Source organism: Tengunoibacter tsumagoiensis (genome assembly GCF_003967535.1).
GTDB lineage: Bacteria > Chloroflexota > Ktedonobacteria > Ktedonobacterales > Ktedonobacteraceae > Tengunoibacter > Tengunoibacter tsumagoiensis.
In genome coordinates this window covers 2,693,770-2,751,440 of record NZ_BIFR01000001.1, presented here as the reverse complement: position 1 = coordinate 2,751,440, position 57,671 = coordinate 2,693,770, and the positions used below count along the sequence as shown (strand labels likewise).

44 protein-coding genes, 2 tRNA genes and 1 CRISPR repeat array (1 of these 47 running past the window's edge) are annotated in these 57,671 nt (G+C 51.0%); of the genes, 23 read left to right on the top strand and 23 right to left on the bottom strand.

All coding sequences use genetic code 11. From position 1 onward, the window contains the following. Window positions 1-543, top strand: the 3' portion of a protein-coding gene (locus EL628_RS10790; RefSeq protein ID WP_126579955.1) for a PspA/IM30 family protein. Its footprint begins 216 nt before the window's first position; 543 of the gene's 759 nt are visible here — the last part of the coding sequence; its start codon lies beyond the left edge, outside the window; its stop codon occupies window positions 541-543. Window positions 544-547: 4 nt separating this feature from the next. On the opposite strand, the gene EL628_RS10785 is transcribed toward EL628_RS10790, so the two are convergent. Further along, window positions 548-901 carry a hypothetical protein gene (locus EL628_RS10785; RefSeq protein ID WP_126579954.1) on the bottom strand — a complete coding sequence of 118 codons (354 nt, stop codon included), beginning with the start codon at window positions 899-901 and terminating at the stop codon, window positions 548-550. A 171-nt stretch (window positions 902-1,072) separates the two neighbouring features. On the opposite strand from EL628_RS10785, the gene EL628_RS10780 reads away from it, so the two are divergent. The 3 genes from EL628_RS10780 (at window position 1,073) to EL628_RS10770 (ending at window position 2,517) form a co-directional block, all read left to right on the top strand. Next, on the top strand, window positions 1,073-1,429 hold the full coding sequence (locus EL628_RS10780) for an ArsR/SmtB family transcription factor (RefSeq protein ID WP_218028898.1): 357 nt from the start codon (window positions 1,073-1,075) through the stop codon (window positions 1,427-1,429). After that, complete coding sequence (locus EL628_RS10775) at window positions 1,426-1,917, top strand: SRPBCC family protein (RefSeq protein WP_126579953.1); 492 nt, start codon at window positions 1,426-1,428, stop codon at window positions 1,915-1,917. The genes EL628_RS10780 and EL628_RS10775 overlap by 4 nt, the downstream gene beginning before the upstream one ends. 144 nt (window positions 1,918-2,061) lie before the next feature. Next, complete coding sequence (locus tag EL628_RS10770) at window positions 2,062-2,517, top strand: hypothetical protein (RefSeq protein WP_126579952.1); 456 nt, start codon at window positions 2,062-2,064, stop codon at window positions 2,515-2,517. A 105-nt stretch (window positions 2,518-2,622) separates the two neighbouring features. Here EL628_RS10770 and EL628_RS10765 read toward each other — a convergent pair whose 3' ends face one another. The 3 genes from EL628_RS10765 to EL628_RS10755 all read right to left on the bottom strand — a co-directional run bounded on the left by EL628_RS10765 (window position 2,623) and on the right by EL628_RS10755 (window position 8,603). Next, window positions 2,623-4,770: a molybdopterin-containing oxidoreductase family protein gene (locus tag EL628_RS10765; RefSeq protein ID WP_126579951.1), complete on the bottom strand. Its 2,148-nt coding sequence runs from the start codon at window positions 4,768-4,770 to the stop codon at window positions 2,623-2,625. A 127-nt stretch (window positions 4,771-4,897) separates the two neighbouring features. Next, a complete protein-coding gene (locus tag EL628_RS10760; RefSeq protein ID WP_126579950.1) occupies window positions 4,898-7,936 on the bottom strand; it encodes an exonuclease domain-containing protein in 3,039 nt (1,012 codons plus the stop codon). Between the two features lie 55 nt (window positions 7,937-7,991). Beyond that, complete coding sequence (locus tag EL628_RS10755) at window positions 7,992-8,603, bottom strand: XTP/dITP diphosphatase (protein ID WP_126579949.1); 612 nt, start codon at window positions 8,601-8,603, stop codon at window positions 7,992-7,994. A 340-nt stretch (window positions 8,604-8,943) separates the two neighbouring features. On the opposite strand from EL628_RS10755, the gene EL628_RS10750 reads away from it, so the two are divergent. After that, window positions 8,944-9,015: transfer RNA gene (locus EL628_RS10750), tRNA-Thr, on the top strand. A gap of 123 nt (window positions 9,016-9,138) precedes the next feature. Here EL628_RS10750 and EL628_RS10745 read toward each other — a convergent pair. Next, a complete protein-coding gene (locus EL628_RS10745; protein ID WP_126579948.1) occupies window positions 9,139-9,591 on the bottom strand; it encodes a hypothetical protein in 453 nt (150 codons plus the stop codon). A 222-nt stretch (window positions 9,592-9,813) separates the two neighbouring features. On the opposite strand from EL628_RS10745, the gene EL628_RS10740 reads away from it, so the two are divergent. Next, window positions 9,814-10,401 (top strand): dihydrofolate reductase family protein, encoded by a 588-nt coding sequence (locus EL628_RS10740; RefSeq protein ID WP_126579947.1) that lies wholly within the window; start codon window positions 9,814-9,816, stop codon window positions 10,399-10,401. A gap of 48 nt (window positions 10,402-10,449) precedes the next feature. On the opposite strand, the gene EL628_RS10735 is transcribed toward EL628_RS10740, so the two are convergent. Both EL628_RS10735 and ilvD read right to left on the bottom strand, forming a co-directional pair. Then, complete coding sequence (locus tag EL628_RS10735) at window positions 10,450-11,253, bottom strand: SDR family oxidoreductase (protein WP_126579946.1); 804 nt, start codon at window positions 11,251-11,253, stop codon at window positions 10,450-10,452. 86 nt (window positions 11,254-11,339) lie between these two features. Beyond that, a complete protein-coding gene (ilvD, locus tag EL628_RS10730) occupies window positions 11,340-13,076 on the bottom strand; it encodes a dihydroxy-acid dehydratase (RefSeq protein WP_126579945.1) in 1,737 nt (578 codons plus the stop codon). Window positions 13,077-13,576: 500 nt separating this feature from the next. Here ilvD and fxsT point away from each other — a divergent pair, with 500 nt between their 5' ends. The 3 genes from fxsT to EL628_RS10715 all read left to right on the top strand — a co-directional run bounded on the left by fxsT (window position 13,577) and on the right by EL628_RS10715 (window position 18,825). Beyond that, complete coding sequence (gene fxsT / locus EL628_RS10725) at window positions 13,577-16,123, top strand: FxSxx-COOH system tetratricopeptide repeat protein (RefSeq protein ID WP_126579944.1); 2,547 nt, start codon at window positions 13,577-13,579, stop codon at window positions 16,121-16,123. A gap of 67 nt (window positions 16,124-16,190) precedes the next feature. Then, window positions 16,191-17,645: a hypothetical protein gene (locus EL628_RS10720; RefSeq protein WP_126579943.1), complete on the top strand. Its 1,455-nt coding sequence runs from the start codon at window positions 16,191-16,193 to the stop codon at window positions 17,643-17,645. A 202-nt stretch (window positions 17,646-17,847) separates the two neighbouring features. Next, entirely contained in the window at window positions 17,848-18,825 is a 978-nt protein-coding gene (locus tag EL628_RS10715) for a phosphotransferase enzyme family protein (RefSeq protein WP_161975407.1), read from the top strand. On the opposite strand, the gene EL628_RS10710 is transcribed toward EL628_RS10715, so the two are convergent. From EL628_RS10710 to extP, 9 genes are all read right to left on the bottom strand, one after another. Further along, on the bottom strand, window positions 18,816-19,367 hold the full coding sequence (locus EL628_RS10710) for a DnaJ family domain-containing protein (protein WP_161975406.1): 552 nt from the start codon (window positions 19,365-19,367) through the stop codon (window positions 18,816-18,818). The genes EL628_RS10715 and EL628_RS10710 overlap by 10 nt on opposite strands. 96 nt (window positions 19,368-19,463) lie before the next feature. Continuing rightward, window positions 19,464-20,651: a nickel pincer cofactor biosynthesis protein LarC2 gene (gene larC2 / locus EL628_RS10705; protein WP_126579940.1), complete on the bottom strand. Its 1,188-nt coding sequence runs from the start codon at window positions 20,649-20,651 to the stop codon at window positions 19,464-19,466. A gap of 182 nt (window positions 20,652-20,833) precedes the next feature. Beyond that, window positions 20,834-22,300 (bottom strand): glycogen synthase, encoded by a 1,467-nt coding sequence (locus EL628_RS10700; protein ID WP_126579939.1) that lies wholly within the window; start codon window positions 22,298-22,300, stop codon window positions 20,834-20,836. A 136-nt stretch (window positions 22,301-22,436) separates the two neighbouring features. Beyond that, window positions 22,437-24,539, bottom strand: coding sequence for a glycoside hydrolase family 52 protein (locus EL628_RS10695; protein ID WP_126579938.1), 2,103 nt, complete (start codon window positions 24,537-24,539; stop codon window positions 22,437-22,439). Window positions 24,540-24,730: 191 nt separating this feature from the next. Then, window positions 24,731-26,188 carry a hypothetical protein gene (locus tag EL628_RS10690; RefSeq protein WP_126579937.1) on the bottom strand — a complete coding sequence of 486 codons (1,458 nt, stop codon included), beginning with the start codon at window positions 26,186-26,188 and terminating at the stop codon, window positions 24,731-24,733. 91 nt (window positions 26,189-26,279) lie between these two features. Beyond that, on the bottom strand, window positions 26,280-27,290 hold the full coding sequence (locus EL628_RS10685) for a cupredoxin domain-containing protein (protein ID WP_126579936.1): 1,011 nt from the start codon (window positions 27,288-27,290) through the stop codon (window positions 26,280-26,282). 193 nt (window positions 27,291-27,483) lie between these two features. Beyond that, window positions 27,484-28,170, bottom strand: a complete 687-nt coding sequence (locus EL628_RS10680) for a QcrA and Rieske domain-containing protein (protein ID WP_126579935.1) — start codon at window positions 28,168-28,170, stop codon at window positions 27,484-27,486. Window positions 28,171-28,190: 20 nt separating this feature from the next. Next, window positions 28,191-28,733, bottom strand: a complete 543-nt coding sequence (locus EL628_RS10675; protein ID WP_126579934.1) for a cytochrome b family protein — start codon at window positions 28,731-28,733, stop codon at window positions 28,191-28,193. A gap of 38 nt (window positions 28,734-28,771) precedes the next feature. Further along, complete coding sequence (extP, locus tag EL628_RS10670; protein ID WP_126579933.1) at window positions 28,772-29,572, bottom strand: selenite/tellurite reduction operon b-type cytochrome ExtP; 801 nt, start codon at window positions 29,570-29,572, stop codon at window positions 28,772-28,774. 441 nt (window positions 29,573-30,013) lie between these two features. Here extP and EL628_RS10665 point away from each other — a divergent pair, with 441 nt between their 5' ends. Then, the gene (locus EL628_RS10665) at window positions 30,014-31,117 is read left to right on the top strand and encodes a HAMP domain-containing sensor histidine kinase (RefSeq protein WP_126579932.1); all 1,104 of its coding nucleotides are present in this window, start codon (window positions 30,014-30,016) and stop codon (window positions 31,115-31,117) included. Between the two features lie 47 nt (window positions 31,118-31,164). After that, window positions 31,165-31,815, top strand: a complete 651-nt coding sequence (locus EL628_RS10660; protein ID WP_126579931.1) for a response regulator — start codon at window positions 31,165-31,167, stop codon at window positions 31,813-31,815. A gap of 33 nt (window positions 31,816-31,848) precedes the next feature. On the opposite strand, the gene EL628_RS10655 is transcribed toward EL628_RS10660, so the two are convergent. The 4 genes from EL628_RS10655 to EL628_RS10640 form a co-directional block, all read right to left on the bottom strand. Next, window positions 31,849-32,247, bottom strand: a complete 399-nt coding sequence (locus EL628_RS10655; protein ID WP_126579930.1) for a hypothetical protein — start codon at window positions 32,245-32,247, stop codon at window positions 31,849-31,851. A 189-nt stretch (window positions 32,248-32,436) separates the two neighbouring features. After that, on the bottom strand, window positions 32,437-33,954 hold the full coding sequence (locus tag EL628_RS10650) for a zinc ribbon domain-containing protein (protein ID WP_126579929.1): 1,518 nt from the start codon (window positions 33,952-33,954) through the stop codon (window positions 32,437-32,439). Between the two features lie 337 nt (window positions 33,955-34,291). Continuing rightward, window positions 34,292-35,527 carry an NAD(P)/FAD-dependent oxidoreductase gene (locus EL628_RS10645; RefSeq protein ID WP_126579928.1) on the bottom strand — a complete coding sequence of 412 codons (1,236 nt, stop codon included), beginning with the start codon at window positions 35,525-35,527 and terminating at the stop codon, window positions 34,292-34,294. A 172-nt stretch (window positions 35,528-35,699) separates the two neighbouring features. Next, entirely contained in the window at window positions 35,700-37,031 is a 1,332-nt protein-coding gene (locus EL628_RS10640) for an Nramp family divalent metal transporter (protein WP_126579927.1), read from the bottom strand. A gap of 420 nt (window positions 37,032-37,451) precedes the next feature. Here EL628_RS10640 and EL628_RS10635 point away from each other — a divergent pair, with 420 nt between their 5' ends. Further along, the gene (locus tag EL628_RS10635) at window positions 37,452-37,892 is read left to right on the top strand and encodes a hypothetical protein (protein WP_126579926.1); all 441 of its coding nucleotides are present in this window, start codon (window positions 37,452-37,454) and stop codon (window positions 37,890-37,892) included. 114 nt (window positions 37,893-38,006) lie between these two features. On the opposite strand, the gene xylB is transcribed toward EL628_RS10635, so the two are convergent. Together xylB and EL628_RS10625 are read right to left on the bottom strand one after the other, a co-directional pair. Then, window positions 38,007-39,551 carry a xylulokinase gene (xylB, locus tag EL628_RS10630; RefSeq protein ID WP_126579925.1) on the bottom strand — a complete coding sequence of 515 codons (1,545 nt, stop codon included), beginning with the start codon at window positions 39,549-39,551 and terminating at the stop codon, window positions 38,007-38,009. Between the two features lie 139 nt (window positions 39,552-39,690). Next, window positions 39,691-40,068 (bottom strand): hypothetical protein, encoded by a 378-nt coding sequence (locus EL628_RS10625; RefSeq protein ID WP_126579924.1) that lies wholly within the window; start codon window positions 40,066-40,068, stop codon window positions 39,691-39,693. A 256-nt stretch (window positions 40,069-40,324) separates the two neighbouring features. Between EL628_RS10625 and EL628_RS10620 the strand changes: the two genes are divergently transcribed. The 8 genes from EL628_RS10620 to EL628_RS29790 all read left to right on the top strand — a co-directional run bounded on the left by EL628_RS10620 (window position 40,325) and on the right by EL628_RS29790 (window position 50,907). After that, a complete protein-coding gene (locus tag EL628_RS10620) occupies window positions 40,325-41,650 on the top strand; it encodes an SWIM zinc finger family protein (protein ID WP_126579923.1) in 1,326 nt (441 codons plus the stop codon). Between the two features lie 67 nt (window positions 41,651-41,717). Then, window positions 41,718-43,253 carry a DUF5691 domain-containing protein gene (locus EL628_RS10615; RefSeq protein WP_126579922.1) on the top strand — a complete coding sequence of 512 codons (1,536 nt, stop codon included), beginning with the start codon at window positions 41,718-41,720 and terminating at the stop codon, window positions 43,251-43,253. A gap of 3 nt (window positions 43,254-43,256) precedes the next feature. Further along, window positions 43,257-44,375: an ATP-binding protein gene (locus EL628_RS10610; RefSeq protein ID WP_126579921.1), complete on the top strand. Its 1,119-nt coding sequence runs from the start codon at window positions 43,257-43,259 to the stop codon at window positions 44,373-44,375. Between the two features lie 2 nt (window positions 44,376-44,377). Beyond that, the gene (locus EL628_RS10605; RefSeq protein ID WP_126579920.1) at window positions 44,378-46,669 is read left to right on the top strand and encodes a DUF5682 family protein; all 2,292 of its coding nucleotides are present in this window, start codon (window positions 44,378-44,380) and stop codon (window positions 46,667-46,669) included. Window position 46,670: 1 nt separating this feature from the next. After that, on the top strand, window positions 46,671-47,843 hold the full coding sequence (locus EL628_RS10600; RefSeq protein ID WP_126579919.1) for a vWA domain-containing protein: 1,173 nt from the start codon (window positions 46,671-46,673) through the stop codon (window positions 47,841-47,843). A gap of 114 nt (window positions 47,844-47,957) precedes the next feature. Further along, window positions 47,958-48,608 carry an HAD family hydrolase gene (locus EL628_RS10595; protein ID WP_126579918.1) on the top strand — a complete coding sequence of 217 codons (651 nt, stop codon included), beginning with the start codon at window positions 47,958-47,960 and terminating at the stop codon, window positions 48,606-48,608. Window positions 48,609-49,195: 587 nt separating this feature from the next. Next, complete coding sequence (locus EL628_RS10590) at window positions 49,196-50,698, top strand: cytochrome P450 (protein WP_126579917.1); 1,503 nt, start codon at window positions 49,196-49,198, stop codon at window positions 50,696-50,698. Between the two features lie 110 nt (window positions 50,699-50,808). After that, a tRNA-Sec gene (locus tag EL628_RS29790) sits at window positions 50,809-50,907 on the top strand. A gap of 690 nt (window positions 50,908-51,597) precedes the next feature. Here EL628_RS29790 and EL628_RS10580 read toward each other — a convergent pair. After that, complete coding sequence (locus EL628_RS10580) at window positions 51,598-52,980, bottom strand: hypothetical protein (protein WP_126579915.1); 1,383 nt, start codon at window positions 52,978-52,980, stop codon at window positions 51,598-51,600. Window positions 52,981-53,522: 542 nt separating this feature from the next. On the opposite strand from EL628_RS10580, the gene EL628_RS10575 reads away from it, so the two are divergent. The 3 genes from EL628_RS10575 (at window position 53,523) to cas6 (ending at window position 57,431) form a co-directional block, all read left to right on the top strand. Further along, complete coding sequence (locus tag EL628_RS10575) at window positions 53,523-54,338, top strand: class I SAM-dependent methyltransferase (protein ID WP_126579914.1); 816 nt, start codon at window positions 53,523-53,525, stop codon at window positions 54,336-54,338. A 305-nt stretch (window positions 54,339-54,643) separates the two neighbouring features. After that, a CRISPR array of direct repeats spans window positions 54,644-55,566; the repeat unit is 37 nt; unit sequence ATTACAGTATCCTCTTTCGGATCGATTCCTCTGCAAC. A 345-nt stretch (window positions 55,567-55,911) separates the two neighbouring features. Then, complete coding sequence (locus tag EL628_RS10570; RefSeq protein WP_126579913.1) at window positions 55,912-56,268, top strand: hypothetical protein; 357 nt, start codon at window positions 55,912-55,914, stop codon at window positions 56,266-56,268. Between the two features lie 173 nt (window positions 56,269-56,441). Continuing rightward, complete coding sequence (gene cas6 / locus EL628_RS10565; RefSeq protein ID WP_161975404.1) at window positions 56,442-57,431, top strand: CRISPR system precrRNA processing endoribonuclease RAMP protein Cas6; 990 nt, start codon at window positions 56,442-56,444, stop codon at window positions 57,429-57,431. Window positions 57,432-57,671: the final 240 nt, after the last annotated feature.

Genomic DNA, 57,671 nt, shown 5'->3' with positions numbered 1-57,671 from the left:
GGTCAGGCTCGCCAGGCTCTACAGGCCAATCGAGAGGATCTGGCTCGTCTCGCACTCCAACGCAAAGAGACATTAGTCACCCAGCTTAACGGGTATGAACAGCAGATTGCACAGATCCAGGCCCAGGGAGAGAAGCTCATAACGATGGAGCGTACCGTCTCAGCGCGGATTGAGGCTTTCCGCACTCAGAAAGAGATGGTCAAAGCACAGTATAGCGCAGCTCAGGCTCAGGTAAAAATCAATGAGACAGTCACTGGCATTTCGCAAGAGATGACAGAGATGAATGCAGCTATGCAGCGAGCTCAAGATAAAGTACTCACCATGCAAGCTCGGGCTAACGCGATGGAAGCACTGATTGAGCAAGGCACGCTCGGTGAGCAGGGACTATTGGGAGGTGGAAGCGGCGATACACTTGACCGCGAGTTGCGGCAGATCAGCGCCCAACAGAATGTCGATACTCAACTTCAGGCGCTGAAACAACAGCTACAACTCGACGGTGCAAATGCACAACAAAGACAAATTGAAGGGCCAGCCACTGAATAGTCGGCTAGCCCTTCCCTTTTTTCTCTTTGTCCTTTTTATCTTTGTAATAAGACTTTGGTTTTGGACGACGATCTGTATCTACATAGGCCGCAGGTGCTGCGTCCTCACGTGCAGCAATCTCTACTTCATCGCGCTCGCTGATCAATTCTTGTAGATCGTTGTACACGTTGTAGTTGTCCACCGTCTCAGGCATACGCAGCATATGACGTAGAACTTGTACCTGATTGATGCTGGTCTTGTCATTTCTGGCAGGTTCAGCTCGTTTCAAAAGTTTCTCTACCAGGTCCATACTATCATCATGAGCTCCGATGCCCTCAAGACGCTCTCTCACCACCAATAATTGCTCATATAAGTTCATGCTTTCTAACTCCCCTCGTAAATAGCGGACCGGACCTTACAGTGCGCTATCAACTATGGTAACATAGAGCATAAAACCCGTCAAATACTGGCAACCAAAAACATGGACGTTCCAGTTCTGTCAGCATCCTCTTTATCAAGTATTGACTTAATTAAGAAATTGCTTTAAAATATGGGTATGGATATGTTTGTTGCTCTGGCCGATCCGACGCGAAGGGCCATTCTCGAACTCCTTGCGAGTAGTGGTGAGTTATCTGCTACTGCTATCTACGAGCATTTTCCTGTCAGCCCACAAGCGATCTCACAACATCTCAAAGTCTTGCGTGAGGCTCACTTAGTGGAGATGGAAAAACACGCTCAAAAGCATATGTACCGCCTCAATCCACAGACACTCTCTCAATTTGAAGCCTGGATTCAACAGACACGACAAAGATGGAGTGAGCGTTTTGAGGTGTTAGATGGAATACTCGAAACTGAAAAGAAGAAACAAGCGACTACGAGAAAAAAAGATGGAGAAGAACTTCTATGACAGCCAATGAAACGATCATTGTCGCTGAGCCGGGAAAACAAGAGATGCTCATCATACGCGAATTCGATGCGCCGCGCGAACTTGTGTTTCGAGCCTTCACCGACCCAAAGCTGTACGTCCAGTGGCTGGGACCACGGGGGGGCATCATGACGCTTGATATCTTTGAACCAAAGACCAATGGGAAGTGGAGGTATCTCCACACCGATCCAAATGGTACAGTGACTGCATTTCATGGAGTCTATCACGAAGTGCTCAGCCCTGAACTCGTCATTAACACCTTTGAGTTTGAAGGGCTACCAGAAAAAGGACATGTGTGTCTGGAAACGGTACGTTTTGAGGAATTGCCTGGAGAAAGAACCAGGCTCACCGCTCACTCCATTTTCCAGTCCGTCGCTGACCGAGATAGCATGCTGCAAAGTGGGATGGAAGAAGGAACCAGTGCTTCCTTTGAGCGTCTTGCAGAGCTTTTAAAAAAGATGGAGAGGTGACCGCAAGAAAGCACATCATGTCCTCAGCACAACAGGGGCTGAATCCACTCAGCTCTGCACAGCAAAGGAAGAGCAAGCACGGTCTTGCATACGAGAGAAAGGAAACACCTTATGGCAGGCAACACCCATGACGGGGAAAGAAGCATGACAGAGAAGATAAGCACAGGATCTCCCTCCCAGACAGTTTCACCTCGCTCTGATTTGAAACAGTTGGAGAAGTTAGTTGGGCCATGGGAACTCTCCGGTGACACTTCGGGGCGGATCATCTATGAGTGGCTAGAAGGGGGCTTTTTCCTTCTGCAACATGTGGATATGGAACATGCTGGTAATCGTATCAAGGGCCTGGAGGTCATTGGGCATCTGCGGCCCTTTGGGGAAGAGCCAGATTCAGATATCAAATCACGTTTTTATAGTTCGACCGGCGATACCCTCGACTATGTCTATGAACTGGTTCACAATACGCTCATCATCTGGGGTGGGGAAAAAGGTTCTCCTGCCTACTTCAAGGGAAGCTTCAGCGAAGATGGCAACTCCTGCACCGGTGCCTGGGTCTTTCCAGGCGGTGGGTATAGAACCACTATGACCAGAGTGGTCCCATAGGAGGATAAGTCGTCTCCCTCTGCTGCGAGAGAGACGACTTGCTTTAATGACTGACACCTGGACAGGAGAGGCTTGCCACCACCAGTTTTCAGCTAAAAGATGGTGCTATTCGCCGCCTTTTTGATCCTGCTCAGTCTCCGCTTCTACCTTGACCAGATTCGTATAGAACGTACTCCCACCATTAAAATCTGCCAATCGATCCGAGGTGGTCCAGTTGATGTTACGCTGGTCGGGACTAAACTTTGGCCACCAGACGGTCGCGGTTGAAAGCACCCCCGGTCGCACATCTTCTGTCACGTCGGCAATCAGACGACACCAGCCGCGTTCATTACTTACGCGCACCAGTTGACCGCTGCGAATACCACGCAGCTGAGCATCATGTGGATTAATACTTAACGTTGGTGTCCCCTCTTTGGTCTTCAATGTCGGCTGATTCCCAAAGGTCGAGCTGATAAAGTGGTGCGCAGCTGCGCAGATCAATGGCATGGGCTCATCGCTCGCCTGTAGCTCAGATGCAGGCTTGTAAGGCGTATATTCAACCTCTGCAACCCAGCCGGGGACGGGATCATACCCTTTAGCGAGCGCCTGCTCTGAGTAGAACTCAACCTTCCCCGAAGGAGTCCGAAACTTTCCGTCGGCAAATGGAACCTGCTCCTCAACAGGAATGGCAAAAGGAATTGAGCCTTCTTGTTGTAGACGTTCTAATGTCATGCCCTGCAAGGTTGTTTGAGTCCTGGCTGACGCTGTGAGCACTTCGTTTATCACAGTATCGGCATCCGCTCGCAGCCATTCCTCTTGAAAGCCCAGCCCAGCCGCGAGAGCCCTCATGACATCCCAATTACTGCGAGACTCTCCCTGTGGCTCAATCGCAGGCATATTATATTGCAAGGAAAGATGTCCATACGGCTTATGCAGATCAACATGTTCAAGCTGGCTGGTCGCGGGGAGAATCAGATCGGCATAACGAGCCGTGTCCGTCTCAAATAGATCGTGAACAACCGTAAAGAGATCTTCGCGCAACAGGCCCTCAACCACCTTGCCAGCATTAGGAGCCGATGCTACCGGGTTCGCATTATACACATACAGCGAATAGATTGGAGGATCGGCCTCACCCGTTAAGAGCGATCCTAGACGGTTCATATTCAGACTACGGGTTGGCGTCGGACAGGCTGGATCAGTCCCATGGTTGACAGAAGCACTATCCCATTTCAACCAATCGCTGGTACTATACATCAGCCCTCCTCCAGGCTGACCATACTGTCCCACAACAGCGGGCAAACAGGCCAGTGTGCGCACAGTCTGTCCCCCATTCGTGTGGCGATTGATTCCATCCGTGACGCGAAGCAGTGCCGGAGCCGTCGTAGCATACTCACGCGCAAGCGCACTAATCGTTTCGCTGGCCAGACCTGTGATCTGAGCCGCTCGTTCAGGTGGATACTGCATAATGCGCTCTAACAGATGCTCCCAGCCAACAGTATGTTCAGCCAGCCACTCAGGCTGATGCAGGCCTTCGGTGACAATCACATACATCATCGCCAGAGCTAACGCGGCATCGGTTCCAGGAAAGGGTTGAATATGCTGATTCGCCGAACGAGCAGTCAACGTACGGACCGGATCGATGACAATCACACGCGCGCCATTCTTCTGCGCCTGCCGCAAGAAAGGCATTAAATGGGGCGAAGTGCTGGCCGGGTTACTTCCCCAGATTAAGATGAGCTTACTTTTTAGCACCATATCAGGTGCGGGCGCCAGTCTGCCTCCAATAGTGAGCAGAACTGCATCTTCAGCAGCATGGCCGCAGATCGCTCGCTCAAGCTGGCTAGCCCCTAAGCGATTCCAGAAGCGCCCATCCGTAACGGCCCCCTGCACCAATCCTAACGTACCAGCATAGCTATAGGGCAGAATCGTCTCTGCTCCATAGGTCGCACTGATCTTCTGCCAGCGCTCAACAATCTCTGCAATTGCCTCCTCCCAGGAGACGCGCTCAAACTGGCCGCTTCCTTTAGCACCAACGCGGCGCAGCGGATAGAGCAGACGATTCGGGTCATACACCCGCTCGAGATAGCGATTGACTTTGGCGCAGAGCCAACCTCGCGTGACGGGATGATCTGCACGTCCACGCACGCTCACAGCCCGCCCCTGCTCATCGACATGCGTCTCTAACGCACAATTATCTGGGCAATCATGCGGGCAAGCTCCATAGACAACACGAAGCGATGAACGCCCTTTTACTGGTGAAATATCAAGAGCCATATACTACCTTCTCTTTATCATTTCCTGGCAGACGATTTCCATGCCAATAAACTATCTATCGATAAATACGATCTTATGATCGAGAGAATTCATTCATTTACAGAAAAAAGGAGACTGGCTATCTTCTCTAAAGGGTCTCATTCTGTCTGGTGAGCCAGTCCATACTCTGTTCAGCCATATGCGAGACCGGCCCTTGCTTCTGTGTCATCGTGGGCAGGCTCTGTAAAATAACCGAGCCATATTCTTTCGAGGTCAGGCGACGATCAAGGACGACCACAACATTCCGTTTTTGCTCGCCCCAGACCAGACGATTCAGGGTTCTCCTCATCCGTAGAGAGGCCATTGGGACAGTGAGATTGTGCAACTGATCCGAATATTGCTCGGCACGTGCTGCAACTGGCGGATCATTGAGAACGGGCATGGGCAAGCGCGCAACAACCAGGCAGGTAGGTGGACGCGTGACCTCATCAACGCCGTCCCAGAAGCTCCCGGTTCCTAACAGCACAACCTTCTCTTGTGATTGAAAAACCTGCCAGAGCTGGCGTGGGGACCCGTCAACCCCCTGTCCTAATACCAGAATACCTCGCGTCTCTAAAAGCGGTTTAATCGCTGAATAAGAGCTACGCAGGGCCGCATGCGAGGTAAACAGAGCAACCACCTGACCATCCAGTGATGTTGCCAGCTGGATGAGTGCTTCGTCCACATTGCGTTGATATTGGGGAGCGTTAGGCTCAGGAAGATCGTTAGGAAGGTATAACAGCGTCTGCTCTTGATGCTCTGTAACGATTGCCGCTGTAAGACTGCTATCTTGCTCAAGACCGAGGCGGCCACGCATAAAAGAGAAGGTATTATCGACAGAGAGCGCAGTGCCTGCAAAGATGGTGCTACACTGCTCTTTAAGGACAAACTCTTTTAAGACTGTTGAGATCTGAACGAGCTGCGAATACAGAACGGGAGTTACTTCCGGGGGTTGGGTCGGGGGAAGATTCTCTGCTGCATTGTTTCTCTGTGCTGGCGTCTGATGCTGAAGTGAGGCGGGCTGTGGAGGCATTCTTAACCAATAGACCCTCTCGTTCTCGTTGAGCGTAATCGCTTGCTGGAGCAGGTTCATCTGTTCCTCAAGCTGATGGGCAACAACGATCAGCTCAGAGGCAACCGAACTCTCTTCTCCTCCATCAAGCGGCTGGCGACGTTTGCGCTGTCCACTCAAAATAACTTTCTCTGCTTCATGAGCCAGATCGATCACTGTCTGGAGTCGCTGATTTGCCTGCTTCCATGCCTGCTCTGTCTCACCCCAGGCTGGCACCTGGCGCATCTGTCCGGTCAATCGTAAGGGCTGATCGGCTCGCTGTTCCTGTCCACGGCCACCTTTGCGGCCTTTATCACGTCCCCCACTTTGTTGTACATATTCCTCAACGAGCTGTGAAAAACTATGGAAGAGCCCTTCGCAGGCACTACGAGCCTGACGCAAAGCCTGAAACCAGTTGAGAAGGCGTGCATCTAATTCGCTCTTCGCGATGGTTGGCGCAGTGGAACACCCTCCCGGGCCATTCTCTCGTAAGGCAGGAGCGGCCAGGGCCAATAAACCTTGATAGCGGCCATTGGCCAGCTCGGTTCCCAGCGTATTCAGGATACGTAGCAGCTGCTGCTGATCAACCTCAGCGCTACTCCATCGTGCGTTATCCTCCTCAAGCAAGTCAGCATCGAGAAACAGTCTATGGGGGATATGCGCAAGCAACGAGGAAGGCTGTGAGAGGTCATCAAAGAGGGCTCCATGCGTCGTTATAACGATGCGAGCAGCATTCACCCGTTCTTCGGCAAGGCTGACAAAGCAGTATCCTTTCCGACGATAGGTGCACCGTTCATACATCGAACCAGCTCCTGTTGAAGGAAGGCGCTCTACGCCAGAGGAGACACGATCCCAGGCTGCCATCTCTTGTTGCAAGAGCGTTAATTCATTACGCTCACCATACAGCGTCTGCTGTGCCCATAAGCCCAGCTTTGCCAGGCCACGAGCCTGCTCTGCTGTCAGCTCGCCACTGGTGCGCCGTAGAGCAGCTCCAAACCAGCGATGCGTGCACAGATATCCACCCCTCTCGGCCAGATAGGCCACTGGTAGCTGGCTCTGTAATTGCTTTTGCAAACGTGGGAGAACTGTCTCCATCAATCGTCGAGCGCTCTGCTGATTGGCGCAGGCAATCACTAAACGCCGGGGCGATGGCTCAGTCTCGGGGGCTTCAAGAAGCCACTCTAAAGCTGGCATCAGCACTGGAGTATAATTCTGTCCTCCAACGGTGACCTCCAGGAGCAGGGATGTTTTCTGATCCAACGCTTTCCGCACTGCAGCACGAGCCGATTGGTAGCCAGTGAAGTGTGAGAGCTCCACCGGCTCATCTTCCGCTGAATGCTCCTGAGAAGAAAGGGTATGAACGGTAGGGGTAGTTAGCTCATTCGTTGAACGCTTTGCAACTGCAAAGGAGAGCACGCGAGGGTCCATGCCTAACTGGGCCGCAAAACGATCGCCCAGACTTCCACGTCCCAATCCTCCCCGCAGACCATCTCGATCCTGTCGTTCGCGCAGTTCCTGGCGAAAAAAGTGCAGCAACGGCCAGGTCCGTGGAGCATCTAAGTGCGCCAGATCGTTGAGCATCGCCAGATCAACGGACTCGATCCGTTCGTACAGAACCTGAAACACCTCCATTGCCAGGACAGTATCGACCATCGCACGATGCCGATCTTCCGGCACATGCACACCTAAAGAGGTGGCTACTTGTCCAAGATTATAGCTCGCAAGTGAGGGCAGCAGGACCGTTGCCAATTCAAACGTATCAATTAGAGGATTGCTACGGGCCAGACCACGACGCTGGAGAAAACCTACGTCAAAAGGAATACTATGCCCAACAATCGGATAATCGCCAATAAAATTTTGGAGTGAGCGAGATAAAGAGGAGAAAGTCGGAGCACCAACCAGATGTTCAGGTTTAATTCCAGTGAGCCGCTGAACACGATAGGGAATCGGACGACCAGGAGCCACAAACGACTCAAACGTATCTAAGACCTCAGTACCACGAAATTTGATTGCAGCAACTTCTAGAATAGCATCATCTGGATGTAACCCTGTCGTCTCTAGATCAAGGGCAACACGAATGGCTGATTTTTTCGCCATAAATTCTCTCTTCCTTATTCTCTCGCCTGGTTATCACTTCTCTCCCCCACAGAGTTTAGACCGAGGATGAAGGGAGAGGCCAATCTTGTAGCAGGATGCGTGCACTCTGGGCAGCCCGGCCTCGATGGCTAATCTGATTCTTCTGCTCTGGTGAAAGCTCAGCAGTCGTCTGTCCCAATTCAGGAACGAGAAAAATGGGATCATAGCCAAAACCATTCGTACCACGAGGAGCATCGGCGATCAACCCTTCAATCCTGCCATCAACACTCTGACAACGACCGTCTGGTTCAGCTATCGTAATCACACAGTGAAATCGAGCCGTCCTGTTCTCAACTGGGACACCACGGAGCCGCTCATAGATCACGCGAAAACGCTCGTCATAGGTGGCATCGGGACGCACAAAACGAGCCGAATACACCCCAGGCTCCCCACCCAGGGCATCTATCTCTAAACCAGAGTCATCAGCAAGAGCGAGCAGGCCTGAAGCCTGAGCATAAGCTTGCGCTTTCAGCTGTGAATTTTCTTGAAACGTACTCCCCGTCTCCTCGACATCAAGGTCTAGCTGGATTTCAGTGAGGGAAACTAATTGATAGGGAAGGTCAGCAAAGATAACACGAAACTCATCCAATTTATGGCGATTCGTCGTGGCAATCAGCAAGGTGCGCATACTAGACTCCAAACTAGGTGAACCGAAACATTGCCACTTATTTTATCATAAGAAAGTGAACCTTGTCGAGATTAGAAGCCATGCCTCCTGCATGCTTCTGCTGTATTTTAGTATGTTTCATGAATGGCTGAACCTCCTTTAAGAGGCTCTAGCAATGACAGAACCCTCTCAATGAGCAGAAAAGAGGGGCCATTGAGGCTCGCATGCTGTTCAAAGGTAGCAAAAATAGTGATTTTTTTCTTTGGCATCAGGAATGCTTGACAAAGGTCAGGGTTATACTTTATAATCCTCATTGTCGAAAGGGACATAAAAACAATACTATGATCCTTGTAAACAACAAGCCGGTGTAGCTCAGTGGTAGAGCAACGCTTTCGTAAAGCGTGGGTCGCGGGTTCGATTCCCATCACCGGCTCTCATTCAAAAGAGGTAAGAGCCTTAAGCCAGTCTAGAAGCGGCTTGAGGGCCTTCCTTCTTTTGCTATATCCTATAACCCTGATGCCCCCCTCCAAACCCAACGTGCCCATTGCTGGGAAGATCATTTTCCCAATAGTTTTTTCACATCAGAGAGGAAGCGATTGGTCTGTTCAAAGGTAATAATGGCTTCAGCCCCGACATAGATAGAGCTTATCTCTTCATCTGGTCTTTCCATATTGAGCATAAAACGTAAAGAAAATGCACCATCATCAGGTCCATTTCTATCTCCGGCAAGTGCCTGTACTTGAAATTGAAGATTCATTGGGACAAACACGATTGAATCACCAAACGACTCGTCCTGCATATTCATCATATGTTGTTCAAAGTAGGTCACAAGCCGTTGTAAGGTCTCACGAGAGAGGGTGACTGGCGAGGAAGTCAATGTAAGCATGTCCAGGCGCGGATTGCGAAAAAAAGTGATGGTCGTCTCGAATGCATCCGGACGCTGTTCAATTGGCTTCAGTTCAAATGAGATGCGGTAGCCTTCTGTAGCAAGAACAAGAGTCTGTATCATATTTATAAATGAGAGTAATATAGATGAAAATCAAAATCAACATGGACTGACACTCGGCTAAAAAGGATACATCAACAGGCGGGAGCTTGTTGATGTATCCTTCCTGGATGGCCATTTTCTTCAAGACACTGCCCCCTTCGTGAGAGTATACTCCTGTTGCTGACTCTTTATGAGAAGAGAAAGCGGCTACAAACAAGAGTTAAATAATAAAAGGAGCGTACTATGAGAAAAATCATTTTTCTGATCCATCTTTCGCTCAATGGCTTTACTTCTGGTCCCAACGACGAGCTGGGTTGGATTGCGTATGATCGTGAATTGGAGCAGGATGCCCATTCCTTGCATGAGTACACAGACGCCGTGATCTGGGGGCGCAGAACGTACGAAGGCATGGCCAGCTACTGGCTCTCGGTGCCGGGCAATCCCGAGAGCACTCCAGCCGAACTTGAACACGCGCGCTTTCTGGACGCAGCCACCAAGATTGTGGTCTCACGCACATTAGAGCGCGTTGCATGGCACGAGGCACAGAATACCGTGCTGATCAAAGATCATATCGCCGAAGAAATAAATGCTATCAAACAGCAGCCGGGCAAAGATATCTGGTTCCTCGGCAGTACCATGCTGGCGCGCACGTTTATGGAACTGGATCTCATTGACGAATATCGCATCAATATCAATCCAACGGTTCTTGGCGAGGGCAAAGCCCTCTTTGACGGCGTCACCCGTTCATTCCCGCTCAAACTGCTGGCCTCAAAGACCCTCCAAAGTGGAGTCGTGACCCTGCGCTACGAGCCAGATCGCTCGGCAAAGTAGCAGAAGGCAGACGATGCATCGACGAACGTCTTTGCCGTTCTTATCGGTTCAGACCGGCAACTTAAACGCGGTAAAGCCTCCGTCAATGACCAGGGCCGAACCAGTGGCGAATGCGGCTTCAGGCGAGACCAGATACAGGATAGCGGCGGCAACTTCCTCCGCTGTCCCCAGGCGTCCTACTGGCTGTCGCGCCACCATCTTGCGACGGGCATCCTCAGGGTCAGCGTAGCTCTGCACCATCTGTCCCACCCAGGGAGTATCTATCGTCCCCGGGCAGACACAGTTCACCCGGATATTATCCTTCACATGATCGGCAGCCATCGCCTTCGTCAAGGCCAGAACCGCTCCTTTCGAAGCTCCATAGGCTGCCCGGTCTACGACCGCCACGAGCGCAACAATGCTTGAGACATTGATTATCACACCTGCCCCCTGCTCGATCATCTGCGGAATGGCCGCACGGGAGCACTGAAAAATCCCTTTCACATTCACGGCGAAGATACGGTCCCAGTCTTCTTCGCTGGTAGTCAGGACGGTACCCGTCACCCCGATGCCAGCATTATTGACCAGAATATCTATCCTCCCAAAGGTTTGGATTGTAAAAGCAATCAGAGCTGAGGCATCAGTAGCGGCAGTCACGTTGGCGTGAAAGGCGGCGGCTCTCGCTCCTTCCAAAGGTTCTGTGCCCTGCTGTTCCTGCGTGTGAATGAGACTTACCGTTTCTTGCGCCGCTTGCAGGTTAGTGTCAGCAACCACTACGCTGGCACCTTCCCTGGCAAATGCCAGTGCCGTCGCCTGCCCGATTCCGCTGCCCGACCCGGTAATAACTGCCACCTGATTTTCTAACTTGCGCATTCCTCTGTCTTCCCCTTTCGATGAGGCTTCTTTTTATATGATTGAAGTTTTTCTGCTGCTCTCTGGCGCTACGGCTTGTCTCGGCCCTAGATCATAGACGCGCCCTCTGACGAACCGCGTGCGACCCGGGCATAGAGGGAGAGGATACCACTCGTGTGGCGTGGAGGCGGTGGCACCCAGCGCGCACGACGCTCAGACAGTACACCTTCCATCTGGTTCTCTGAGAGGCGCTGGCCCTGTACGCCAACAATGGCGACCCTGCGCTCAGGCACATCGATCTCAATCAGATCGTTCTCCTCAACCAGGGCGATAGGCCCACCATCGAGCGCCTCGGGCGTGACATGCCCAATGCATGGCCCCTTCATCGCTCCAGAGAAGCGCCCGTCGGTAACCAGAGCCGTAGAGGTGTTAAGCGCGGGATCCGCCGCGAGAATCGTTGATGCAAAATACATCTCGGGCATGCCGTTGGCTCGTGGCCCCTCATAACGGATGACTACGACGTCTCCGGACGTCACCTTACGCTCCCTCAGTGCATCCAGAGCCGCTTCTTCTGTATCGAAGACCCGCGCCGGTCCCACGTGGCGATGCATCTCTTTGGGGACCGAAAAGGCCTTGATCACCGCCCCTCCGGGAGCCAGATTGCCGCGCAACACTGCGACGCCGCCATCGGATCCAAAGGGGTCCGAGCGCGGACGCAGAATCTCGCGCCGCGTCACCTTAACATTATTGAGGTAACCGATCCGTTCGGCGAAGAATCGGCTATGCTCGATCTCTTCCAGATTCTCACCCAGGGTTTTGCCGGTAACAGTGAGGCAGTCCAGGTGGAGCAGGTCGCGCAGCTCAAGCATGATGGCGGGCACCCCTCCTGCATACCAGAAATACTCGACCGGGTAGCGGCCTGTCGTCTTAACATTCGCCAGTACGGGCACCTGCCGATGAATCCGGTCAAAGTCGTCAATCGTGATCTCAACCCCGGCCTCGCGCGCGATCAGCGGTAGGTGCAACAACATGTTGGTGGAGCCGCCAACAGCCGCGTGAATGACGATGGCATTTTCGAAGGCCTCGCGCGTCAGGATGTGCCGGGGAGTGATTTCCCGCTCGATCAGGGTGAGGATCTGCTTGCCTGCAGCGCGTGCGTAGCGCAGCAACTGCGACAGCGGTGCAGGGACAATGGCGGAGCCGGGCAGTGCCAGGCCGAGCGCCTCCGAGATCACCTGGCCGGTGCTGGCACTGCCCATGAACTGGCAGGCTCCACAGGTCGGACAGGCCATCTGCTCGGCCTGCTCGAAGTCCTCCCGGGGGAGCTCGCCCCGCTCAAGGGCCATCCCCATCGGCCACAGTCGGTCCGAGGTCACGGAGTCGGGCGCGTTGAGTTGCGTCCCTCCAGGTACATGAATGGCCGGGAGGTTACAGCGGGCGATAGCCAGCAGGTGCGCTGGCACTGATTTATCGTTGCCTGAGATCAGAACCATACCGTCATGAGGGTGACCAAGAGCGTGTATCTCGATCATGGCGGCCATGATATCGCGCGAGACGAGAGAGTAGCTCATCCCCTCATGCGCCTGAGCGACGCCGTCGCAGATGTCGCTGACGGTGAAGACGCCCGGTTTGCCTCCCGCCTCGAACACGCCGTTGCTCACCTCTTCGATCAGTGGCCGAAAGTGAAATGTACCCGGGTGTCCCATGCCATAGGCACTATCGACGAGCACCTGCGGCTTGGCAAGGTCTTCTTGCGTCCAGTTCATTCCCAGACGCAACGCATCGCCCTGATAATTGACCGCACGCAGTCGCTGGCTGCGCAGTTTTCGTGGATCTATCGGCACTCTCGCCCTCCTTTGCGATAGTGAGAATGCGGCAACAAAAGTTTGTTCCGTTTTTCCATCGCATGCCCTTTCATGGATAGTATATGGGTAGTATACCCGTATTTCTTCTGTCCATGAAAGTGGGGCAAACTCGCATGTCCAGGCGCGGATCGAGAAAAAAAGTGATGGTCGTCTCGAATACATCCGGACGCTGTTCAATTGGCTTCAGTTCAAATGAGATGCGGTAGCCTTCTGTAGCAAGAACAAGATTCTGTATCATATGCACTCCGTCTCTATTGTAATAGTTTCTTTTCTGAATGGCAGCTTTATGGCCATTGATCAATCTTTGGTGTTTTGCAGAAAGGCTAAATTTTGATAATTACTGTATATAGTGCGTTAATTTGGTCGCTTTAACACGTTTATAGAAAGAGGGCACCTTTGTATTCTTCAGATTCTTTTTGTTATCGCTCTCGCACATTGGGACTATTAGACATGCTATTGTGGAGGTCGAAGCATTGTTTATGCATATGCCTGGAGGTCAGATCAGTGTCTTCCTTTCCTATGCCCGCCAGGATACAAAGTGGGCAAGGAAACTGGATATGTATCTCAGCGTGATGAAGCGACAAGGGCTCATCTCAATCCACGATAAGGGGGAGATCGTTGCAGGAAAGAAACGCAATGAGACCATTGCTCACTATCTAGATCAGGCTTCCCTGATCCTGCTGCTAATCAGTCCTGACTTCCTTGCATCAGAAGATACATATACCTTTGAGATGCAGCGAGCCCTACAGCGGCATGAAGCCGGTGAAGCCAGAGTCATCCCTTTGATTGTTCGCCCTTCCGATTGGCAATCAACTCCCTTTGCCCATCTTTCCCCTTTGCCCACCAATGCCAGAGCTATCTCCATCTGGAGCAACCAGGACGAGGCATTTCTCAATGTAATGACAGGCCTTCGTCTGTCTATTGAAGACCTCTCAATGTTCTCTACAAAGACCTCCCAGGCACTTCGCACAGCTATCTGGAATGTTCCTTATCCCCGCAATCCTTTCTTTATTGGACGCGATGACATTCTTAAACAACTGCATACTCAATTACATAACGGTCAGCCTCTAGCACTGTCCCAATCCCCTCGTGCCATCAGCGGATTAGGTGGCATTGGTAAAACCCACATTGCTACTGAATATGCTTATCGCTATGCACAGGACTACGACGTAGTCCTGTGGGCACACGCTGAGAGCCTGGAGACACTTATCTCTTCTTTTCTCTCCATTGCCACTCTGCTTAAGCTACCCCAACGCGATAAGAAGGAGCAGGATTTTATTCTTTCTGATGTTAAAGTCTGGTTACAGACCCATCAGAAGTGGCTGCTCATTCTCGATAATGCAGATGAACCGGATCTCCTCTCTCCATTCCTACCTCCCTCTCCTGGAGGTCACATCTTACTGACAACCAGAGCCCCGGGGATGCAACGGCTTGCACTCACTGTAGAAGTGCACGCCTTTTCTGCTGAGCAGGGTGCCCTCTTTCTATTACAGCGTGCTGGTCTTCTGCTTCCAAAGGCGGCCCTTGATCAGGCTTTGGAGGAAGACCGCATCATGGCAATCCTGATCTCTCAAGAGCTTGGAGGGTTACCACTGGCCCTGGAACAGGCGGGAGCCTATATTATTGCAACTGGAATGAGTGTCCAGGAGTATCATGAGCTCTATCAAACCCATCGAAAATTTTTATTGGCCAGGCATGAACCTCTTGTCAATGATCATCCTGAAGCTGTAGCGACAACCTGGTCACTTTCATTCAAACGGATCCAACAGAAAAATCCAGCAGCAGCTGATCTCTTACGATTGTGTGCCTATCTTGCTCCTGATGCAATAGCCGAAGAGATTTTAACTGCAAATCCCTCTGTGCTTGGGCCAGTGCTTGCCTCTATAGGGACTGATGTCTTCCAACGCCACCAAGCAATAGAAGCATTACGCACCTATTCTCTGATCCAGCGCGATCCACGAGAGAAGATACTTTCGGTTCATCGGCTTGTACAGGCAGTTCTATGTGATGAGCAAGATGAAGCAGAACAAAAGTTATGGGCTGAGCGAGCCGTCCTGGCGATTAATGCCGCCTTTCCTTTCCCTGAACCGGCCACCTGGCCCCAATGTGGGCGGCTATTATTACAGGCTCTGGCAGCTGCACAGCTCATTCAACGATATCATCTCATACACTGGGAAGTAGGATGTTTACTCATAGTCTCAGCAGCTTATCTTCAAGATCTGGGTCGCTATAAAGATGCAGAGCCACTCTTCCTGCAGGCACTAAGCCTCTGGGAGCAGATTCTGGGGCCCGATCATCCGAATGTCGCTTCTCCACTGCATAATCTGGCGGACCTCTACAAAGATCAGGGCAAGTATGCCCAGGCAGAGCCTATCGCCCTCCGTGCGTTACGCATCAGGGAACAGCATCTAGGGACCGAACATTTAAATGTAGCCAATTTAGTCAATGGATTAGCAAACATATACGCTGGTCAGGGCAAGTATGTGCAAGCAGAACCGCTCTTTCTACGAGCGCTACGCATCTGGGAACAGAATTTTGGACCCGAGCATCCTCAGGTCGCCTCTGCCCTACATAACCTGGCAACTCTCTCTAAAGATCAGGGCAAGTATGTGCAAGCAGAGCCTCTCTTCCTGCAAGCGCTATACATCTGGGAACAGAATTTTGGACCCGAGCATCCTCAGGTCGCCTATTCTCTACATAATCTGGCAGATCTCTATGCGAAGCAAGGCAAGTATGAGCAAGCAGAGTCCCTCTTCCTGCAAGCTCTGAGCATCTGGGAACAGAGCCTGGGACTCGAACATCCAAGGCTTGTCTTTCCACTCAACGGATTGGCCAACCTCTACACTGAGCAGGGCAGGTATGAACAAGCAGAACGGCTCCTCCTGCGAGCATTACATATCTATGAACAGAGTCTGGGGAGGGAGCATTTGACTGTGGCTGCTACTCTTGAAAGATTGGCATTCATTTATACTAAGGCATGGTTCAAATGGAGTGAGAACCATGTGACACATGAGCGCGACGATTGACAAAAAGAATCCCTGAGAGATAAGGTGATTTTGACAAAAAAAACAACACCGTTCTCAGGGAGGAAACATGAATCATTGTAGCACGATTGAGCAGCGCGTTGATATCATTTCTCAGATGTTGGCCCAGCCACGTCATGGATTGGTGAGTCAGTTGAGCCGAACGTATCAGGTGTCCCGTCAGACCTTGTATCGGTGGGCGGCAAGCGGGCGCAAAGCGCTGCATGAAGCGATGGGTGCACCGCTGGTCCCACTGAAGCAAAAAACGTCGCTTGCCACACTGGTTCTGACCTTGTTGATCGAAAACCACGCCAGGTATCGAGGCATCCAATCGACGCTCAAACGGTTGCATGGCATACGCATCAGCATAGGAAGCATTTGCACGATCATCCAAGATGCGGGGCAACGTGCGCAAGCGTGGATGAACCGACAACGTGCACAAGCACCACGAACCTTGGCTCTCGATGAGCAATACAGTAGCCAGCGCGGCAAAGCCTATCTCAATGTCATTGATGTTCACAGCGGACAAGTGTGGGCGAGCATCCCTCCCGTGGCGGTCGATGGCGAAAGCTGGACGCTGGTGTTGTGGTCGTTGAGCGAACAAGGCATTGAGCCCGTTCACACCGTCAGCGACGGAGGCCGGGCCATTGCTGACGCATTGAGCCATCTGGAACTCGACCAGACCCATCAAAGAGATGTGTGGCATCTCTTTCACGTCGCGGCACAAGTTCAAGGGCGTCTTGAGCGAGCTGTGAAAGCCGAACAAGACCGCCTGCCAGCGCTGCAACGGCAAGCCGAACGCGTCGCGGCGGGAAAACACGTTCAAGGAAGACCATCGGGCAGAACGCTGCACCAACAGCACATCGTCCTGGCTCAAATGCAATCGGTTGCCGATGCGGTGCGCTATCTGTGTGAACAGTTGCATGCGTTGTTGGATGTGGTCGTGTTGCATGATGGGGCTATCATGAGCAGTTCGTTTCGAGAACAGGAACTGCAAACCATCGTTGCCCTGCTCGACGAGGTGGCGATGCTGGCGCAACCGGGCTTGCAGCAGCACCTTGCGATGCTGAGTAAGCAACTGCGTTTGGCCTTGCCTCATGCCTTGTTGTTTGCCCGACTGCTCGATGGCAGCCAGGAGCAGGCGCTTTCGCGGTTGGGCTCTCAAGCCGTCGCGTTGCTGGCATGGGCATGGCAGCGGCGAAGCGTGCTTGGCCCAAGCAGCCAGGATCTCTTGCGTGATCTTCCATCGCTGTGGCAAGCGCAAGCTTCCCTTCTCTTTACGGCTTGGGATCGAGCGGTTCGAGCCAGCAGTGCGGTTGAAAATTGGCACAGCATTGTGCGGCCTCATTTGGCCGTTCATCGCACGCTTTCTGCAGGAATGCTTGCACTGCTGGCTGTTTGGCAGAATCATCGGATTGCACCTCGTGGACTTCATGAGGGGCTCTCCCCTTTACAACGAACAGGATCGACCGAAGATCAGCCTGATTGGCTTGCCGCGTTGGGCTATCCTGTTCTTGTCGTTTGACTCTTGCCTCAACATCTTTCTCTCTTTCAAATTATGCTGATACCTTCTATTGGCATGCTCGCTTACAACATAAAAGATTGCCAGCTCTTTCATGACAATTGCCCTTCCTACCAGATATACTCTAAGCAGTAACGAGATTACAATCTTACTATAAAAAATACTTCTTATGCGATCCCTCACTGGAAAGGATAGCTTTATCATCATGTCTCCAGAAAAGCTCGCCCAATCAGCCTTTCTTGCTTATCCATTTATTGCACAGGAAATTGTTTTCCTTGGACATAATGAGAATATGACTTTTCGTATGTATGATCAACAGGCAAACTCTTATCTTCTACGCATCCATCTCCCTTTAACCGCTGGCTTTGCTGGCGATCGACTCCAGCCAGCGGGCATTCTCTCTGAACTGCTCTGGCTCGAAGCTCTGATCCGGGACACATCTCTCTCATTGCAACAGCCCATGTACACGACAAATGGGGCGCTGGTGGCTACGATCACAACACCGCAGGGCGAGGTGCCCTGCTCCCTTCTACGCTGGATTGAGGCTGATCCCTTCCCAAAACAGCCAACGTCTGATCAGGTTGCTTATCTGGGGAGAATCATTGCTACGATGCACCTGCATGCCCGTTCGTGGCGACCTCCGGAAGGTTTCGCTCGCCCAACCTATGATCTTGCTTTCTTTCAGCAGCATCTCGGGCTCCTCCAGGGCGAGCTAGGGAAAGGCGTCTTGCAACCGAAGGAGCTTGAAGTGCTCGCCCTGGTAAGCGATAAGATCCTTACGCTTATCGCCCAACATCAGGAGCCACTGATCCTGGTCCATACCGATCTGCATCGTGGCAATCTTCTGGCCTCAGGAGCAAACGTTTACCCGATTGATTTCTCGCTCTGTGGCTTTGGACTGCCTCTCTTTGATCTAGGTATTGCCCTTCTCAGTGTCCCGACAGCCCGACGCCAGGAGCTTATCCAGGTCTACCAGCAGCAGCAGCCGCTCTCGACAACAGAGCTGAAGCTGTTGGAACCGCTCGCACTCTTAAGCCGGATGTGCGCCTATGTCTATGCTCTCTTTAACCCCACACAACATAAATGGCTACAAGAACGAATCCCGCGCTTTACCGCTAAAGAATGTCGGCGCTTTCTGGAAGGACAATCCTTTCTCTTCAGTGAGAGCCAGCATCAGGGCTGAAAGAGTGGACATGCTTCGCGGAACTTCTGCACCAGAGCTTCAATATCAAGCATGGGTTGATGCATCACCGTCGGGAGTGTGAGATTGGCTGTGAGAATCTTGCGATTAATCTCATGGAGATCTTTTTGATATTCAGCAGCTGCTCGCTCGACAGCTCCGTTAAAGTTGCGCCGCTCATGGCCCAGAGGAGTGAGGCGTCGATTATGCAGAGTACGGCTCTGATGCAGGAGACGTGCGATCTTCTTTTCGGCTCGCTCACGATCCCGCTTGATCTCTTTACACAGCTCAAGCTCTGGCGGTGCATACCCATTCCTTTTGAGGAAGCGATAGGCCATCTCGTTCTCGCCAGCTTCCGGGTGAGCATCAAGCTCTAATGGCTTTCCTTCACCAGGCAGGTTAGTAAACTCACCTCGTGCCTGAGCTTCACGAATCATCTCTTCGATATAATCAACGAGCTGGCCACGCCTGGGGACGGTTCTAGGAATGGGCTCAGCATTCTGTTCTGCCTGTTGCCGCTTCTGACGCCAATCAACAAAATCCATCGGCATTCTTCCTTTACCAGGAGCATACAGCTCCTTGCTGCTATTCCTACTTCTTTCCTTTTGATTATAGCAAAAAAGAGGGTATGACAGGCAAGTCTAGCGTCTCTTTCGTTCGATAAATGTTGAGGCAATAGCCTGACGTGCAATTTCATACACATCGAGCAGGGGCAGATGATGTGCCAGGGCCAGCCGCTGACACTCCTCGTATTCGGGAGATGCACTAACCATTGTTTGACCAAGCAGCTTTACTTTAATCAGCATTGGACCAAGAGGTGTCTCAATCTGTTCTTGCTGTCTTTGCGCTTTCAGGCGTTGCATTGATTGGAGGCGCACGCCCAATGTGGTCGTCTCGCGCAGCAGGAGCGACGCCAGCCGCTCGCCATCGGGAAGGGCACAGATGACGGTAAGTCTGGTTGCAGGGCGATTCTTCTTCATCTGAATGGGAGTATAACTGACATCTAAAGCTCCCTGTCCCAACAGGCGCTCCATTAACCCACCAAGCAGCTCTCCACTCATATTATCAATATGTGTCTCGAGAAGGGTGATCCAATCCGTATCTTCAGAACCACTGTCAGAACCACCATGTTCAATCTGCTCACCCAGGCAGAGCCGCACATAGCCGCTCGCCTCCTCTGCAAAGCCTGATCCAATACGCTCAAACAGAAAAGTGGGAGCAGGAGATTGAAACTGGGCGACGGTAGCCAGAAGAGCAGCTCCGATGGGAGTCACAAGTTCGCCCTCGCTCTCCGTTGGCCGCCAGGGAAGCCCGGCCTGCCGGGCAATCTCTAACGTCCATGCCTGCGTAGCCAGAATAAGCCCTATCGGCGTCTGACGCAGTCCAGTGGTCAGAGGAAGAGAAGAAACGGAGCAGCGACTGATCCCCAGCTCGTGCAGGCCAGTGACCACTCCCACTACCTCTGCAATCATGAGAGGCGAGAAGAGCAACTCACTGGAACCTTGCTGTTGTTTGGCGACAAGCAAATGTTGGAACGTCGTATTGGCAGCTAGCTGAACAGCAGATGGGAGATGAGAGGCTGCAAGCAGTGCAGCAAGCTCAGAGATTGAACGGGATTGACCTGCTACAAGCAGATGCAGTCTGGTTCCAGCGCTGCCATAACGATGATCAGGCGAGGCCGTTACTGTTTTGAGCTCCAGTTGCATCTGGGAGAGCGCAGATCGAATGCTCTCCACAGGACAGCCTGCATCCAGGAGAGCAGCTAACAAGCTCTGGCCGCTCACCCCAGCCTGACAATCAAGATAAGCCTCTCGCTGTACTCTCTGCATCTTTTTTTAGAACATCAGGCAAGAAAACCAGCTTCGTGGATACATCGTCGGGTCTCTTCTGAAAATGAAGTTTGCATGCCGAGTAGTGAATCCGTTTCTCATGAAGGTCTACTCTGGCCAGAAAGAAAGAACATCACTCACAGGAAATTTCCACTCCCGCTAGCATCATCTTGCCTGATTGCTTAGCTCCCCTTATGATACTCAATGGCGTTGCGATACACCTCAACATATCTCACCGCAGATGCATGCCACGAATGATCTGCATTCATACCATGCTGCTGCAACGTGCGCCAGACGTCTTTGAAACGGAACACAGTAATGGCTCGAATGATTGCTGCAAAAAATTCCCATTCGTCATAATTATTAAAGACAAACCCATTTCCCTCGCCAGTCATCGGATTGTATTCCTGCACGGTATCGGCCAGGCCTCCAACTCGACGCACAATTGGAACACTTCCATAATGCATAGCGTTCATCTGACTCGTACCACAAGGTTCAAAGCGGGACGGCATCAAAAACATATCGCTGCCTGCGTAAATGTGCTGTGCCATCTCCTTATTGAAGGTCAAAAAGACCGCCACCTGTTCAGGATAACGGGCAGCCAGCCCCTGGAACGTCTCATGATAGTGCTGATCACCAACTCCCAACAGAACAAATTGAATGCCCTGTGCCAGGAGTGGTTGAATAATCTTTACCAGTAGATCAAAGCCTTTTTGATCTGCCAGACGTGAGATCATGGCCAGAACAGGGACCTCATCCTTGACAGGAAGGTGAGCTTGCTCTTGCAAGGCCTGCTTATTCTCTTTCCGCTTCTCCAACGTCGTAAGATCAAAAGGCGTGTGCACATAGGGATCGGAGGCCGGGTTGATCTCCTGATAATCAACACCATTTAAAATACCAAACAGCCGATCACGACGCGAACGTAAGAGATGATCGAGGCGCTCACCAAAGGTTGGAGTAAGAATCTCCTGTGCATAACGTTCACTGACGGTTGTGATCGCATCAGCAAATAAAATGCCGCGGGCCATAATATCAACGACATTGGCCAGCTCGGCGATTTGAGGATAGAGAAAACCGCCTGCAGCCACACCAGCCACCTCCAGTAACCGATAGCCAAAAATACCCTGATAAGCCAGATTATGGATCGTGTAGACGGCAGCAGTATTCGCATAGAAGGGATCATCGCGATAGACGGTATTCATCCAATTAGGGACGATCCCAGTATGCCAATCATTACAATGGACCACATCAGGAGCCCACTGTAAGACACGCATCACATCCAGAGCCGCACGACAGAAGAGGACAAACCGCTCACCATCATCGGTGTACCCATAAATATTCTCACGATCAAAGTAGCGAGGAGCATCAATCATATACACAGGTATATGGTCGCCAATCTCCCCTTGCGAGACGCTCACAGGTACTTGAAAACTGCCCATCTGGACAGGAACATTCTCCAAAATTGTCTTTAATTCAAAGCGCTCGGCATCTACCTGCCGATAGCGTGGCATTATCAAGCGTACATCGTGTCCCAGAGCGTGAAGCTCTTTCGGGAGCGCTCCAACAACATCAGCCAACCCCCCAACTTTCGCAAATGGGACAATTTCAGCTGCAAGGATCAAAACCTTGAGAGGTTGTTCGGACTGCATACAAGTTCCCTCCCACGTACAATTTGTCCTTCATTATACCATTTAGAAAGCAGAGGGGGGAAGGAAAAACGCGCCAGTATCACTTGCATACAGCAAATTCAACTTTTTGCTGATCCTTCCATCCTCTTTTTCTCTGTTACTGACGCTCAGCTCTCCATAAGATACTGGTTACCCCTCGTGGATAATAACGACTCCCTTTTGCCAGCCCGGCAACGATCTGATCACTCCAGGCCCAATAGCCGTTCTCTGGCGCTGTAAGCCAGTTCACATGGGCGGCATCCGCTGCTTGCCCTCGTTCGTCCCAGGGAAGATGCAAAATCTCTCGCGCCACAAACTGGCAGAGATAGATCTTGCTCAACCAGGAGTTATTACTCGTAGAAGAAAGCTTCCACCCTCCATCTTCAAACAGACAGATTCCAGGCACTAATATCGTCTGCAAATGGATCTTCAATGCCTGTAGATAGGTGCTAAAGCGCCCATCAGGATCTACTGCTGCACGATTATTAGTAAAGAGCGGAAAGACTAATCCTTCAATAGCTGGAATAATTCGTGACGTATTGCCACCTTCCAATACAGCCGGAATGTACCCATCAGGCGTAAGAGCGGCTGTTAAGGTCCGGGCACATCGCTCGGCCTGCTGTCCTGCCTCATGAGACAGTTCTGCCAGCCCAAACTGGTTAAAAATGGTTTCCAGGGCGAGATAGGCCGACCAGGCTTTACTTCCCAGGTAAATGTTGTTGCGCGCCTGACCCAGAGAAGTATCCAGGCTATCATACGTTGTAATCTCACTACAACCAGCTGCACGGGTTGTGTCCAGTCCCATTAATCCATTGCGCAATGCTGGATCAGGATGATCTCTGTTAAGCAGACTCTGGAAACAGGCCTCAAAAATAGCTAGCCGCTGCTGGCCCCATGCTCTATCGTCCGTCTGCGCAAGATAGACAGAGGCGCAACAGATCCAGTTTACTAGCTGTTCATAGGTCATGTACGAGAAACATCCATCAATACCCGGTGTTTCGTAGGCTGAATAGTGCGGACGGGAAAACGTATTGGCAACGCCCATATCATGAGGAAAGCTGATGCCGCCAGGATAGGACATTTCATCACCGGGAAAATGCACACGATCCTCGTAGGCATAACGCTCAACGAACAGGTCAAGCTCGTTGCGCACAGTCCAGGGATGCATCTCCATCTCATAGAAAAGTTGATCAACCGTGAGATCAAATGTATTCATCATCCGATACTCGCCCTCATTGACAATCCAGAGTGGACGTCCCTCGGAGGCAAGCAGTTGCGTACTGCCATAATAACTATGGATGGCATGAGCAAGTTGAAATTTCTGCTCGGAACTGAGCGTCGATGCGCTTACTAGCGTATTGTCCTGCTCACAGGCTGCTGCAAGCTCACTATAATGCTCCAGGGCATACTCAGCGACGGCCTCGATTGAGGGAAAAAGGTGGGTGTAGTAGTACGTAGTATCCAGCCCGGCTGTAACGCGTCCATCACGATAGAAACAGATGGCAAAGTGAAAGGTCTGTTTGACTCCAGCTGGTACATCAATCACCAGGGCTCCCGTCGAGCCCAGTCCAAATGTCCATTGCTCCTGGTGCCTGGCAGTTAAAATCGCATCCAGGCTAAATCCAAGGGCTGATTGTACAGACTCATCTCGCGTGACAATCGCTGTCTGCCTTCCCTGGCCAATCCCCTTTAATCTGCCTTCGGTCGTGTCATCCAGACGCCGCATCGACGAATAAGGATCATTTCCTCGATATCCAAAGAAGGCTCGTCTGGCATGGGAACACTGCGTATTGTCGATCGTTAACTCAGCAAAAATAGCGGGCAGGAGAACGCGTTTGAGCTCTTCATCGCTCGCGTGCTCTGGATCTGGTACTGTCCGAACAGGAGAAAGAATGCGAAAGGTGAGCTCTTTCGTCGACCAGGTATCGGTCGCAACCTGAAAATCTCGTTGGATCTGATCTAAGGCAAAGGGAACCAGGAGCGATCCATCATCTTCGCTTCCCTCAACATCGTAGCGCTTCCGCTCATTCGTCGCATCTGCAAAAAAAGGGAAGGACTCAAATGATTTTCCATCCAACGCTTCAAGACCAATAAAGACACTCTGGTCCGCTGGCTTTCCTAATTCCAGACCTAATCCGCCACTGGCACCTGGATAGCCCAACGTAAAAGAGGCGAAAGCTCCAATAGGAGCGTGCTGCGCGTTAAAAAAGATATTTGACATCACTGTTCCTCGGATCTACAAAGATATATGTCACCATACGATGACTATAAGATTCATCGTTGTAGTATCAACTCTGTTTTACCCTGTACAGTATATTCCTTACCTGCTGCAGAGAACAAGGTCGTAAAGAAGAAGAGGGAAGTGCAGCGAGCACTTCCCTCTTCTTCTTTATCATGCAGCGAAAGAACAGATCAGACTTTGTAGCGATTCCGCGTCAAGAAGTAGAAATGGACGGCTGCAAGGATGCCTGTGATAATCAGAACCACAAACGCATCAATGCTGGCACCAGGAGCGAACGTAATATTTGGCTCGATCTCGTCGGCGAACGATGGGATGGAGAAGAAACCAAAGGCCCCAATATAGATAAAGAGGCAGGTCCCCACGACCAACCACATTCCCAGACAGCCCAGATTATTCTCACCAATGACCGCAAACTCGTTACGAGCAATCACGGCCCAGATCGTCGCCAGAACGAGGATCGCCACACACAGCATCATCGCCTGAACCAGTTGATCTGGAGCTGTGTGCATCAACAGAGCCGTAAAAGCCAGCACAGCCGTCAGCACAACACCAGTGATCACAACGATATTGCGATGGGACTTCCATCCCCAGATCCCAGCCATGAACAAGATGAAGAAGTTCATCGTCACAATGGCATCGGCCAGATACCCGGCATCCGCAGAGAACGAACAGCTCGCTGGAATCTGATCAGCCTTGGAACACAGAGTCAAAAATGACCCCAGACCAATAAAGGTCCAGCCATGGACCCAGGCAATCAAAGGATAGACAAAGAACCAGGCCAGCAGCAGGATTGCGCCCAGTTGAGCCAGTCCGAGAGCGCCAATCATATACAGAGCAGGCATCGTCTTTTTACGGATCGGACGCATCAGATAATGCAAACGAAGAGCAAACGCCCCAAACGCCAGGAAGATAGCAGAGCCCAGCACAATGCTAATCAGCAAGGTCGCCAGTTTCAAGCCAGCAAATGGATGTCCTGGCAGCAACTTCGCCCCCCAGCCAGCCTCATTGTTCATCGTATAAGCAACCAGGAACACAATGAGCAGCAGGATTGAGCCAATCATCATCCAACGAGCACCAGGAGTAAAGCCCAGATCGCGGCGATCAGAATCATGCTGCTCGCGGCGAGCCAGAATGCTATAGAAGATCGTCGCCACACCTACGCCCAGGAGAGCCAGACCAATGGTCAGCAGATCCAGAGCCTTTGGCTGAAACCAGAGGAACTTTCCACCCCAGACCGACCACAGATCGGTCGAAGCCGTTGGGAAATATTGATTACAATCGTGGTTCGCTGGCGTACAACCAGTCGTCGTGACCACAATGGAAAGGATCAGACCCAGAACAGCCAGGACAGCCCCGGCGCCCGTAAAGAGAATCGGAGGCAGCACAGGCTTTGGATCGAACAGCAGGACAATGACTTCAATCACAGCAAAGCCCGCCAGACAGACCACGCCCAGGCCCAGTGTCCCAATCTCAAAGCCCTGTAGGCTCGAGGCGGTCAACTGAATGTAAATGTATGAAGGGAGCTGCCCAATAAGAATCGCGGCGATAAAGAAAAACCCCACGGCAAAAATGATTGCACGCGCCCACGAGATTCTTTCAGGCAATTCACGTTGTTGCACTTGTTGCATGAATTGCAATCCCTTTCAACATGTCGAACAGATCGACATGATCGGTGATCAGCAGAGAACCGCGCCCCCGAAGGAGCGCGTTTCACAAAGATTAGGGAACGATAGTTAATTGCGCCAACATATCTGGATGAATGCGGCAATAATAGATAACCGTGTGATCAGGATTGAACGTATACGCCTCCTGAGTCACCGTATAGGTAAAGGTGTCATTGGTCTTCACCAGATTGCTGCTATCCCCTTTTGAGGAATCGAAGATCTGGGGAGCATCTTTATGCGTCGCGGTATCCTGACCAACGATCGCGGTTACCGTATGGGGCTGGCTCGAGTGGTTCGTCCACGTAATAACCGTGCCCACTTTGACCTTGATATTGATGGGTGTGAAACACGATGTCTTGCTATCACACGTCACACCTTTATCACCGGGATTGACCATATCCAATGAAACCGTCTTCTGAGACGTCAGATCCTTCGCCTCACCGAACTGGCCTGTTGCCCCATAGGAGACAGCAGCATTGTACTGTGAAGACGCATTCGCCTGGAGATAAGCAGGCAAGGTCGTAAAACCATTCGCCTGACCAGCATAGCCATGCAGCTTCAAGTAGCCTGGATCGGCTGAACGGATGAAAGAGCGCAGATAATCAATATCATTGCTTAAGAGCGCACCACCATACAGATCACTCTTCGGGATAGCGCTCAGGCTCACAGGAGCCGGTGCATTGGGATTATAGACGCCTGCACTGATAATACGCGTGATATCATCATCGCTCAGCTTATTAATTTCTTCAATAGTATAGCCATTGTATTTGGGATTGATGACCTTATCGTCCTTAATCCCATAACATTTATCAGTGCAGTACTGGGCGTAGAGTGCCTGACCACGCTCGACAGCCGTTGAAAACAGCCTGGTCTGAGCCTCTGCGTGGTTGTTTCCCTCGACAATCCAGAAGACTGGAATCATCAGAGAGACAAGAGCCAGCATCGCCAGAGCGCCATACCCCGTCTTCTCTACCGCATTTGTGCGCGAATAGAATACATACAGCAAGCCAGCAATGACTACCAACAAAACGATGATACCCACAACCGCTTGACCTAGATTTGCCATAACACACAACCTTCTGATTGATGCCTTGAGCTCCCAGCGTCAGGAGCAGGCCGTCTCACCACTGTTTTTGTTTGAAGGTGCAGACTGCCTCCCAAGCCATAAAGCTCAAGAGACAGTTGGTATTTCTCGTGCATCTCAGTCAGAGCAGACACGCACAAAAGGCCTGTTTCCTTCCCTCTCTGACAGAAGCCGCTTAGCCAGAACAGACCACGCTTGGAACAGGAATTAAGAGCGTCGTATTATCAGGGCGTGGAACCGTCTGATTAAGAAAACCCGTATTAATGATCACATCATCGCCCGAGAAGCTGATCTGGAAGCGATCCAGGCTTCTGGGGGCTGGTCCATCAATAAACTCACCCGTCACATTGTAATGAGAACCGTGACAGGGACATTTAAAGCTCACGCAACTATCCTTAAAGGGAACAGTACAGCCCAGATGGACACATTTTTGATAGAGCGCGATCCAATAGGAACCATCTTTATCCTTGACCACATTCTCAGATGCAAACTGGCTCTCGAGATTATTTCCTTCGAGATTAAACTTTGTCTCAGCAGCCATATGAATGACATAGGCACGAGCAATGGGGCGATGGTACACGCCCGCCAATTCAGCCTGAAATTTTTCTGGCAGAGCCGCGACAAATTCGCTTTTCTTGCCTACCGTCTGAGCCGAACCAAAGTCGCCTCCCAGACTTGGGTAGAGCATATCGAGGGCGCCAGCTACCGCCGCCGCCGTCGAGACCCCCCAGACCGCCAACATCGACCTGCGAAGGAAGCGTCGTCGTGAGAGCCGCTGCGATGCGATCTCCGCCGCTTCTGCTCCACCACCATGCAGCACTTCATATTGTTGCGGAGTAATGGGTGGTGTATCGATACTCATAGTTATCCTCTCTCCATCACCTAGAGATCAAAGTAAACATGCTGCCAGGGCCAGATCCAGACCCAACCAGGACCACGGAAAAAGCTACCAGCCAGCGTAATCACCGCCCAGAAGACCAGAAACATCGTAAACGTAACGATTGCCACCTTACGATCGGCATAAGCACGGCTTGGATTGCGGTCCACATATGGCAGAACTGCCAGAGCCGCCAGGGTCAGACCTGGCACCAACACACCAGCGGTGGTTGGCTTAAAGTAGTGCAATAACTCCTGCAAGCCTAAGAAGTACCAGGGCGCTTTGGCAGGATTGGGCGTGGTACTTGGGGTAGCTGGAGCCTGCAAAGGGGCATCAATTACCAGCGAAAGCAGAGTAACCATCACGGTTACTGCCGTCGCCGCAAAAAACTCCCTTACCAGCAAGTGGGGCCAGACGAAGACGGAGTCTTCGAGCGGCTTCTCCACACGGGTAATCGCTTCCTGCTTTACCACAGCCAGTGTACGATAACGCCGCTGCGTCGCCGCCGCCTGCGTTAGTACCTTTGGGTCTTTCTGTTCAATTGACATAGAGGTATCCTCTCAATAGCACCGTAGCTAACTCTCCACTAACGGGTAGCGGTAGACAACGCTCGCTCGCGGGCTTCCAACTCACGGCGAGAAGGTGGAGGAGGACCAGCCTCACCGCCATCCTTACGAATGCGCCAGAAGTGGACGGCCATCAAGATCGCACCAGCCAGAGGGAGCAGAATAACGTGACCAACGTAGAAACGGATCAGCGTTGCCTGCGCTACGGCCCCACCACCAACCAGCACTTTGTACACCGGATTGCCCAGCAATGGGGTGTAGGGGGCCAGGTTGGTTCCTACTGTGATAGCCCAGATGGCGATCTGGTCCCAAGGAAGCAGGTAGCCAGTAAAGCTTAAGAATAAGGTGACAAAGAAAAGCAGGACCCCAACCACCCAGTTGAACTCTCGAGGTGGCTTATAGGCTCCATGATAGAAGACACGGATCATATGGAGCGTCACCGAGACCACCATTAAGTGGGCCGACCAGCGATGCATATTACGCACCAGGTGACCAAATGAGACCGCGCTACTGAGCTGGTTGATGTTCTGATAGGCCACGTTGGTATCGGGCACATAGTAGAACATCAGGAACACACCGGTAATGGTTAAAAGTAAAAACAGGAAAAAAGAGATACCGCCCATACACCAGGTGTACGTGATTTTCATTGCTTGGCGGCTCACCTTCACCGGGTGAAGGTGCAGAAATACATTCCCCATCATCACTAACGACTGATTCAATGGCGTATCAGGATAGCCATGACGGAAAATTGAACGCCAGACCTGGCTCTCGACGATCTTCTGCGTTGCTACGTCGAGTAAGCTTTTATTCGTTGAGCTCACTGTGCCTCCTCAAAAAGGATTAAGACTTTTGACCCTCTTGGAAAGATATATCGCAAAAGTTCTTATTAATGTGTGGCAGATTATAACATACAGATGCCTTGACTGTCTAAAAAGGGCTAGCCCATACGACAATTCTTTGTGCCAAGACAGAGGTGCCGAACTCTTGCAGTCTTTACGACAGATTATAATGGATTGGAGCGCCCAGGTGGAAGAGTAACAGAGTTTTTACCCAAACGACTTCGGCCTCCATTGGACGGTTAAACCAAAGATACTCTGACACCTCCTCTGAAACATCAGGTACACACCTGATTTTTTTGAGGAATGAACCCTATTTTATGATCAAACCCTCTCTCTCTCTGTCCGTTTGACGTTCTGGAGAATAACCGATACAATTATTAAGAGCATCATAATAGAAGACATTGCGATAGAGAGAAGTTTTTGATGACGAATATTGGCACACCTTTTACAGAAAGCGAACAAAGCACCACATTTGTGCAGCGCTTGTTGAAGATTCCGCTGTTCTATCGCGTTCTGATTGCAAATAGCGGTATCATTTTTGTGGGGGCAACTGTCGGAACCTGGCTCGCAACACAGCTCAGCACCAATACCTATGCTCCGACCTTTCTGGTGATCTTTGTAACCGTTGGCTGGCTGATGAGTGTGGCTCTGAATTTTGTGCTCCTCCAATTTGCCTTTCGACCCCTGATGGATCTCGGCAAGGTGATGAGCCGCGTTCAGGCCGGGGAGCGCTCTCTCCGCGCACCCTTGACCGGCATAGACCCGCAAGCTGACCAGCTGGCACGCACGTTTAATACGATGCTTGAAGGCATCGATGAGGCAAACCGCCAGCGCGCCACTCAGATTTTTAATGCTCAGGAACAGGAACGCATCCGTGTTGCCCGTGAACTTCATGATGAGACCTCTCAAGTACTTACTTCGTTGCTTATTAGTCTGGCTGTCCTTGAGGAATCTATTCCTTCACCCGAAGCTCGCGAGCGTATTGCTGAGACACGCAGGCTGGCTCATCAGACATTACGAGCCATCCGCAATCTCAGTATCGATCTACGACCCAGTGCATTAGATGATCTTGGACTATTGCCAGCGTTGCGCTGGTATATAAAGGAATATCAACAAAAATTCTCGATTGAGGCGGATTTTCAAACGAGCGGATTCAAAGGCCGCTTACCCGCCGAGATGGAGACCGCTCTCTATCGTATCATTCAGGAAGCCTTAACCAATGTTGCCCGACATGGGCAGGCCCACAAGGTCTCGATTACCATGCGAGAGGATCTCGATGCTATCTATGTACGCATAGCAGACGACGGACGGGGCTTTGATGCCGAGCAGTTACGGAAGATGCCTTCAACAGGACAGGAGCGCGGATGGGGGCTTGTAGGAATGCGTGAACGCGCCAGCCTGTTAGATGGCACGCTCGATATCGACTCTCGACTGGGCAAAGGCACTGTCATTGAAGTGCGGATTCCACTCACGCAACAGCAGATAGCGTCTCAGCATCAAAACCAGCACGTCTCAAGTACGCTTTGAGTCAATTCAGTGACTCATTCTCCCTTATTAGAGGACCGGACAAATTCATGAAGATACGGATCTTACTGGCTGACGATCACACCATTTTACGAGCAGGGCTCAAAATGATGCTCAATGCTCAACCCGATATGGAGGTGGTTGGCGAGGCTCAGGATGGCCGACAGGCTATTCAAGAGGCACAACGGCTCCAGCCCGATGTTATTTTAATGGATATCACGATGCCCGATCTCAATGGGATTGAGGCCACACGTCAGATTAAACGCCAACAAACCGATGTCAAAATACTTATGCTCACAATGCATGAACATGACGAGTATGTCTTTCAGGCGCTACGGGCCGGGGCATCTGGCTATATGCTGAAGGAAGCTGCCGATACCGAGCTGATTACGGCGCTTCATGTGATTAAAAGCGGTCAGTTCTATCTTTCACCAACTGCTCAGTCGGTTGTGGTCGGAGATTACCTCCAACGTGTGCGCACTGGTGAGGAGCGCGATAGTTACAGTACGCTCACAGAACGGGAACGAGAGATTCTGAAGCTTGTCGCTGAGGGACATACTAATAATCAGATCGCTGAACGCTTGATTATTAGTCCAAAGACGGTTGACACCCATAGAACGCATATTATGGATAAGCTCAATCTGCATAGCCGCGCCGAACTGGTTAAATACGCGATGCGACGCGGCCTGCTAGAAGATTAATAGGTCGAGTCAAGCAGATGAAGGGGGGCGATCTTATTGATCGTCATCCTCATCCAGATCGAGGCCATCGTTGTTTTCTTCTGCAAAATATTCGTCGCTATAGAAGCCGACGTCCTTACCAACGTAGACGCTTACCAGAAAATCGTCGCGAGGCATATCCGCTGAGAGGACAAGATCCTCATCGATCTGCTCAATCAGCTTCGTCAGATCGGATTCCTCTAGCTCTCTCTCGAGAATAAGGGTGCCATGCACAGCTGTGGTGGTAAAATGAATGTCTACTGTGCCTAAACGATTATTACTCTGCAAGTTACTCCCCTGCATAATGTAATATCCCTCTGAATAAGGGGTTCGGAAATGGCGCTCGAAATGAATATCGTCCATCTTGTAGTCCATTTTGCGTCGCAACAGAGGGCGACGCGCTCCTTTCTCCAATGTGCTCTCTTCTATGCCAGACAGATGTTCTCGAATCAAGGCCACACATCTGTCATAAAGCTCTCATCTCTTTAGCAAAGCGACCGCACCTTATTATACCATATTTACACTGAAAGCTCTTGTAGAATAGAGCCAGTAGAGATCTCACGCCGCTTCCCTCTGTTGTGTCTTTTGTACAAAAGGGCCCGCTTAGATAAATTGCCAGGACGAATGCATGGGCGTAAAGACAAACTTTACTTCATCATCAAAGGAATCACCTGGAGCAAGCTGCGTAATCATATACAGACGGCTATTATACACCGTTGCCAGCATCAGAGCCTGGTACTTGACCCCATTTAACTGCAATGTGCCGTGGATCTGCTGCCAGGTACTTCCACCAAACGAAACTGGGGCATCAGCCTTCGCATCGGTAATTGTCAATAATTTGGCCTGACTCTGCAAATATTGCGCTGGATCGCTGGCAGTAGCATCAACGCTGATGGTAAACTGATCAATGGTGTCACTATCCGCAAGCAGAACTGTCCCTTTGTCATGGTGAACCTGAGCAGACCAATCTTTTGGATAGAGGAGCGAGACGTGAAGAGAAGCATCCTGAAATTGCTGGACCGGATCAGTCGTAGGATTCACGGCAAAAGGTCTGGCTACCACTACCCAGCTCCCAATACCCGCAGCAATCAATAACACAATGAGGACTATCGCAACGACCAGTGGTACACGGCTCTTGCGTTTTTTCTGCGTGGGGACATGGCTCGATGGAGCGACTGCCCCACCAGCAGGTTGCTGACCGTATTGGTGACCCGATCTCAGTTGCACTGGTGGAGTCACTGGCACCAATGGCAATGGATTGACTGGTCTGGGAGTTTCAGGGACTGGTGGCAATGGGGCGGCTGGCCGAAATGTTTGAGCCACTGGCGGCAATGGCGTCACTTGCTGCGTAGACTCAGAGCCACTACGCCTTTCAGGCGATTGAGAGGGTGCAGGGGTGTTATCGCGCACGACCGTAAAAGCCGCTTTATCAGCAAGCTTTGGCTCAAACCGTGGAGCTATCTTCTCTGCAGCAGGCATCTGAACGGTATTTAACTGAGAAATACTCTCATTCTGCTTTATGTTCCCTTGCTTCATAGATAGAGGTCTGGCGGGGCTTTCGGCAAGCAAAGGGCGCGTTGGTTGTGCATCTACATCCAATTCGTTGGGAATGGCTGGCACAGGTGGGTAAGACTCCAATAGTCGCGTTGGGAGATCTTCTACCTGCCCTTCATCTGGTAGGGGGTCTTGAAGGGACGATGCAGCGCTCCGGGCTGGAGCAGATTCTGAGCTCTCCTCTTCATCCCAGACCTTCACACGCAATTCTCGCACAGGTGGCTTCGCTGGCTGAAAGACCGTAGTCGGCAGATCTTCAACGCCTTGCTGCTTCTGAGCACCATCTCCTGCCTCGCTCTGCTGTTTTTTGTTATCTACAGGCTGCGAAGAACCACTCATTTTTTGGGCGAGCCGTTCATTTCTACCTGCTAATTGGCTCATCCAGGCGGGAGGTTCATCTTGACTGGCACGTGCAGATGACCGCTGTGCTTCAGACACAGGAGAACTTGCCGATTGCTGGTCGCCTTGTATTGGGGGCGGATCGGGCAATTGCCCACCACAGTGAGCACAAAAACGCGCGTCATCTCGCGGCAGTGGATTACCACAATGAGAACAAAGTATCGCCACGGGGCATCTCCTAACATCTAGCTCTCTACTGAGCTATAGTGTCCTCTAACGGTATAGGAAAAGCTACTTTCAGTCAAGTAAACACCTCTAAAATAGGACATATATATTTTCACATACGACAAAAATGCGTATTTCTTCACAGGTTCATTCCCCTCTTTTGTCGCAGAGATTATGAGAATCATAGGTCGGCTGGGAAAAGTACCGGCTAAAAACAGAAAAAAAAGGGCAATCCTCTTTTGTACATAGTACATATCGAGAGGATTGCCCTTTTTGGTGCAATCTCGGCCTGACCAGATGACGTTTATAGGCCTTCAAAAAGCCTGTTTTTTAAGAGCGGTTACTTTAAGGTCAACAGCGCTTCGCGCTCAGCAGCAGTGGCAAAAACGTCTTGATTCTTTACCAGCTCAACCAGTTTCTTTCGTCCTTTGGGGCTCCCAATCATCAACACACCAACCAGCTTATTTTCACGGAAGAAGAGACGGCGATAATTCTCGTTGCCTTTCTCGCCTGGTTCGCGCAGTGCAATGGTATCAAGCTCAGGATTGCTGGACTCTGCACTGCCTACAACGGCAATATTGACGTCGAAGAGGGGACTTGTATAGGTAGGAACATCCACATAAGGGGTATGACCCCCCGCCATATTTGTTCCTGCAATGCGCCCATGAGAGGTCGCATTATCCCAGGTTCCCATCGTATGATGGCGATTCAGCGTAGTATCAAAGAACTCGGCCACATCGCCAGCTGCAAACACACCTGGAACGTTGGTCTCCAGATATTCGTTCACCACAATTCCATGATGGACTTCAATCGGCGTCTCTTTGACGAGATGCGTATTCAGCGTAATCCCCAGACCAATTCCAATCATGTCTGCCTGGATCTGCCGTCCTTTTGTCGTTTTTACATACCCTGGAACGCCATTGCTGGGCACGATCTCTTCAATCTCATCCCCATGGATGACTTCCACGCCAAATTTCTTGGCGATGTTATCAACGACTTCTCCTCCATCGGCGTCCAAAGAATTTCTTAACCAGTAGGGGCCGCGCATCAGCCAGGTTGTCTCTAATTTGCGCATCGCAAAACCATCGCACAGCTCATAGGCAATAAAACTTCCCCCATAAGCCAGGGCTGTACGCGATTCCCTCATACGCTCAATCAGAGTTTTGGTGTCGTCCAGCGTCACAAAGTTATAAATATGTTTGGTATCTTTCGCGCCAGGTACCTGTAATGAATTGGCCCATCCACCGCTGGCAATGAGGAGAGCATCATAGGGAAACGTTCGTCCATCGCTCGTCTCAACAAGACGCTCTTCCGTCTGGATCTGAGTCACAAGCGTCTCGGTGATTAACTGGATATTGCGCTGCTCATGCCAGGCAAAATCTTTAATCATTACCTTCTGCTCAACGATCACTCCTTGCAGAAAACGAGGCAGAGAGACACGATTATAAAGGGGATATGGCTCGTTGGTCAGCAGCACAATACTACAATTTGGATCGTTCTTGCGTAACGTCTCCGCCGCAGTTGTACCAGCCACGCCGTTCCCAATAATAACATATTTTTTTTCGTGAGTTGACAACTCTATCTATCTCCTTGTTCGAGCCAAAATAACGCGGACACTCTCTTGTCGGCAGCTTTCAAAAAATCTTAGCATAGATTGCTAGAGAATACCATAGCTGAGAAGACCACTCCTCAGAGCCTCAGTATGGGCGAATCTTTGTAACGAGAGAGCCATTTTTCCGCCAGAGCTTCTACGCGATCGGCAGATAGGAGTACAGCAACCACACATTAAGCGCTGTCACCAGGACAACCAATAAGATATTAAAGGCCTGGGTCAGTCGGCTATTCACAAATGCTCCCATGATCTTCTTACGGCTTGTGAGGATGACCAGGGCCCCCATGGTAAAGGGAAGTTGCAGACTTAAGATGACCTGGCTGATAACAAGAATCTCAACTGAAGAGATATGAAAGAGAGGGGAGGTGACCAGCAATGCGGGGAGGAGCGTAATAATGCGCCAGATCCACATTTTTACCTTCATATTTAAAAAGCCCCGCAAGACGATCTGGCCCGCAATCGTTCCAGTCGTTGAAGAGGAGAGGCCAGAAGCCAGCAGACCAATGCCAAATGCCAGTGATGCCAATCCACCCAGGATAGGCGTGAGGGTGGCCGAAGCGGTCTGCAAATCTAATGTCGCTGGATCTACATGCTTATAAAAGATGGCTCCAGCCACGACAAGCATTGCCGCATTGACAAAAAAGGCTACGTTCAGGGCCGCAATCGTGTCGATCTTGGCCAGGCGAAACACTTTCTTACGCTCGAGAAGCGTTGCCTCTGGACTACTCAGCCGCAAAGGAGCCAGAAAGGAATGCAAAAAGACATTATGTGGCATCACCGTTGCCCCCAGAATACCAACCGCCACCAGGATGCTACCAGCAGAAAACTGAGGCACAACGGTATGCAGGGCAATCTGGCCCCAATCAGGGCGAATCAAAGTGGTTTCATAGACGTAGGCTAACCCAATAATTGAGACAAAACCAATGATGACATATTCGAGTTTACGAAAACCCCAGCGACTGAGGGCCAATAACCCCATCACGATCATGCCCGTCAGGATTGCCGCAGGAAATAAAGGGATGCCAAAGAGGATGTTAAAGCCCAGTGCTCCACCAAGAATCTCGGCCAGATCCGTGGCCATGATGGCAATAATAGCGGTTGCACCAAATGCGTTGGCAAACGGACGCGGAAAATGTTCGCGAATAAGTTGTGCCAGATCTTTTCCTGTCGCTATTCCAAGTTTGGCCGCTGAGATCTGGAGAAAGATAGCGATCAGATTGCTCGCTAAAATAACCCATAATAATGTATATCCATAGCCCGCACCCGCAGCAAGATTGGTCCCCCAGTTGCCCGGGTCCATATACCCCACACTGACCAGAAAACCAGGTCCCAGGGCCGCAAAGATCTCCCTGACACCAATTCCCCAGCGATTCTCACTCGTCCAGATATGCTTCCATCCTTTTAATAGCTTCAAAGTGAGAGGGGAGACTTCTTCTACACCTGACCGCGATTTCGATAATAATGCCATAGACACGCTCCTCTTTGCCGCCTTTTTCTCAAACCTGGCGTTTCTGATCTTCGCTTCTCAGATTTTTATGTACTAAAAAATAATTATTTTAGATTGGTAAAAATATCATAGCATAAGTTTTAAAATCTTTCAAGATAATTTTCCCAGGATACTTTCCCCAGAATAATTTCTTAGAGTGGGAGCAGTTTCATTTTGCGCGGCAACAGATATTGTTTTCTCCTACTAACTTGGGTTATACTCATCTGGATAGATAATCTGGCGGTCTTGGGCTTAATACTCATTCTTCGCACACTTAAAGATCTACTCTACGTACCTATGTCTTTACTCTCGCAATCATTTTAAGCAAGAATGGTTATTCTTTACAAGAGCGCTGCATTCAAATGTAATTAAAATAGGCAAAAAAAAGAGGAGAATGCGCAAATGAGTAATCAGCCTCCCTATTATCCGGAGCAGCCCTCCCAGCAGCCTGGTTATGGCTCTGGCCCGGGCTATCCGCCACCAGCAACTCAATACACTCCCAATCCTTATCCCAATCCCAATCAGTATCAAGATCCTAATCAATATCAGAACTATGCTGGACCTCAGGCTCCTGACCCTGGCAGCGGACAGGCTCTGGCTGGCCTGATCCTGGGTATTGTGTGTATTGTCCTCTGCTGGATCCCAGTGATAAACTTAATTATTGGTGTGCTTGGACTTATCTTCTCAATCATTGGGCGCAAATCAGTACAACGCCATACCATTGCAATTGTGGGGATTGTTCTCTCAATTATTGGCCTGGTGTTCTCTATTTGTGACACAGGCCTGATCATCACTGGCATTCTTGCAGCTCTCTCTAATTCTGCAAACACGACAAACTATTAATTATTAAGGAAGAGAATGAATGCTCTTCCGCAGGTAACAGCAGGGGTTGCAGCTCCAATTTTCACATGGAAAAATTGTGGAGCTGCAACCCCTGCTGTTATGTGAAAGATACCCTTAGAAAGCCCCGGGGCGACTGATGATCGGCTTCAGCGCTGGATAGAGCGCTCGATACGTTTCATATGCCTGCTGATACGCTGAAGCTACGTTCTGGTCTGGCTCGGTCTTTTCAAGCACACGCACTGTTTTTTCACAGGCAACCTGAACAGATGGATAGACACCTGCCGCGACGCCAGCGAGTAAAGCTGCTCCAAAGGCTGGCCCTTCGCTCGCATTGGTGACAACCAATTCAACTCCGAGAATATCTGCAATGATCTGGCGCCAGAGCGGGCTTTTCGCGCCTCCACCTGTGGCTCGCACCTGCTCTAAACGCAATCCCTGCTCTTGAATAATAGAAAAACAATCCTTCAGGCTAAAGGCGACACCTTCCATAACAGACCGAATCAGATGACGGCGATCATGGCTGGCAGTCAGGCCAATCCACCCACCACGTGCATAGGCATCCAGATGGGGAGTCCGCTCGCCTTGCAGATATGGAAGGAAGATCAATCCCTCGCTCCCAGCAGGAACACCGGCTGCCTCTTGAGCCAGATAGTCGTAGGCATCGCCTCCCGTCCAGCGCTCCAACGCTCGCTCTGGCAGGCCAATGTTGTCGCGAAGCCAGCGCATTGAGAGGCCCGCACCTTGCGTAACCCCCATCAAATACCAGGCGTCGGGAGCCGCGTGATTAAAGGTATGGACACGTGGCACTGGACCAGAGGTATCGACCTGTGGGGTCTCTGCATAGGAGAGGACGATCCCACTGGTACCAACAGAGACGAGTGCCAGGCCAGGCACGACGACACCATTTCCAACGGCTCCACAGGCATTATCTGCTCCACCACCAGCAACGGGAACCCCCACTGGCAGCCCGGTCAGATGGGCAACTTCAGCGTTGATGCTTCCGCTCGCCGCATCTGCTGGCACAACTGGTGGCAGAATGGCCGGGTCAAGCTCAATGGCTTTCAAAACTTCTTGCGACCAGACGCCATGCTTGACATCGAGCAGACAGGTCCCTGCAGCATCGGAGATCTCCATGGCTTTGACGCCCGTCAAAAGATAACGAATATAATCTTTGGGCAACAGAAGCGTTCGGGCACGTGCAAATAGCGCTGGCTCGTTGTCGCGGACCCAGAGTAATTTCGGGGCGGTAAATCCGGTGAGCGCCGGATTACTGACATATTCAATAAGCTTGCTGGCTCCAACACGCTCAGTCATCCACTGACATTGAGCTTCGCTGCGCTGATCGGCCCAGATAATACAGGGGCGCAAAACCTGATCAGCTTCGTCTAACAGGACAACACCATGCATCTGGCCCGAAAGACCAAGTCCTTTGACATCGGCTGGCTTGACGCCTTGCTTTTCGGCTTTCTCCAGACAGCTACGAATCGCTGCAAGGGTGGCCTGCCACCAATCCTGGGGGTTCTGTTCTGCCCAACCGGGATGAGGATGAAAAAGAGGATATTCATAGAAGGCGTCTGCCACGACGTGCCCATCTTCTACCGCAAAGAGGGCTGCCTTGACGCCCGTGGTGCCCAGATCCAATCCCAAGAGTGTTTGCATACAAAGATGCTCCTTTGCACTGAGGTCTATTCAAATTGACTCGCTTGCTTCTCTATTCCATACTGCCAGCTGAGCCTGATCTGATTGTACGCCAAAACGCGCAAAGATGCATCTTCTTTTGCTCGCTTCCAGCAGACGTTTAATCAGCTGGATTCTTATGATCAGGCGTGTCCGTTGCGCCCATCTGGGACTTCTCAGACCAGGCAGTCCCTTCATCGCGTCCCGGGGCAGTTGCTGGACGACCTGGCTGGCGATGAGATTGACGCACTCCACTATGGCTGGGATTGTAAGACTCCTGTTCCTGCTCAGGACCAGGATTTTCCTGCTCATAGTCTGGTCCCTGAGTCTCACGATAGCCATCACGCAACTGATGAGCGTGTTCATTGTCTGAGGACAGGTCGTGAACTTTCTGCTGAGATTGTTTCTGCAAACGTTCCGGCGTTGTGCCAGCCGCGATCGCCTCATCATTGAGCCGTTGAACTCTCTGCTGCTCTGCCTGTTGCTTCGACGTATCCATTCTGTTATCCTTCCTCTATCAATTATCAATAGCAATCCTCAAACGGAAGATTTTTTCACCCTCTTCTTCATGATCTCTACAGATCTCACGGATCACTCTCAGAGAGCGTTTCATCTTTTTCATAAAAGCAAGCAGCATTTTCTTGTTACACTAGCCATTTTTGTCAATTTCCACCTCAATATATTTCCGTTTTCTTGCCATTACGTTAGAATATTTCTATAGAGATACAAAAAAGATTTTGTCGGGAGAAAGATCCTTGAATATACAGCTTACTTCAGAACAAGTATTAGCGATGGCTCCAGACAGTAGTTCGGCCTCGGCTGGCAAAAAGCTTTCTCAACACAAACATTGGCAGGGCCTGGGACAGAGCCCTGAAGCGCTCTGGGGAGAATGTCAGGGCAGCGCTCTCTATCGTGTGAGCGTTGACCTCTCCTCACTTGTAGCTCAGTGTAGTTGTCCGAGCCGCAAATTTCCCTGCAAACATAGCCTGGCTCTCCTTTTACTCGCCAATACATCCCCTACGCTCTTTGGAGAGGCCAGTGCACCCGAATGGGTAACTGAATGGCTGGCCAGACGGGCCGCATCCAATAAACGGAAAGAGGGCAAGGAACCGAAAGAGGGTCAGAGCTCAGCACCTTCTACCAGTCAGATCAAAACTGCTGAAAAACGCCTGACCCAGGTCAATGCAGGCATTGAAAAACTGAATCTCTGGCTAGATGATCTTGTCCGCAACGGACTGGGGAGCCTTGAAACGCGACCAGCAACGTTCTGGGAACATCAAGCAGCTCAGATGATAGATGCACAGGCTCCAGGGCTGGCAACACGGGTTCGCGCTCTCTCAACGCTTCCCAATGCCTCACCTGACTGGCCTCATAGACTTCTCACTCAGATTGGTCGTCTGGCACTTCTGACGGAAGCATACCAGCACTTAGGAGAGCTGGAGGCACCACTTCAGGACGATATTCGCATGCTGATCGGCTGGAATCTTAAGGAAGACGAGGTGCTCGCTCGTGGTGAGCATGTCACCGATGAATGGCTCGTCCTTGGACAGATCGTAGAAGAGAGCGACCGCAAACGCACCCAGAAGACCTGGCTCTATGGCACTACCTCTCAGCGCTCAGCAGTGATCTTTCAATTTGCCATCGGAGGTTCCACATTCACTGAATTCTATCCAACAGGAATCCGTCAGCAGGCCGAACTGGTCTACTGGCCAGGAGCAGCATCCCAACGGGCACTCTTTGTACATCGCACCGGCGATGTTACGCCAATCCAACAAGCTTTACCGGGACAGGCGTGCATTGAAGATTTTCTGACAACTGTTGCCAACTCGCTTGCACAAAACCCCTGGCGTGATGCTGCGCTCTGTCTTCTCACCAGCGTTGTACCAGTCTATGATACGGTACAACAGAGATGGTTTATCCGCGATCAACAGGCACGGGCACTCCCTCTGCTTCAGCAAGATCATTGGTATCTTCTAGCGATCTCGGGTGGTTTGCCAATCGATTTTGTCGGAGAATGGAATGGAGAAGCGCTTCGTCCACTTGGCCTCTTCGCCGATAGAATCTACCATACTCTTCTCTAATCCGATGCCATCCTTTTAGAGATCTCCCCATTTCTCAGCGTTCCTTGTAGAATTGGAGCACATTGTTATGAATCAACTCGTGACTCAGGCCATTGTTGGGACAGCGCATCAGAGCGAGCAGCCCATGACAACTGGGACGTCCATCGATGATCTGCTTCCCCATCTCGCAACACACACGCCTGAACGCAGACTTCTCCTGGTGGCAGGAGCGCAGGCACTTTATCAGCAGGCTGGCCTTCATCCCTATACCATCGAGACGCTCTCTGAACCAGCCGCTCCAGAGCAACTGCCAGACTGTACGCCAGCAGCAGCCAACCTGATCAGTTCACTTTTACAGCACAGTCGGCAGCAAGAATTCGTCCTCGAAGCGCTACAACGCTTGCAAAAAGCTCAACAGCGCCTGCCATTCACGCTACTGGCATCGGCTTTGACGTATGGAACGCAGCATGCAAACCTCCGTTCGGCACTGTTCCCCGTTCTTGGTGAACGCGGTCTCTGGCTCAGCCAACAGAATCCTGCCTGGAACTGGGTGGCAGAACTTCAGCCAGTGGTGGACGCTCCATTAGATAGAAACAATCTGCAAATACATTGGCAGGAGGGGAAACAAGGGGAACGCAAACAAGCTTTACGCGTGCTCCGCACACACCAGCCAGCTCAAGCGCGCGAGTGGCTCAGCGACATCTGGAAACAAGAGGCCGCCAACGTACGCGAAGCTCTATTAGAGACGCTTGCAATCAATCTTTCAGGAGAGGATGAGGAGTTTCTTAATAAAGCGCTTGAAGATCGCAGTGCGACGGTCCGTACGCTTGCAGTCAGACTACTGACACAAATTCCTGGTTCGGCCCTGCTACAACGAATGCTCGCACGTGCTGATGCGCTCCTGCCTATTGCACAGGGAAAAATCACAGTTATGCTCCCACAGAGCTGTCCCAAGGATTGGCAAAAAGATGGTATTGCCTTGAAACCTCCCAAAGGCCTTGGTGAGCGCTACTGGTGGCTACAACAAGTGCTGGCGCTGATCCCGCCTGCACATTGGGAACACCAATTTGCGCTGCCAGCACAGGAGATCCTGCGTCAACTGACGACGGACGAGAACAAAAGTCTGAACACAGTGATTGCCCCACCCATTGCAGAGGCCGCTGTCCTCCATCATGACCAGGACTGGATTTTGCTGCTCTGGAATACGGCAAGACAGCATCTTTTCACTCAGCAGCAGGTCTTGCTCCTCAGACATCTTCCGGCTGAGTATAATGAACAAAAAGCCATTGAGGAGAGCCACCATTTCCCGGAACAGGAGTGGATCGTCTATCTGGAAGCGCTCCCCAGACCCTGGAGCCAAACTTTTAGCCAATTCTATCTCAAGACGCTACGCAATCATTTCGCGACAACGATAGTCAATTACAATACTTTACAATTGATTAATCAGACCCTGATACTAGCAGCCTCCGCACTTGCACCCGAATGTTTGATTGAAGCCCAGTTGCCATGGACTATCATGTCGGAAAATCAACAATATGATTGGTATATTCAAAACGCACGCCAAAATGTGGATCGTTTTATTGAAAACATTCAATTACGCATACGTTTACTAGAGGAGATTTAAGGAATGACTCAATCAATTTCGACGAATCAATCAGCCACCAGTGCCACTGCCGTTCTTCGCCAACATGCTGAGCAGCAATATGCTGAAGAGCTGGCCGAATTAGTGAAAACAGATACTCGCCAGCGTCCCCCCAACTGGTCGCTCTCTCCGTGGGCGGTCCGCACCTATCTCATGGGAGCCAGGCTTGAGAATGGCTTTGTGATTACGCCCAAATATATCGGCAATCCACGTCTGATTGAGATCGCTGTCGCCACACTGGCCACCGACCGCGCACTGCTCCTCTATGGCGTTCCGGGCACTGCAAAATCCTGGGTAAGCGAGCATCTAGCCGCCGCTATCACTGGTGATTCGACGCTCCTTATTCAAGGAACTGCTGGTACCGATGAGAACGCGATCCGCTATGGCTGGAACTATGCCCGACTGCTTGCTGAAGGTCCCTCACCTGCTGCACTGGTTGTCAGCCCGATGATGCATGCCATGGAGACTGGCAAGCTGGCTCGCATCGAAGAGCTGACCCGCATTCCCAGTGAGGTACAGGATACGCTGATCACGATCCTGTCAGAAAAGACGTTGCCTGTTCCCGAACTCAATACCGAAGTCCAGGCTCATAAAGGCTTTAACGTGATTGCAACTGCCAATAATCGCGACAAAGGCGTCAATGAGCTCTCCAGTGCATTGATGCGCCGCTTTAATACAGTCGTGCTGCCACTCCCCAACACATTGGCAGAAGAGGTGGATATTGTTGATCGGCGCGTAGCCAGTCTGGGCCGCGCATTAGAGCTGCCCGTCGAAAAACCTGCGCTGGAAGAGATTCGCCGCGTGGTTACCATCTTCCGCGAGCTACGTTCGGGGGTAACGTTAGATGGCAAGACCAAATTAAAATCGCCCAGCGGAACGCTTTCTACGGCTGAGGCCATCTCGGTGGTCAATAGTGGACTGGCGATGGCTGGCTATTATGGTGATGGCGAGCTCCATGCCCCCGATCTGGCAGCTGGCCTGACGGGAGCCATTGTTAAAGATCCCGTTCAAGATCGTGTGGTCTGGCTGGAATACCTGCAAACTGTGGCTCGAGAACGCGATGGTTGGAAAGATCTCTATCGCGCTTGCAATGAGGTGCTATAAGAATGAGTCTTCATGTTTTCGGCATTCGCCATCACGGTCCAGGGTGTGCACGCAGCTTGCGTGACGCCCTGGAGGCGCTCCAACCAGACATTGTGCTGGTGGAGGGCCCACCCGATGCCCAGGATGTTCTGCCTCTGTTACAGCAGAAGGAGATGAAGCCGCCAGTTGCCCTGCTCATCTATGCACCAGAGCAACCAAAACAGGCCGTCTATTATCCTTTTACCTCCTTCTCGCCAGAATGGCAGGCCTTTCAATATGCCTATAAAAAACAGATTCCGGCTCGCTTTATGGATCTTCCTCAAGCCTTCCAATTTGCTCGTCTGCACAGCGAAGAAGAGGCTCCAGCTCCCTTTACGACCAATGAGCCAACAGATGAGCTGCCACTCTCTACATCTATCAATGAGGTAGCCATCGCACAACCGACAGAGCAAGAGGCACAGCAGAATCATGAGCATGATCCGCTGGCGCTCCTGGCTGAAGCCGCTGGCTATGAGGACCATGAGCTCTGGTGGGAGCTACAGATAGAGCAGCGTCAGAATACGGCCCATCTGTTTGAGGCTATTCTTGAGGCTATGACTGCGCTGCGTGGCGACAAGCCGCCAAAAGATGAAGAAGAGGCGTTGCGTGAGGCATATATGCGGCAGACGATCCGGGCCGCACAGAAAGAGGGCTTTCAGCGCATTGCCATCGTCTGCGGAGCCTGGCATGCGCCAGTTCTCACAAATCCTGGGCCAGCCAAAGCCGATGCAGCCCTGTTAAGCGGGCTCAAACGGAGCAAAGTCGAAGCCACCTGGATTCCCTGGACCAATTCTCGGCTCTCTCATCGCAGCGGCTATGGTGCTGGCGTCACCTCGCCCGGCTGGTATGAGCATCTATGGACGACACCTAAGCAGACCACAATTCGCTGGATGACAAAAGCGGCTCATCTTCTGCGCAAACAGGATCTGGATGCCTCTTCGGCAAGCGTGATTGAAGCCGTTCGACTGGCAGAGGCACTGGCTGCCCTGCGCGATCTTACCCGCCCTGGTCTAAGCGATCTGCATGAAGCGATCGAGACCATTCTCTGCCATGGCAATACAGAGCCAATGCAGTTGATTCGCGAAAAACTAGAGATCGGCGAGAAACTGGGCAAGGTTCCGTCAGAAGCGCCCATGGTTCCATTGCAGCGCGATCTTGAGATTCAACAACGGAAACTAAAGCTCAAGCCTTCACCTGAGGAGGCACCACTCGCCCTGGATCTGCGCAAAGAGAACGATCTTGCACGCAGTCGCCTGCTGCATCGCCTGGCCCTCCTTAATCTGAACTGGGGCAAGCTCCAGCGTAATCGCATTCAGGGGAGCACATTTCATGAAGATTGGAAGCTCGAGTGGAAGGTTGAGTTTGTCATTGCACTTATTGAAGCCAACATCTGGGGCAATACAATAGAGATTGCAGCCAGCAATTTCGTCAAGCACGAGGCCGAGAGCGCTCAGGAGCTCCCCACTCTCACAAAATTACTTGATAAGACCATGCTGGCAGAGTTGCCCGCCGCTATTGATCATCTCTTAGAACAGATTCAGGAGCGAGCGGCTATCTCAGCTGATGTCCGCCATCTCATGGATGCGCTTCCGCCTCTTGCTCGCGTTGCCCGCTATGGCAATGTGCGTCAGAGCAAGAGTGAGCAGATTCTCCCCATCATTGATGGGCTCTTTGAACGTGTCATTATCAGTCTCCCCATCGCCTGCGCAAATCTTGATGACGATGCAGCGCGCCAGATGCTCTCAAGCATTGACGCCGTTCAGGAATGTGTCTCGCTGCTCAATGATACGGAGCAACGGAAGCAATGGCAACAGACGCTGCGTAAACTTATGGAGCGAGAGAGCATTCATGGCCTGCTTCGTGGCCGCTGTTGCCGTCTGCTCCTGGAACAGCAGGTGCTCGAGGATGAAGAGCTTCAGCGTCAGACCAGCCTTGCACTCTCCTCTGCCGTCGAATCAACGCAAGCTGCCGCCTGGATCGAAGGGGTACTCAGTGGAAGCGGACTTCTCGTCATCCATCAGGATGCGCTCTGGATTGCGCTTGATCGCTGGCTCTGCACACTCTCTACTGAACAGTTTGAGGCTCTATTGCCTGTACTCCGTCGTTCCTTTGCTTCCTTCCAGAGTCCAGAACGCCGAAAGATGGGCGAGAAAGTCAAACATCTTCACACCGTCAGTAGCTCCGACAAAATCACAGCCACCGGAACAGCCACGCTCAATACCGAACGAGCAGCAAAAGTTTTACCGCTTTTAGCAAGTATCGTAGGGGGGAAATAACATGTCTATCGATGAAACAGAACGTCTGCGGCGCTGGCGGCTGGCATTGGGGAAAGACGCAGAAGGGGAGCAGGGTGGATTGGGGGATGGAGCCAATGGAATGTCGCTCAGCAAACGAGATCTCGGCATGGATAAGACCCTGGAAGCCCTCTACAATTCTGAACGCTCGGCTGGTCTGGGGAGCTCTGCCCCCAATGTGGCCCGCTGGTTGGGAGATATCCGTACCTACTTTCCAACCTCGACGGTGCGAATTATGCAACAGGATGCTCTTCAGCGGCTCAATCTGACGAGCATGCTCATGGAACCTGAACTATTAGAACAGGTCGAGCCCGATGTTCATCTTGTCTCATCGCTCCTCTCACTCAGTAAAGTTATTCCTGAGAAGACCAAAGAGACCGCTCGTATGGTCGTCCGCAAAGTCGTCGATGAGTTAGAGCGCAAGCTGACCAATCCAATGTTACAGGCTGTTCGAGGGAGCCTGAATCGCGCCACGAGAAACTATCGTCCTCGTCCAAATGAGATCGATTGGGATCGCACTATTCGGCTCAATCTTAAAAACTATCTGCCCGAATACAATTCTATCATTGCCGAGCGGCTTGTTGGTCACGGGCATAAGCGCTCAGCCCTGCGCGATATCGTTCTCTGCGTTGATCAGAGCGGGTCGATGGCCTCATCGCTCGTCTATTCCAGCATCTTTGGGGCAGTCCTGGCCACGCTAAAAGCCGTCAGCACACGCATGATCGTTTTCGATACGGCTGTGGTTGATCTGACCGATGATCTGCAAGATCCTGTTGATCTCCTCTTTGGAACGCAACTTGGTGGTGGTACCGATATCAATCGTGCGCTGGCCTACTGTCAACAGATTATCACGCGCCCCAATCAGAGCATTCTGGTTCTGATCACCGATCTCTACGAAGGTGGCAATGAGCGTGAGATGCTCAAACGAGCCGCTGAACTTGTTGGAAGTGGCGTCCAGATAGTCTGTCTGCTGGCATTGAGCGACGATGGAGCACCAGGCTACGACCATCGTACGGCCAGTGAGTTCGCAAAGTTGGGCATTCCTACCTTTGCCTGCACTCCCGATCTCTTCCCCGACATGATGGCCGCCGCCATCCAGCGTCAGGATCTCACCCGCTGGGCCTCTAAAAACGAGATCGTAGCGGCCCGAGCCTGATCATCGCCTGTTCTCTCTCCAGGAAAGGGGGCAAAGAAGCCCCCATTCAGCTCAGATTGATGATATGATGATAGAAAATCGCCCATTCTTACAACATAATGGAGTAATTTCTCTATGACCATCCCTATTCGTGCAGTCATCTGGGACCTTGATGGAGTCATTATCGATAGTGCAGAAGAGCACAATATCTCCTGGCATCGCATGGCTCAGGACGAAGGAGTTCCCTTTACCGACGAACAATTCTACGCCACCTTTGGTATGCGTAACGACGCCATTATCCCCCTGCTGTGGGGAGAGATGTCGCGTGAACACATCCAGCGCATGGCGGATAAAAAAGAGCTGTATTATCGTGCAGCTATTCGTGAAAAGGCTCGTGCTCTCCCTGGCGCACTTGAACTCTTGAGTGCCCTCAAAGAGGCCGGATATGCTCAGGCTCTGGCCTCTTCTGCACCCATCAAAAACATCGAAGTCGTGAGCGAAGTTCTGGGACTCAAAACCTTTCTGACCGCCCTCGTCTCTGGCGAGACCGTTCCGCATGGCAAGCCTGCTCCCGATGTCTTCCTCAAAGCGGCCCAGGAGCTCGGCATCGCGCCATCTGAAAGCCTCGTCATCGAAGACGCAGTCCATGGGGTTGAAGCCGCTCATGCTGGCGGAATGCGCTGTGTTGCTGTCACCTATGGCAAACAAACACCTGGCCTGCTAGCCGCCGAGCTAACCGTCAACACCCTCACCGAAATGAGTGTAGAGAAAATTAAAGGGCTCTAACACACTCTCATCCTATCTCTGCGTCTTGCGCCAGTGACTACCTTCACCTTGCGCTCCATTCAAGCATCGCTGGAGCGCAAGATGCCCATACGTATGAATCCCGCTCTCACCACTTCAATGCATTTTACACCGAACAAAGATCAGGCCCAGAGGTTCTCGCATTGGGAAGAGTGCGAAGAAGAGAAAAAATACAGGATTATACTATTTTTCGGGCGCGACTGAGGTCTGGCCCCTGTCGTCAGCCACAATGAATTGATACCTGACCCCTTCTCAATTCATTGTCCCCCGGACACAGACCAGACCTCAGTCGCGTCCGCTGAGCTTGCCCACTCGCCTCTCTACCTCTTCCTGGTTCATAGCCTCTGCTGCAAGAATTGGAACGCCATACCAACCCATCAAACATATTGACCTACCATAATTATTGAGTTACTCTATGAATATACCTGATCTTTACTTGTACTCAAAACGAATATGGCGTCACTTCTCACAATCCTGCACAGCTCATCCATCTTATTAGAACGCGAACGATTCTTGTATACATTGTTATTTTATTACAGTGTTACTTTGTTCTCATCTGAGGAGGCACCATGGCTAGCATCGCCATCCAACCATCAACCAGATCCTCATTAGGACATATTCCGGGTCCACCCCCAACGCCAATCATCGGCAAATATGGCAACACCATCCAGCTTGTCAACGACACAGTCGGGTATGCAGACAGACTCTATAAACGGTATGGTCCAGTTGCAGCCGTTGTTCGAGGCGAAAAAGGTGTCAACTTCTCCAATCCACAGGCTGACTGCCCGGGCTCAGTCATCATCTGTGGACCAGAGCTGACATACAACTATGCGACCCAGCATGACACCTACAACAAAATACCGCTCACAGGATTGCTTTATCGACAGCGCAATGTTTCACCTCGCACAGCACCGCTGAAGCATCTGCTCACAGGTCTCTTTGCCGTGCAACACGAACAACATCGTAAAGAGCGTCGCATGCTCCAGCCCGCTTTCTCCAAAAAAAACATCCTGGCATATCGAGAAGACATGGTTCATATCACCCAATCAGTGCTCGATGGCTTACAGATTGGAAAGCGCTATGATATTGCGAGCGAGGCTCGTATCCTCACCTCGCGGATCGCCACAAAAACTTTATTTGGGCAGGATATTGCAGAATCGACCAGCGATGATGCGCAAGCGGCCATCACCATCCAGCAAACATTTGCCGCCTTAGCCAATCCGTTTACCACGCTGATTCCCATTGATCTGCCGGGTACGCCCTATCATCGTTTTCTGACCATCATCAACCGCTTTGATCACGAAATGCGCACACTGGTGGCTCGCAAGCGAAAAGAGGACGTAGCAGGAAATGATATGCTATCCGTCCTGCTCAATACCAGCGAAGAGGGCGAGACATTTGATGAAGACACGATTCTCGGCCATGTTGGAGTGATCTTTGCAGCTGGACATGAGACCAGCACCAACGCCATTGACTGGACGCTTCTCTTGCTCTCCCAGCATCCACACATTCTGGCGGATGTGGTTGATGAACTGTCTGCGGTTCTCCATGGAGACGCTCCTACACTGGAACAGCTCGCGAAATTGCCGTTGCTGGAGCGAGTGATTAAAGAGAGCATGCGGCTCCTTCCACCAGCTCCACTCAATTTAAAGATCCTGGCCGAGCCCGTAGAAATAGGTGGCTACCATCTGCCTGCCGAGACCGCCATCTATCTCAATATCTACACCCTCCATCATCTTCCAGAGATCTATCCTGACCCGCAGGCCTTCAAACCTGAACGCTGGGAAACAATCAATCCGCCACTGAGCCAGTATCATCCCTTTGGCGGTGGATCGCGTATGTGCATTGGAGCTTCATTTGCCATGATGGAGATAAAAATCGTCCTGGCCATGCTCCTCCAGCGTTTCCGCCTCCAGCTCATTCCCAATCAGACTATCAGCCGTTTTGGCACCATCACCATGGCTCCCAAACATGGTATGCACGTTACACTGCACCCGCAGGACCGCCAATTCCATCAGGGTCTGGGCAAGATACGCGGAAATATTCATGAGATGGTTGACCTGCCATCTTAACTTGCCGGTAGAGCCAGCTGTGATGTACCAGAATCCAGCTTCAAGGCGCATTCTGGTACATCAGTTGGCTTGACAAGCGACGTAAGGGATGGGAAAATACCTGGTATCATGGAGGTGTAGGGGCCCCGGTGGGTCTCACCGTCTTCAAAACGGCTGGGGGGTCGCTCGGCGCGGTCCCCGGTGGGTTCGACTCCCATACACTTCTGCCATTTTAATTATTGCTTTGCTCTGTAAGCTGTTTCCCAGGCATGCATATCCCTGAACCGTTGATCAAAGTCTTCATCATCCATCCACGCAATGCCCCAATCTGCTCCGTTCTCCGCATGTAATCCCAGAGCCTAGATATCTGAGATTGGCTCAAAAAGTGGAATCATAAATTCCTCAGCATATGGCGAAACTATTTGGAAGACAAAAAACACTCCTCAACCCTGCTTATTCTCAGAGACAAAGCGATTAATCTCCTTCTGATTGGTAGATCTTGTCATCGACGGACGGGGCTCGAAGCATCAAGGTTTCTGCCGGTGGGTAGACTTCAACTACCTGATGAAACAGTCCAGCAGGAAAGCAACAAAACTCACGTGGGCCAATGAGGAAACGTTCGCCTTCTACTTCAACAATGATACTCGCTCGCAAAATAATGAAGCATTCATCGCTTTCTCGATGTGTGGGGCATGATGAATCTATGCATGGTGAGAACTGAACCGCGTCTGACCTCATTGCGTGCTATATCACTTAATGTGCAGCCAATAGTATCGCCCACACGGGCCGTTTTCAGCTTTTTCATGTAGGTTTCTCTATCGGTGACAACGATATCTCGAATGATGATATTTCGTTCGTCATAATCAGTGCCGATGACGATATTATAGCTGCACTCCTTCTCCCTCCCGGGCAGGAAAACTCTATGGTGTGAGGAAACTCACTTTATCAAGAAGAGCCTGAGCTTGCTCTTTTTCTATTGGTAGCCCATAGATGGCTAGTAAATTATGTGATGTCTGCCAGAGCGCATCACAATGTATAATCGTTTCCAATGCCAGGCGTTGAGGATCACTAAGTATCTGATGATTGATATGTTTGTAAAGCTGACTAAGCCTATTTGCCTCCTGTTCGTCATACCCAATAACGTTGATCAGAGGTTCAGACAACGAACCAGAACCAGAGGAAGGATAAGAAAACTGACCGAAATCATATCTAAAGAATGCCTCATCGAGATCTGATGATGACCATTCTGAATCATCAAGAAGGTTGGTCTGATACATCCAGTCACGATTTTCTATCCATCCACCAAAAAAAGCCACATCAAGTAAAGCTTCCGCCACGCGTATCGCATCCAGAATAATCCAGCCTGACGCAGCCGTACTCAGCACACGGCTCAATGCCTGTGTTGCTAGAGAGGGTTCAAGACGGCAGAGAGCCCGTAATGCGTGAATAAAAGTGCCAAGTGTCAGATCGCTCCAATAAGTGCCCTCAAACCCTTGCTGGCCAGGTTGTAAGGAACAGGTGAGCAGGATATCTGTCAGTAGAGCAACAGTAACAGAAGAGATAGACTGTGGCTGATACCACGCTAGAGACTCAGCCGCGGTAAAACGCAAGCGTGGAGGGGCATCTTGATCGACTATATAACGATGATACAGTGACCATTCCGGCGCATCAACGTCCAGCAGTGCGCTGAGACATTCTAATATAGAACATTGAAGAGGATAATCGTTTACTCGTGTGTACAATGCTATCAGTTCTGGTACCAGTTCGGTCTGGAACTCACGATAACCCGCGAGCAGATCCAGTATTGACGACACGATTTCTTTATCCAGTGTATGGAGAAGTGTGAGATACACTGGCATACCCTCACCAACCAGTTTATGAGCTTTTACTAACCACTCTGGTTGGTGGTAGATATTTCCATCTTTTTGCAAAAACGACTCGAAAGACCACCACTCATGATATGATGATGCTCCATCTTGATTCATCGTAAGGCCGCGTTGTGAGCGTTTCGCATACCATTCTGTGTGTGCTACTCCCGCAAGCAAGGCAAGAATGCTGGCTTTAACCGTGCCAGAAACTTGCTGAAGGATCTCAATAAGAAAGGGCACAGCTGCACAGGAGGCCTCGTATACACTACCTTGATGGCAGATGGAAGCCCATAACCGATCAAGAGCACCATTGCGTATTTCGTCTTCATCTGAGAGTAGATCCAGAAGATGTTGGGGCGTATCTTCTGCCGAACCATATGCATGTCGAAGGGTTGCCCACGGAACCTGCCGCAGGCGCTGTTCTAGAGAGAACATAAATGCATCTTCTTTTCGTGTGAGGGAATGGTGATAATTAGAAAATTAGAATGAAGAATCAATCTTCTTTCAAAGAGTACTTATTTCAAACTGTTTTGTCAATAGTTACTCTATGCCTGAGCAAGATGTATATCATGCAGGAGAAAAGGTCAGATACATTAAAAATACAATGGTAAGCAAAAAAAGCTACAATTGTCCGAGAAGAAAGATGATATCAGCTCCGTTCACAGCACGCTAAAAGCTCTCCAGGTATCCATGTGAGAGACAACTACAAATCGTCTGATTTCTTGGGCGACTTGAGCGTGAAAGGTGTTATCTGATATATTTATGCCAGCAAATGAAAGGTTGGTCTATTTTCCATGCTTCTCCATTTCTAGCACCTGTCACTGAGAGGTGCAAAACATTACAATCTCATTCACTTTCCCTGCCATTTCTATGCATGGCAGGCGAGTCTGTGTGATTAGTCAGTACAAAAACCTGAAAAAATAGTTTTTTTTGCGCCTTTTCTGGAGAAAAGAACTTTAAATGGAGGAAACTGGGAAATGTTTGATTTCGATATCGAACTAGCCAGGCGCTATGGGGTCTTCGCAAGTTATCACTCTCATGCGTGCCCCTCGATCATTGAACATTACGGCGAGAATCCTGCTACTGAAGTGGATCGGTTGCTGAATCACTATGCTACTGCGGAGAGTACCGTTCTTGAGATTGGCAGTGGAGCCGGACAGACCCTGTGTGACCTCGCACCGAAGGTAAAGCAGATCTGGGGTCTTGATAGCAATGAGGAATTGCTAGGTGCCACACGCCTGCGAGCAGAGCGGCTGAGTGTCACCAATGCCATCTATCTATTGGCAGCTTCCAATGATCCTGAAGCCACAAAATCACTGCCAGATGCGACCTTCGATCTGGTCTTGAGTCGCCGTGGCCCCAAATTCAGCGAAAACCTTTTGCGTACGTTGCGCAAGACGACCATCTTTGTGCAGGAGGTGGTGAGCAATCTCGATGGATATCCCCTTGGTGAGATCCTTGGGCGACGGTACCTCACTCCTTTCGCGGGCACTGATCAGGAGGTCCTTTTGCATGAATATGCAAACCTGGGGATATTCCCAGTCAGTTGCAAAGAGTATTTTTATGAGGAGTTTTTTCGCGACCGAGAACACCTGGCTTCGTTTCTCACCCAGGTAGCGGCAATGCTCAGCCCGTGGTTATTGCCGCAGTCACTGCCGCACAAACCGTATGATCCCGTGCAAGACCAGGACGCATTGGATCTGTATGTGCGCTACAACACAACCGAAAAGGGCATTCGCGTCCTTCGACAACGCAAAATCTTTGTGCTCAGGCGAACAGAAATCACCTCTTAATGAGCATGAGCCACAGAGGCAATTGCTACGACAATGCGGTGATGTAGCGGTTTTGGGTCACACTCAAAGGTGAGTGAACCTCTCGCTACGTCTTCCTCGCCCACGATCATGCACGTTCCATGATTTTTGAATACCTTCCGTGTTTTTATAACCGAGTTCGTCGGCATTCGACGTTAGCCTACCTCAGCCCTTTGCATGAGGTTTTACAGTCGTAGACTTTCAATTCTCTGCTTCTACTAAACCGGGTCAATGACACGATTTCTCTGCAACTGTGGGGGTGTGGTCTATGCCTCAACTCATCCATTCTTACAGTATCCTCTTTCGGATCGATTCCTCTGCAACGCGGTGGTACAGATCGTTTTATCACGCGCCCCGAAACATTACAGGATCCTCTTTCGGATCGATTCCTCTGCAACCAAGTAGTCGGCGTCTCTTTTAAGCAGACGATAGATGATTACAGTATCCTCTTTCGGATCGATTCCTCTGCAACGAGCCCGATCATCTCATCATTGACGAACAGGAATAATTACAGTATCCTCTTTCGGATCGATTCCTCTGCAACAGAGGTGCAGGTTACTATGGGTTTTACGTCGCCATAATTACAGTATCCTCTTTCGGATCGATTCCTCTGCAACCAATGACGTGACGACGTGTGACCGGCTATACATATGTGATTACAGTATCCTCTTTCGGATCGATTCCTCTGCAACGAGCAATGGATTGATGCCCTGTATGTCATTATGCCAATTACAGTATCCTCTTACGGATCGATTCCTCTGCAACTGGAATGGACACATCGAACCTCCTACCAGCCCCGAACGATTACAGTATCCTCTTTCGGATCGATTCCTCTGCAACGCCCTCCGTTGATTACGCCAGAATTGTGCGCCGAGATATTACAGTATCCTCTTTCGGATCGATTCCTCTGCAACATTGCCCAGGCTTTAGACAATAACTTTACTGTTTTCTGATTACAGTATCCTCTTTCGGATCGATTCCTCTGCAACGTTTCCCGTTACTGCTGCGTGCGCTTGCGTGCGCAACATTACAGTATCCTCTTACGGATCGATTCCTCTGCAACTTGTGTTAGCAGGTGCACCACCTGCACTTGTTTGACGATTACAGTATCCTCTTACGGATCGATTCCTCTACAACATAGGTGACATCAAAGCCGCGTGCCATGCTGATAATTTTACAGTATCCTCTTACAGATCGATTCCTCTGCAACCGCAGGCGTTTGGCAGAGGTGGGGTGGACATTTTTGACCTTCTTGGTCTGACAGGCCCTTTTTTTGGCCTCTCAACGCGACGTTTTTCTCTATCTTATCCTCCATAAGTATACCATAGACTCATCCATTCGAAAACCTCTTTTTGCGCCAAAAACAGGGAGGATTTTCGGGTCAGTTCTATCTACTCATACACTTTATCTATTCTTTTGAAGAACGCATTTTTGTTAATCAGAACAGGTTTGGCCCTGATTTTATTGCGGCGAGTATAGGTTTTCGGAGAGGGTCGTTTTTGGGCACACATAAGGAGCGTTTCGGCTGGCCTGCCAGGTCCCGGACGAGAGCCCGTTGCAGACGCTTCTGCCCACGCTCTTGCTGCAGATAAACTATCTCGGCAAGCGTGGAGGCTTTCTACAGATCATGGGTCAGCCCCAGAGCAGTCGCGAGCTTCCCGCTGGACACTTTATCCAGCTCACTGCCACCGCCCTGCAGGACTTTGAAACCACTGGCACGCTCCAGATGCTCGATGATTGTGGTCCGAGTCTGACCTTTGCTAAGGCCAACATTTATGATGCCAGTACCAGAATTGTCCTGCACAAAGACCGCGTCCTACGGCATATTGTGTTACCATATCAGTTGATCCGCTCGTCGCGTAGCTATAGCTGGTATCAACGAACCGGTGAAATGGAGACCGTAGAGCGGTGAGAGCGGGCGCGATACATCTGACCCGTACGCTTTCAGGCCATAAATGGCCAGCGTAGAGGCAATCGAGCAATTGCATGATTTGCCAGATTGTATCTTTTTTTGGGCTATACTTAAATGAGGGGCACCCAGATGGCGCTGCCTTTTTGTCTATAAGAGTACCAGGAGGAAACAGGATGCAAACACTTCTTCGATCCGCAACCCTCACCACGACCCACCTCTGGTTCACTGTTCAGGCGAGCGAGACAATGGAGCTTGACCAGCACAGCGGTGCGGCGCTGCGTGGCAACTTTTTTCATGCCATCTGGCAGCGCTTCTGTACCAACCAGAGCGCTCCCACCTGCGCCGCCTGTCCGTTGCATGAGGTCTGTCCCGTCAGCGCCATCGTTGCCCCTTTGCGCGAAGATAGTACTCAGGGTCAGGATATCCCACGCCCCTATATCATCATTCCACCCATTGAGGGGCCCAGGCGTTATCAGGCCGAGGAACAGTTCTCGTTTGGCATGACGCTTTTCGGCAACATTGTCCAGCTTCTTCCTTATATTATCCTGTCTGTGCCACAGTTGGAGGCGAATGGATTAGGACACCGCCTGGGCGAATACCAGGGACGACGCGGCAGGTTTCGCGTCGAGCAGATTGAGGTCACTCACCCCTTCACAGCTGAGCGCCAGACGATCTATCAAGCTGGCAAAACGCGTGTGAATAGTCAGATCATCAGTGTTCAGGTTGCCGAATGTCTGGCGCGGGCCGAGAAGCTCGACCAGCAGCAGATCACCCTACAATTTGTTACGCCTCTGCGCCTGATAGATCGCGAACGTCTTGTCAAAAAAGCCGAGTTTCGCCCTCTCTTCCAACGTCTGCTTGAGCGATATCTTGCGCTTGAGCAGCACTATGGCAATAGCGAGATCTTCCTGGGTCGCGAGGAGAAGATAGCGTTACTGCAACAGGCCGATGGCGTTCTCTGTAGCGATGATAGTACTCAGTGGGAGGAGTTAACAAGTTACTCGAATCGTCAGAAACGCAGTACGCCTATTGGTGGCCTGGTGGGGCAGGCTACCTTTACAGGCATGCTCACCGGGCTACTGGGGCTGCTGGTGGTTGGGGAACTTATTCATGTTGGCAAGAATGTAGTTAAAGGTAACGGCTGGTATCGCATCATTTCATAATTTTTGCCTGCGATGCCATGTATCTCTGGGCAGCAGGATTATATGGTTGCTTTATAGCAAGTAACCATATGATCCATCTTTTTCCGCACGACGACCATACCGTGCTTTTTCACATCGTTGATTATCATAACCTCGCCCGGGTCGAAACCCCACCCATGAAACTACCAATCTCGAACATCGACTCTGCCGAACCTACGTTTACGATATACTCAATTGGATCAACTATCCTAAAACGCTTCC

Bases quoted from the DNA above. Each gene is read 5' to 3' on its own strand.
- EL628_RS10785 (WP_126579954.1), bottom strand. From the start codon at position 901: ATGAACTTATATGAGCAATTATTGGTGGTGAGAGAGCGTCTTGAGGGC.
- EL628_RS10780 (WP_218028898.1), top strand. From the start codon at position 1,073: ATGGGTATGGATATGTTTGTTGCTCTGGCCGATCCGACGCGAAGGGCC.
- EL628_RS10775 (WP_126579953.1), top strand. From the start codon at position 1,426: ATGACAGCCAATGAAACGATCATTGTCGCTGAGCCGGGAAAACAAGAG.
- EL628_RS10770 (WP_126579952.1), top strand. From the start codon at position 2,062: ATGACAGAGAAGATAAGCACAGGATCTCCCTCCCAGACAGTTTCACCT.
- EL628_RS10765 (WP_126579951.1), bottom strand. From the start codon at position 4,770: ATGGCTCTTGATATTTCACCAGTAAAAGGGCGTTCATCGCTTCGTGTT.
- EL628_RS10760 (WP_126579950.1), bottom strand. From the start codon at position 7,936: ATGGCGAAAAAATCAGCCATTCGTGTTGCCCTTGATCTAGAGACGACA.
- EL628_RS10755 (WP_126579949.1), bottom strand. From the start codon at position 8,603: ATGCGCACCTTGCTGATTGCCACGACGAATCGCCATAAATTGGATGAG.
- EL628_RS10745 (WP_126579948.1), bottom strand. From the start codon at position 9,591: ATGATACAGACTCTTGTTCTTGCTACAGAAGGCTACCGCATCTCATTT.
- EL628_RS10740 (WP_126579947.1), top strand. From the start codon at position 9,814: ATGAGAAAAATCATTTTTCTGATCCATCTTTCGCTCAATGGCTTTACT.
- EL628_RS10735 (WP_126579946.1), bottom strand. From the start codon at position 11,253: ATGCGCAAGTTAGAAAATCAGGTGGCAGTTATTACCGGGTCGGGCAGC.
- fxsT (WP_126579944.1), top strand. From the start codon at position 13,577: ATGCATATGCCTGGAGGTCAGATCAGTGTCTTCCTTTCCTATGCCCGC.
- EL628_RS10720 (WP_126579943.1), top strand. From the start codon at position 16,191: ATGAATCATTGTAGCACGATTGAGCAGCGCGTTGATATCATTTCTCAG.
- EL628_RS10715 (WP_161975407.1), top strand. From the start codon at position 17,848: ATGTCTCCAGAAAAGCTCGCCCAATCAGCCTTTCTTGCTTATCCATTT.
- EL628_RS10710 (WP_161975406.1), bottom strand. From the start codon at position 19,367: ATGGATTTTGTTGATTGGCGTCAGAAGCGGCAACAGGCAGAACAGAAT.
- larC2 (WP_126579940.1), bottom strand. From the start codon at position 20,651: ATGCAGAGAGTACAGCGAGAGGCTTATCTTGATTGTCAGGCTGGGGTG.
- EL628_RS10700 (WP_126579939.1), bottom strand. From the start codon at position 22,300: ATGCAGTCCGAACAACCTCTCAAGGTTTTGATCCTTGCAGCTGAAATT.
- EL628_RS10695 (WP_126579938.1), bottom strand. From the start codon at position 24,539: ATGTCAAATATCTTTTTTAACGCGCAGCACGCTCCTATTGGAGCTTTC.
- EL628_RS10690 (WP_126579937.1), bottom strand. From the start codon at position 26,188: ATGCAACAAGTGCAACAACGTGAATTGCCTGAAAGAATCTCGTGGGCG.
- EL628_RS10685 (WP_126579936.1), bottom strand. From the start codon at position 27,290: ATGGCAAATCTAGGTCAAGCGGTTGTGGGTATCATCGTTTTGTTGGTA.
- EL628_RS10680 (WP_126579935.1), bottom strand. From the start codon at position 28,170: ATGAGTATCGATACACCACCCATTACTCCGCAACAATATGAAGTGCTG.
- EL628_RS10675 (WP_126579934.1), bottom strand. From the start codon at position 28,733: ATGTCAATTGAACAGAAAGACCCAAAGGTACTAACGCAGGCGGCGGCG.
- EL628_RS10665 (WP_126579932.1), top strand. From the start codon at position 30,014: ATGACGAATATTGGCACACCTTTTACAGAAAGCGAACAAAGCACCACA.
- EL628_RS10660 (WP_126579931.1), top strand. From the start codon at position 31,165: ATGAAGATACGGATCTTACTGGCTGACGATCACACCATTTTACGAGCA.
- EL628_RS10640 (WP_126579927.1), bottom strand. From the start codon at position 37,031: ATGGCATTATTATCGAAATCGCGGTCAGGTGTAGAAGAAGTCTCCCCT.
- EL628_RS10635 (WP_126579926.1), top strand. From the start codon at position 37,452: ATGAGTAATCAGCCTCCCTATTATCCGGAGCAGCCCTCCCAGCAGCCT.
- xylB (WP_126579925.1), bottom strand. From the start codon at position 39,551: ATGCAAACACTCTTGGGATTGGATCTGGGCACCACGGGCGTCAAGGCA.
- EL628_RS10625 (WP_126579924.1), bottom strand. From the start codon at position 40,068: ATGGATACGTCGAAGCAACAGGCAGAGCAGCAGAGAGTTCAACGGCTC.
- EL628_RS10615 (WP_126579922.1), top strand. From the start codon at position 41,718: ATGAATCAACTCGTGACTCAGGCCATTGTTGGGACAGCGCATCAGAGC.
- EL628_RS10610 (WP_126579921.1), top strand. From the start codon at position 43,257: ATGACTCAATCAATTTCGACGAATCAATCAGCCACCAGTGCCACTGCC.
- EL628_RS10605 (WP_126579920.1), top strand. From the start codon at position 44,378: ATGAGTCTTCATGTTTTCGGCATTCGCCATCACGGTCCAGGGTGTGCA.
- EL628_RS10600 (WP_126579919.1), top strand. From the start codon at position 46,671: ATGTCTATCGATGAAACAGAACGTCTGCGGCGCTGGCGGCTGGCATTG.
- EL628_RS10595 (WP_126579918.1), top strand. From the start codon at position 47,958: ATGACCATCCCTATTCGTGCAGTCATCTGGGACCTTGATGGAGTCATT.
- EL628_RS10590 (WP_126579917.1), top strand. From the start codon at position 49,196: ATGGCTAGCATCGCCATCCAACCATCAACCAGATCCTCATTAGGACAT.
- EL628_RS10580 (WP_126579915.1), bottom strand. From the start codon at position 52,980: ATGTTCTCTCTAGAACAGCGCCTGCGGCAGGTTCCGTGGGCAACCCTT.
- EL628_RS10575 (WP_126579914.1), top strand. From the start codon at position 53,523: ATGTTTGATTTCGATATCGAACTAGCCAGGCGCTATGGGGTCTTCGCA.
- cas6 (WP_161975404.1), top strand. From the start codon at position 56,442: ATGCAAACACTTCTTCGATCCGCAACCCTCACCACGACCCACCTCTGG.